Source organism: Pseudomonas sp. NPDC096925, assembly GCF_044762545.1.
Lineage (GTDB): Bacteria > Pseudomonadota > Gammaproteobacteria > Pseudomonadales > Pseudomonadaceae > Aquipseudomonas.
Window position 1 is genome coordinate 57509 of the sequence record NZ_JBIWEM010000010.1, and the last position, 55973, is coordinate 113481.

Annotated in this window: 51 protein-coding genes and 1 other RNA gene (2 of these 52 running past the window's edge); 23 read left to right on the forward strand and 29 right to left on the reverse strand. The window is 63.8% G+C overall.

Annotated features, from left to right (window positions below):
* The 6 genes from carB to grpE all read right to left on the reverse strand — a co-directional run.
* Positions 1-2196, reverse strand: the 5' portion of a protein-coding gene (gene carB / locus ACIQYU_RS23395) for a carbamoyl-phosphate synthase large subunit (RefSeq protein WP_207834346.1). It extends 1026 nt beyond the left edge of the window; only the first 2196 of its 3222 coding nucleotides appear in the window; it begins with the start codon at positions 2194-2196; its stop codon lies beyond the left edge, outside the window.
* Positions 2197-2301: 105 nt separating this feature from the next.
* Complete coding sequence (gene carA, locus ACIQYU_RS23400) at positions 2302-3438, reverse strand: glutamine-hydrolyzing carbamoyl-phosphate synthase small subunit (RefSeq protein ID WP_063911795.1); 1137 nt, start codon at positions 3436-3438, stop codon at positions 2302-2304.
* A gap of 327 nt (positions 3439-3765) precedes the next feature.
* A complete protein-coding gene (gene dapB / locus ACIQYU_RS23405; RefSeq protein WP_207834336.1) occupies positions 3766-4572 on the reverse strand; it encodes a 4-hydroxy-tetrahydrodipicolinate reductase in 807 nt (268 codons plus the stop codon).
* 13 nt (positions 4573-4585) lie between these two features.
* The gene (dnaJ, locus tag ACIQYU_RS23410; RefSeq protein WP_063911797.1) at positions 4586-5710 is read right to left on the reverse strand and encodes a molecular chaperone DnaJ; all 1125 of its coding nucleotides are present in this window, start codon (positions 5708-5710) and stop codon (positions 4586-4588) included.
* A gap of 197 nt (positions 5711-5907) precedes the next feature.
* Positions 5908-7833 carry a molecular chaperone DnaK gene (gene dnaK / locus ACIQYU_RS23415; RefSeq protein WP_207834334.1) on the reverse strand — a complete coding sequence of 642 codons (1926 nt, stop codon included), beginning with the start codon at positions 7831-7833 and terminating at the stop codon, positions 5908-5910.
* 101 nt (positions 7834-7934) lie between these two features.
* Positions 7935-8492, reverse strand: a complete 558-nt coding sequence (grpE, locus tag ACIQYU_RS23420; RefSeq protein WP_207834322.1) for a nucleotide exchange factor GrpE — start codon at positions 8490-8492, stop codon at positions 7935-7937.
* A 191-nt stretch (positions 8493-8683) separates the two neighbouring features.
* Between grpE and recN the strand changes: the two genes are divergently transcribed.
* Positions 8684-10357: a DNA repair protein RecN gene (gene recN, locus ACIQYU_RS23425; RefSeq protein ID WP_207834321.1), complete on the forward strand. Its 1674-nt coding sequence runs from the start codon at positions 8684-8686 to the stop codon at positions 10355-10357.
* A gap of 191 nt (positions 10358-10548) precedes the next feature.
* On the opposite strand, the gene fur is transcribed toward recN, so the two are convergent.
* Positions 10549-10953, reverse strand: a complete 405-nt coding sequence (gene fur, locus ACIQYU_RS23430; RefSeq protein WP_015271870.1) for a ferric iron uptake transcriptional regulator — start codon at positions 10951-10953, stop codon at positions 10549-10551.
* Between the two features lie 97 nt (positions 10954-11050).
* Here fur and ACIQYU_RS23435 point away from each other — a divergent pair, with 97 nt between their 5' ends.
* The gene (locus tag ACIQYU_RS23435) at positions 11051-11584 is read left to right on the forward strand and encodes an outer membrane protein assembly factor BamE (protein ID WP_085599585.1); all 534 of its coding nucleotides are present in this window, start codon (positions 11051-11053) and stop codon (positions 11582-11584) included.
* 61 nt (positions 11585-11645) lie between these two features.
* Here the strand turns inward: ACIQYU_RS23435 and ACIQYU_RS23440 are convergent, their stop codons facing one another.
* Positions 11646-12080, reverse strand: a complete 435-nt coding sequence (locus tag ACIQYU_RS23440; RefSeq protein ID WP_046613141.1) for a type II toxin-antitoxin system RatA family toxin — start codon at positions 12078-12080, stop codon at positions 11646-11648.
* Positions 12081-12242: 162 nt separating this feature from the next.
* Here ACIQYU_RS23440 and smpB point away from each other — a divergent pair, with 162 nt between their 5' ends.
* Positions 12243-12725, forward strand: coding sequence for an SsrA-binding protein SmpB (gene smpB, locus ACIQYU_RS23445; RefSeq protein WP_013974300.1), 483 nt, complete (start codon positions 12243-12245; stop codon positions 12723-12725).
* A 135-nt stretch (positions 12726-12860) separates the two neighbouring features.
* Here smpB and ACIQYU_RS23450 read toward each other — a convergent pair whose 3' ends face one another.
* Positions 12861-13628: an FCD domain-containing protein gene (locus tag ACIQYU_RS23450; protein WP_063911802.1), complete on the reverse strand. Its 768-nt coding sequence runs from the start codon at positions 13626-13628 to the stop codon at positions 12861-12863.
* A 256-nt stretch (positions 13629-13884) separates the two neighbouring features.
* On the opposite strand from ACIQYU_RS23450, the gene ACIQYU_RS23455 reads away from it, so the two are divergent.
* From ACIQYU_RS23455 to ssrA, 5 genes are all read left to right on the forward strand, one after another.
* The gene (locus tag ACIQYU_RS23455) at positions 13885-15555 is read left to right on the forward strand and encodes a lactate permease LctP family transporter (protein ID WP_063911803.1); all 1671 of its coding nucleotides are present in this window, start codon (positions 13885-13887) and stop codon (positions 15553-15555) included.
* A 63-nt stretch (positions 15556-15618) separates the two neighbouring features.
* Complete coding sequence (gene lldD / locus ACIQYU_RS23460) at positions 15619-16764, forward strand: FMN-dependent L-lactate dehydrogenase LldD (RefSeq protein ID WP_013974303.1); 1146 nt, start codon at positions 15619-15621, stop codon at positions 16762-16764.
* Between the two features lie 75 nt (positions 16765-16839).
* Entirely contained in the window at positions 16840-19650 is a 2811-nt protein-coding gene (locus ACIQYU_RS23465; RefSeq protein WP_207834314.1) for an FAD-binding and (Fe-S)-binding domain-containing protein, read from the forward strand.
* Positions 19651-19920: 270 nt separating this feature from the next.
* Complete coding sequence (locus ACIQYU_RS23470) at positions 19921-20205, forward strand: hypothetical protein (protein WP_207834306.1); 285 nt, start codon at positions 19921-19923, stop codon at positions 20203-20205.
* A gap of 99 nt (positions 20206-20304) precedes the next feature.
* Positions 20305-20696, forward strand: a transfer-messenger RNA (tmRNA) gene (gene ssrA, locus ACIQYU_RS23475).
* Here ssrA and ACIQYU_RS23480 read toward each other — a convergent pair.
* Both ACIQYU_RS23480 and ACIQYU_RS23485 read right to left on the reverse strand, forming a co-directional pair.
* Positions 20675-20839 carry a hypothetical protein gene (locus tag ACIQYU_RS23480; RefSeq protein ID WP_402802418.1) on the reverse strand — a complete coding sequence of 55 codons (165 nt, stop codon included), beginning with the start codon at positions 20837-20839 and terminating at the stop codon, positions 20675-20677. The two genes, ssrA and ACIQYU_RS23480, sit on opposite strands and share 22 nt — an antisense overlap.
* 75 nt (positions 20840-20914) lie before the next feature.
* The gene (locus ACIQYU_RS23485) at positions 20915-21793 is read right to left on the reverse strand and encodes a YafY family protein (protein ID WP_085625710.1); all 879 of its coding nucleotides are present in this window, start codon (positions 21791-21793) and stop codon (positions 20915-20917) included.
* Between the two features lie 349 nt (positions 21794-22142).
* Between ACIQYU_RS23485 and ACIQYU_RS23490 the strand changes: the two genes are divergently transcribed.
* Positions 22143-22388, forward strand: a complete 246-nt coding sequence (locus ACIQYU_RS23490) for a hypothetical protein (RefSeq protein ID WP_085625711.1) — start codon at positions 22143-22145, stop codon at positions 22386-22388.
* A gap of 104 nt (positions 22389-22492) precedes the next feature.
* Here the strand turns inward: ACIQYU_RS23490 and ACIQYU_RS23495 are convergent, their stop codons facing one another.
* Together ACIQYU_RS23495 and ACIQYU_RS23500 are read right to left on the reverse strand one after the other, a co-directional pair.
* Complete coding sequence (locus ACIQYU_RS23495; RefSeq protein WP_207834299.1) at positions 22493-22972, reverse strand: hypothetical protein; 480 nt, start codon at positions 22970-22972, stop codon at positions 22493-22495.
* 163 nt (positions 22973-23135) lie between these two features.
* Positions 23136-24662 carry an MFS transporter gene (locus ACIQYU_RS23500; protein ID WP_207834297.1) on the reverse strand — a complete coding sequence of 509 codons (1527 nt, stop codon included), beginning with the start codon at positions 24660-24662 and terminating at the stop codon, positions 23136-23138.
* A gap of 176 nt (positions 24663-24838) precedes the next feature.
* Between ACIQYU_RS23500 and ACIQYU_RS23505 the strand changes: the two genes are divergently transcribed.
* Entirely contained in the window at positions 24839-25702 is an 864-nt protein-coding gene (locus ACIQYU_RS23505; RefSeq protein ID WP_207834295.1) for a LysR family transcriptional regulator, read from the forward strand.
* Between the two features lie 57 nt (positions 25703-25759).
* Here the strand turns inward: ACIQYU_RS23505 and gabP are convergent, their stop codons facing one another.
* From gabP to ACIQYU_RS23530, 5 genes are all read right to left on the reverse strand, one after another.
* The gene (gene gabP / locus ACIQYU_RS23510; protein ID WP_207834293.1) at positions 25760-27151 is read right to left on the reverse strand and encodes a GABA permease; all 1392 of its coding nucleotides are present in this window, start codon (positions 27149-27151) and stop codon (positions 25760-25762) included.
* 337 nt (positions 27152-27488) lie between these two features.
* Complete coding sequence (locus ACIQYU_RS23515; RefSeq protein WP_063911817.1) at positions 27489-28499, reverse strand: NAD(P)-dependent alcohol dehydrogenase; 1011 nt, start codon at positions 28497-28499, stop codon at positions 27489-27491.
* 165 nt (positions 28500-28664) lie between these two features.
* The gene (locus ACIQYU_RS23520) at positions 28665-29255 is read right to left on the reverse strand and encodes an HAD family hydrolase (RefSeq protein ID WP_063911818.1); all 591 of its coding nucleotides are present in this window, start codon (positions 29253-29255) and stop codon (positions 28665-28667) included.
* Positions 29252-30121 (reverse strand): acyl-CoA thioesterase II, encoded by an 870-nt coding sequence (tesB, locus tag ACIQYU_RS23525; RefSeq protein WP_063911819.1) that lies wholly within the window; start codon positions 30119-30121, stop codon positions 29252-29254. The genes ACIQYU_RS23520 and tesB overlap by 4 nt, the downstream gene beginning before the upstream one ends.
* 147 nt (positions 30122-30268) lie before the next feature.
* Complete coding sequence (locus ACIQYU_RS23530; protein ID WP_233687373.1) at positions 30269-30838, reverse strand: GNAT family N-acetyltransferase; 570 nt, start codon at positions 30836-30838, stop codon at positions 30269-30271.
* A 180-nt stretch (positions 30839-31018) separates the two neighbouring features.
* On the opposite strand from ACIQYU_RS23530, the gene ACIQYU_RS23535 reads away from it, so the two are divergent.
* From ACIQYU_RS23535 to ACIQYU_RS23545, 3 genes are all read left to right on the forward strand, one after another.
* Positions 31019-31711 (forward strand): histidine phosphatase family protein, encoded by a 693-nt coding sequence (locus ACIQYU_RS23535; protein ID WP_333956851.1) that lies wholly within the window; start codon positions 31019-31021, stop codon positions 31709-31711.
* Between the two features lie 121 nt (positions 31712-31832).
* Entirely contained in the window at positions 31833-32747 is a 915-nt protein-coding gene (locus ACIQYU_RS23540) for a histone deacetylase (protein ID WP_015271914.1), read from the forward strand.
* Between the two features lie 148 nt (positions 32748-32895).
* On the forward strand, positions 32896-34137 hold the full coding sequence (locus tag ACIQYU_RS23545) for a TIGR03862 family flavoprotein (RefSeq protein ID WP_402802425.1): 1242 nt from the start codon (positions 32896-32898) through the stop codon (positions 34135-34137).
* A gap of 117 nt (positions 34138-34254) precedes the next feature.
* Here ACIQYU_RS23545 and ACIQYU_RS23550 read toward each other — a convergent pair whose 3' ends face one another.
* Positions 34255-35586: a DEAD/DEAH box helicase gene (locus ACIQYU_RS23550; protein WP_402802427.1), complete on the reverse strand. Its 1332-nt coding sequence runs from the start codon at positions 35584-35586 to the stop codon at positions 34255-34257.
* Positions 35587-35641: 55 nt separating this feature from the next.
* Positions 35642-36562, reverse strand: coding sequence for a drug/metabolite exporter YedA (gene yedA / locus ACIQYU_RS23555; protein ID WP_207834284.1), 921 nt, complete (start codon positions 36560-36562; stop codon positions 35642-35644).
* A gap of 154 nt (positions 36563-36716) precedes the next feature.
* Here yedA and ACIQYU_RS23560 point away from each other — a divergent pair, with 154 nt between their 5' ends.
* On the forward strand, positions 36717-37166 hold the full coding sequence (locus ACIQYU_RS23560) for an Lrp/AsnC family transcriptional regulator (RefSeq protein ID WP_015271918.1): 450 nt from the start codon (positions 36717-36719) through the stop codon (positions 37164-37166).
* Here ACIQYU_RS23560 and ACIQYU_RS23565 read toward each other — a convergent pair.
* The 3 genes from ACIQYU_RS23565 to ACIQYU_RS23575 all read right to left on the reverse strand — a co-directional run bounded on the left by ACIQYU_RS23565 (position 37163) and on the right by ACIQYU_RS23575 (position 39174).
* A complete protein-coding gene (locus tag ACIQYU_RS23565) occupies positions 37163-37768 on the reverse strand; it encodes a PolC-type DNA polymerase III (RefSeq protein WP_207834283.1) in 606 nt (201 codons plus the stop codon). The genes ACIQYU_RS23560 and ACIQYU_RS23565 overlap by 4 nt on opposite strands.
* Positions 37769-37776: 8 nt before the next feature.
* Positions 37777-38256, reverse strand: a complete 480-nt coding sequence (locus ACIQYU_RS23570) for an NYN domain-containing protein (RefSeq protein ID WP_004576858.1) — start codon at positions 38254-38256, stop codon at positions 37777-37779.
* A gap of 162 nt (positions 38257-38418) precedes the next feature.
* Complete coding sequence (locus tag ACIQYU_RS23575; protein WP_207834282.1) at positions 38419-39174, reverse strand: DUF2076 domain-containing protein; 756 nt, start codon at positions 39172-39174, stop codon at positions 38419-38421.
* A gap of 166 nt (positions 39175-39340) precedes the next feature.
* Here ACIQYU_RS23575 and ACIQYU_RS23580 point away from each other — a divergent pair, with 166 nt between their 5' ends.
* Complete coding sequence (locus ACIQYU_RS23580; protein WP_207834281.1) at positions 39341-39997, forward strand: YciC family protein; 657 nt, start codon at positions 39341-39343, stop codon at positions 39995-39997.
* A gap of 87 nt (positions 39998-40084) precedes the next feature.
* Positions 40085-40576 (forward strand): hypothetical protein, encoded by a 492-nt coding sequence (locus ACIQYU_RS23585; protein WP_207834280.1) that lies wholly within the window; start codon positions 40085-40087, stop codon positions 40574-40576.
* An 18-nt stretch (positions 40577-40594) separates the two neighbouring features.
* Here ACIQYU_RS23585 and hrpB read toward each other — a convergent pair whose 3' ends face one another.
* The gene (hrpB, locus tag ACIQYU_RS23590; protein WP_207834279.1) at positions 40595-43123 is read right to left on the reverse strand and encodes an ATP-dependent helicase HrpB; all 2529 of its coding nucleotides are present in this window, start codon (positions 43121-43123) and stop codon (positions 40595-40597) included.
* A 116-nt stretch (positions 43124-43239) separates the two neighbouring features.
* Here hrpB and ACIQYU_RS23595 point away from each other — a divergent pair, with 116 nt between their 5' ends.
* Positions 43240-43659: a hypothetical protein gene (locus tag ACIQYU_RS23595; protein ID WP_013974328.1), complete on the forward strand. Its 420-nt coding sequence runs from the start codon at positions 43240-43242 to the stop codon at positions 43657-43659.
* Positions 43660-43681: 22 nt separating this feature from the next.
* Positions 43682-44554, forward strand: coding sequence for a cation diffusion facilitator family transporter (locus tag ACIQYU_RS23600; RefSeq protein ID WP_272493152.1), 873 nt, complete (start codon positions 43682-43684; stop codon positions 44552-44554).
* Between the two features lie 130 nt (positions 44555-44684).
* On the opposite strand, the gene ACIQYU_RS23605 is transcribed toward ACIQYU_RS23600, so the two are convergent.
* The gene (locus ACIQYU_RS23605) at positions 44685-45470 is read right to left on the reverse strand and encodes a DUF6515 family protein (RefSeq protein WP_063911832.1); all 786 of its coding nucleotides are present in this window, start codon (positions 45468-45470) and stop codon (positions 44685-44687) included.
* Between the two features lie 395 nt (positions 45471-45865).
* Between ACIQYU_RS23605 and ACIQYU_RS23610 the strand changes: the two genes are divergently transcribed.
* Both ACIQYU_RS23610 and ACIQYU_RS23615 read left to right on the forward strand, forming a co-directional pair.
* Positions 45866-46342: an Lrp/AsnC family transcriptional regulator gene (locus ACIQYU_RS23610; RefSeq protein ID WP_003249795.1), complete on the forward strand. Its 477-nt coding sequence runs from the start codon at positions 45866-45868 to the stop codon at positions 46340-46342.
* 54 nt (positions 46343-46396) lie between these two features.
* Positions 46397-46600, forward strand: coding sequence for a DUF2788 domain-containing protein (locus ACIQYU_RS23615; protein WP_013974331.1), 204 nt, complete (start codon positions 46397-46399; stop codon positions 46598-46600).
* A gap of 113 nt (positions 46601-46713) precedes the next feature.
* Here the strand turns inward: ACIQYU_RS23615 and ACIQYU_RS23620 are convergent, their stop codons facing one another.
* From ACIQYU_RS23620 to ACIQYU_RS23635, 4 genes are all read right to left on the reverse strand, one after another.
* Positions 46714-47346, reverse strand: coding sequence for a pseudouridine synthase (locus ACIQYU_RS23620; RefSeq protein ID WP_233687365.1), 633 nt, complete (start codon positions 47344-47346; stop codon positions 46714-46716).
* Between the two features lie 6 nt (positions 47347-47352).
* The gene (amn, locus tag ACIQYU_RS23625) at positions 47353-48816 is read right to left on the reverse strand and encodes an AMP nucleosidase (RefSeq protein WP_063911834.1); all 1464 of its coding nucleotides are present in this window, start codon (positions 48814-48816) and stop codon (positions 47353-47355) included.
* A gap of 177 nt (positions 48817-48993) precedes the next feature.
* The gene (locus ACIQYU_RS23630) at positions 48994-50646 is read right to left on the reverse strand and encodes an acyl-CoA dehydrogenase family protein (RefSeq protein ID WP_241106020.1); all 1653 of its coding nucleotides are present in this window, start codon (positions 50644-50646) and stop codon (positions 48994-48996) included.
* Between the two features lie 412 nt (positions 50647-51058).
* Positions 51059-53107: a 7TM diverse intracellular signaling domain-containing protein gene (locus tag ACIQYU_RS23635; protein WP_402802432.1), complete on the reverse strand. Its 2049-nt coding sequence runs from the start codon at positions 53105-53107 to the stop codon at positions 51059-51061.
* A gap of 265 nt (positions 53108-53372) precedes the next feature.
* On the opposite strand from ACIQYU_RS23635, the gene ACIQYU_RS23640 reads away from it, so the two are divergent.
* The 3 genes in view from ACIQYU_RS23640 to hemL are tightly spaced (at most 16 nt apart) and all read left to right on the forward strand, a layout consistent with a single transcriptional unit that may run on beyond the window.
* The gene (locus ACIQYU_RS23640) at positions 53373-54170 is read left to right on the forward strand and encodes a hydroxymethylpyrimidine/phosphomethylpyrimidine kinase (protein WP_207834276.1); all 798 of its coding nucleotides are present in this window, start codon (positions 53373-53375) and stop codon (positions 54168-54170) included.
* A 13-nt stretch (positions 54171-54183) separates the two neighbouring features.
* Complete coding sequence (thiE, locus tag ACIQYU_RS23645; protein ID WP_207834275.1) at positions 54184-54807, forward strand: thiamine phosphate synthase; 624 nt, start codon at positions 54184-54186, stop codon at positions 54805-54807.
* Between the two features lie 16 nt (positions 54808-54823).
* On the forward strand, positions 54824-55973 hold the 5' portion of the coding sequence (gene hemL / locus ACIQYU_RS23650; protein ID WP_402802434.1) for a glutamate-1-semialdehyde 2,1-aminomutase. It continues 134 nt past the right edge of the window; 1150 of the gene's 1284 nt are visible here — the first part of the coding sequence; it begins with the start codon at positions 54824-54826; the stop codon falls past the right edge of the window.

The window sequence follows — 55973 nt, forward strand, 5'->3', positions numbered from 1 at the left end:
CTCGTCCAGTTCGTAGACGATTTCCATGGCACGGCCGCCCAGTACGTAGGACGGGCGCACGACCAGCGGGTAGCCGATGCCGCCAGCAGCGCTGATGGCTTCTTCTTCGCTGCGCACGGTAGCGTTTGGCGGCTGCAGCAGGCTCAGGCGCTGAACCATCTGCTGGAAGCGCTCACGGTCTTCGGCGCGGTCGATGGCATCCGGGCTGGTACCGATGATCGGTACGCCGGCTTCTTCCAGGGCGCGGGCCAGTTTCAGCGGGGTCTGGCCGCCGTAGTGGACGATCACGCCTTTCGGCTTCTCGACGCGGCACACTTCCAGCACGTCTTCCAGGGTCAGCGGCTCGAAGTACAGGCGGTCGGAGGTGTCGTAGTCGGTGGAGACGGTTTCCGGGTTGCAGTTGACCATGATGGTCTCGTAACCGTCTTCACGCAGCGCCAGTGCGGCGTGTACGCAGCAGTAGTCGAACTCGATACCCTGGCCGATACGGTTAGGGCCGCCACCCAGGATCATGATCTTGTCGCGGGTCGACGGGTTGGCCTCGCACTCTTCCTCGTAGGTGGAGTACAGGTAGGCGGTATCGGTGGCGAACTCGGCAGCGCAGGTGTCGACGCGCTTGTACACCGGGAACACTTCCAGCTTGTGGCGGTGACGGCGCAGGTTCTTGTCGGTGATACCCAGCAGCTTGGCCAGGCGCTGGTCAGAGAAGCCCTTGCGCTTGAGGCGCAGCATGTAGTCCTTGTCGATCGACGACAGGGCCAGGGTCTTGACCTTCTCTTCTTCCTTGATCAGGTCTTCCATCTGCACCAGGAACCACATGTCGATGCCGGTCAGGTCGAAGATCTGCTCGCAGGTCATGCCGGCGCGCATGGCGTCAGCCACGTACCAGATACGCTCGGCGCCCGGTACGGTCAGCTCGCGCTTGAGGATGCTGTTGGCTTCCGGGCTGGCCAGGTCGACTTTCGGGTCGAGGCCGCAGGCGCCGACTTCCAGGCCGCGCAGGGCTTTCTGCAGGGACTCCTGGAAGGTACGGCCGATGGCCATGACTTCACCCACGGATTTCATCTGGGTGGTCAGGCGGGCGTCGGCTTTCGGGAATTTCTCGAAGGCGAAACGCGGCAACTTGGTGACGACGTAGTCGATCGACGGCTCGAAGGACGCCGGGGTGCGGCCGCCGGTGATGTCGTTCTGCAGCTCGTCGAGGGTGTAGCCGACAGCCAGCTTGGCAGCGATCTTGGCGATCGGGAAGCCGGTGGCCTTGGAGGCCAGCGCCGAGGAACGCGAAACGCGCGGGTTCATCTCGATCACGACCATGCGGCCAGTGTTCGGGCAGATACCGAACTGCACGTTGGAACCGCCGGTTTCAACACCGATTTCACGCAGCACCGCCAGCGAGGCGTTGCGCATGATCTGGTATTCCTTGTCGGTCAGGGTCTGTGCCGGGGCAACGGTGATCGAGTCACCGGTGTGCACGCCCATCGGGTCGAAGTTCTCGATCGAGCAGACGATGATGCAGTTGTCCTTCTTGTCGCGGACCACCTCCATCTCGTATTCCTTCCAACCGATCAGCGATTCGTCGATCAGCAGTTCCTTGGTCGGCGACAGGTCCAGGCCGCGGGCGCAGATTTCTTCGAATTCTTCACGGTTGTAGGCGATACCACCACCAGTGCCGCCCATGGTGAACGACGGACGGATGATGCACGGGAAGCCCAGGCGCTCGAGGACGGCGTTGGCTTCTTCCATGCTGTGGGCGATACCGGAGCGCGGGCACTCCAGGCCGATGTCCTTCATCGCCTTGTCAAAGCGCGAGCGGTCTTCGGCCTTGTCGATGGTATCGGCGTTGGCGCCGATCATTTCCACGCCGAACTTTTCCAGAACGCCGTGGCGCTCCAGGTCCAGGGCGCAGTTCAGTGCGGTCTGGCCACCCATGGTCGGCAGCAGTGCGTCCGGGCGCTCTTTCTCGATGATCTTGGCCACCGACTGCCACTTGATCGGCTCGATGTAGGTGGCGTCGGCCATGGCCGGGTCGGTCATGATGGTGGCCGGGTTGGAGTTCACCAGGATGACGCGGAAACCTTCCTCGCGCAGGGCCTTGCAGGCCTGGGCGCCGGAGTAGTCGAATTCGCAGGCCTGGCCGATCACGATCGGGCCAGCGCCGAGAATCAGGATGCTTTTGATGTCTGTACGTTTTGGCATGGTTGTCACTCAAATCCGGGGTCAGTCGGCAAGCCGCTTTGAACAATCTGGGTCAGGCGCTTCCGGGCGCGGCGCAAGCCGGCCCGGGGCCTTGAAGCAGGATGCTCAGCGGCGCTTGGCCATGGCATCGATGAAACGATCGAACAGTGGCGCGACGTCGGTCGGGCCTGGGCTCGCTTCAGGGTGGCCCTGGAAGCTGAACGCGCTCTTGTCGGTACGCTCGATACCCTGCAGGGTGCCGTCGAACAGCGACTTGTGGATGGCGCGAACGTTGCCCGGCAGGGTGGCCTCGTCAACGGCAAAGCCGTGGTTCTGGCTGGTGATCATGACCACACCGGTGTCCAGGTCCTGGACCGGGTGGTTGGCACCGTGGTGGCCGTGGCCCATTTTCACGGTCTTGGCGCCAGAAGCCAGGGCCAGCAGCTGGTGGCCGAGGCAGATGCCGAATACCGGGATCTCGGTGTCGAGGATTTCCTTGATCGCCTGGATGGCGTAGTCGCACGGCTCGGGGTCACCAGGGCCGTTGGACAGGAACACGCCGTCCGGGTTGAGTGCCAGCACTTCGCTGGCCGGGGTCTGGGCCGGCACCACGGTCACACGGCAGCCACGGGCAACCAGCATGCGCAGGATGTTCAGCTTGACGCCGTAGTCGAAGGCGACCACGTGGTACGGCAGGTCAGCGGCTTCGATGGTCGGGTGGCTGTCGGTCTTCAGCTCCCACACGCTGGAGCGCCACTCGTAGCGTTCCTTGGTGGAAACGACCTTGGCCAGGTCCATGCCCTTCAGGCCCGGGAAGGCGCGGGCAGCGGCGATGGCGGCTTCTTCGCTGATGTTGTCACCGGCGAGGATGCAACCGTTCTGAGCGCCCTTTTCACGCAGGATTCGGGTCAGGCGACGGGTGTCGATGCCAGCGATGGCGACGACGTTGTTGGCCTTGAGGTACTCAGGCAGCGACTGGGTATTACGCCAGTTGCTGGCCAGCAGCGGCAGGTCACGGATGACCAGGCCAGCGGACCAGACGCGGTTCGACTCGGCGTCTTCCGGGGTAGTACCGGTATTGCCGATGTGCGGATAGGTCAGGGTAACGATTTGCTGCGCGTAGGAAGGGTCTGTAAGGATTTCCTGGTAGCCGGTCATAGCGGTGTTGAATACCACCTCACCAACGGTCTGACCGTCGGCACCGATAGCTTCACCGCGGAAAATACTGCCGTCGGCAAGGGCGAGTATGGCTGGCTTTGTCAAGAAGACCTCCCGTAAATCAAGCATGAAAGGGCGATCGCAGGTTGCAAAAAAGCGGAGTGACGTATGGACACGTCACCCCGCTTTCATGTGCTGAATTCAATTCGCTGCGCGCTTTTAGTGGACACACTAAAGCTGTAGCTTACAGAAAAGTGCGTTTTCGGTCTACCGCAGATGTGTCTCTAAAACATATCAATGCGACAGGCTGACATCCGCGGCGCCTGCTTCGCGGGTAAACCCGCTCCCACAGGGACCGCGCAAAGCCTGAGCCCTGCATAATTCCTGTGGGAGCGGGTTCACCCGCGAAGAAGCCAGCACCGCTACAACGGCTCAGCGCAGCTCGAGCACATCCTGCATGTCGTAGAGGCCAGGCTCGCGCCCGTCCAGCCACAGCGCCGCTCGCACGGCCCCCTTGGCAAAGGTCATGCGGCTGGAGGCCTTGTGGGTGATCTCCACGCGCTCGCCTTCGGCGGCGAACAGCACGGTATGGTCACCCACCACATCACCGGCACGCACGGTGGCAAAGCCGATGGTCTGACGCTCACGCGCACCGGTCTGCCCTTCACGACCGTACACGGCCACTTCCTGCAGATTACGGCCCAGCGCCTGGGCAACCACTTCACCCATGCGCAGCGCAGTGCCCGACGGCGCATCGACTTTGTGCCGGTGGTGCGCCTCGAGGATCTCGATATCCACATCGTCACCCAGCACGCGCGCTGCGGTATCCAGCAGCTTCAGGCACAGGTTGACGCCGACACTGAAGTTGGCGGCGAAGACGATCGGGATTTCCTTGCCGGCTTCGGCCAGTTGCTGCTTCTCTTCCGGAGTGAAGCCAGTGGTGCCGATAACCATGGCCTTGCCGGCCTTGCGGCAGAACGCCAGGTTCTTCAGGGTCACCGAAGGGTGGGTGAAGTCGATCAGCACGTCGAACTCGTCGACCACCTTGGCCAGGTCGTCGGAAATCAGCACACCGATACGGCCCAGGGCCGCCAGCTCACCGGCATCAGCCCCCACCAGCGAGCTGTCCGGGCGGTCGATCGCCGCCGTCAGGCCCGCCTGAGGTGCCTGTTGCTGCACGGCTTCGACGAGGGTCTTGCCCATCCGCCCTGCCGCACCCATCACTGCAATACGTCGCATAGCCATTTCCTTGTCAGAGATCGCCGAAGAAGCGCTTCACGCCATCGAACCAGCCACTGGCCTTGGGCGAGTGGGAGCTGTCGCCTTCCAGCGAATCACGCAGCTCTTCGAGCAGCTCGCGCTGGCGGCGGCTGAGGTTGACCGGGGTTTCCACCGCCACACGGCACAGCAGGTCACCCGCACCACCACCGCGCACCGGGGCAACACCCTTGCCGCGCAGGCGGAACTGCTTGCCAGTCTGGGTGCCTTCCGGGATCTTCAGCTTCACCCGACCATCGAGGGTCGGCACTTCCAGCTCGCCACCCAGGGCGGCATCGGTGTAGCTGATCGGCACTTCGCAGTACAGGTGCTTGCCATCACGCTGGAAGATCTCGTGCTCACGCACGCTGATCACCACATACAGGTCGCCAGTCGGGCCACCATGGGTACCGGCCTCGCCCTCGCCCGACAAGCGAATGCGGTCGCCAGTATCGACACCCGCCGGCACCTTGACCGACAGCGTCTTGTATTCCTCGACACGGCCTTCGCCGTGGCACGAGGTGCAGGGGTCGGTAATGATCTTGCCCTGGCCGTGGCAGCGCGGGCAGGTTTGCTGCACCGAGAAGAAGCCCTGCTGCATGCGCACCTGGCCAATACCACCGCACGTCGGGCAGGTGGACGGGGTCGAGCCCTTCTTGGCACCGGAGCCGTCGCATGGCTGGCAGTTGACCAGCGTGGGTACGCGGATGCTGACCGTGGTGCCACGCACCGCTTCTTCCAGATTCAGCTCCAGGGTATAGCGCAGGTCGCTGCCACGCTGGGCGCCGCCACGCGAACCACCACGGCCACCACCGAAGAAGTCGCTGAACACATCGCCGAAGATGTCGGAGAAGTTGGCACCGCCGAAACCGGCACCACCGCCCCCCATGCTCGGGTCTACACCCGCATGACCGTACTGGTCGAACGCCGCACGCTTGCTGGCGTCAGACAGCACTTCGTAGGCCTCGTTGGCCTCCTTGAACTTGTCTTCCGACTCTTTGTCGCCCGGGTTGCGGTCCGGGTGGTACTTCATCGCCAGGCGACGGTAAGCCTTCTTGAGGTCTGATTCGCTGGCGCCGCGCTCGACACCCAGTACCTCATAATAATCACGCTTGGACATAGGTCATTTGCACCTTGTTGGGCGTCTGGCATCTACGCCGCGCCATCAGCACCCGCCGCTTGCCCACCCGGGCCACTGACAGATGCTGTAAAAATTCTCGAATTCCAGATACGCCAACGCGGGAGCAAGCCCCCGCGCGGCGACATCCTACCAGCTCACCGCCAAACGACGGTGAACCGGCCGACAACATGCAGGGATTACTGCTTGTTGTTGTCTTTTACTTCTTCGAACTCAGCGTCAACCACGTCATCGTGCTTGGCTTCCGGTTCGGCCTGCTGTGCGCCGCCCTGAGGCTGTTCAGCCGACTGCTCGGCGTACATCTTCTGGGCAACCGGCGCCGACACCTTGGACAGCTCTTCGACCTTGGCGTCGATGGCAGCCTTGTCGTCGCCCTTGACAGCGGCTTCCAGGGCGACAACGGCAGCCTCGATGGCGGTTTTCTCTTCAGCGGTAACCTTGTCACCAGCGTCAGCGACCATCTTGCGGGTCGAGTGAACCAGCGCGTCACCCTGGTTACGGGCAGCGGCCAGCTCTTCGAACTTGCGGTCTTCCTCGGCGTTGGCCTCGGCGTCACGCACCATGCGCTCGATTTCTTCGTCCGACAGGCCGGAGTTGGCCTTGATCACGATCGACTGCGACTTGCCGGTGGCCTTGTCTTTGGCGCTGACGTGCAGGATGCCGTTGGCGTCGATGTCGAAGGTTACTTCGATCTGCGGCACACCACGCGGAGCCGGCGGAATGTCAGCCAGGTCGAACTTGCCCAGCGACTTGTTCTGTGCAGCCTGCTTACGCTCACCCTGCAGCACGTGAATGGTCACGGCGCCCTGGTTGTCGTCGGCAGTCGAGAATACCTGCGACTTCTTGGTCGGGATGGTGGTGTTCTTCTCGATCAGCGAAGTCATCACGCCACCCATGGTTTCGATACCCAGGGTCAGCGGGCTGACGTCCAGCAGCAGTACGTCCTTCACGTCACCAGCCAGCACGGCACCCTGGATGGCAGCACCCATGGCCACGGCTTCGTCCGGGTTGACGTCCTTGCGCGCTTCTTTACCGAAGAAGTCGGCAACGGCTTTCTGCACCAGCGGCATACGGGTCTGACCGCCGACCAGGATCACGTCGTCGATCTTGCTGGCATCGATGCCAGCGTCTTTCAGGGCGATGCGGCAAGGCTCGATGGTACGGTTGACCAGGTCTTCGACCAGCGACTCCAGCTTGGCGCGGGAGATCTTCACGTTCAGGTGCTTCGGACCGGTAGCGTCTGCAGTGATGTACGGCAGGTTGACGTCGGTCGACTGGGCAGAGGACAGCTCGATCTTGGCCTTTTCAGCGGCTTCTTTCAGACGCTGCAGTGCCAGCGGATCGTTCTTCAGGTCCATGCCGGACTCTTTCTTGAACTCGTCGACGAGGTAGTCGATCAGGCGCATGTCGAAGTCTTCGCCACCCAGGAAGGTGTCGCCGTTGGTTGCCAGTACTTCGAACTGGTGCTCACCGTCGACTTCGGCGATTTCGATGACCGAAACGTCGAAGGTACCGCCACCCAGGTCATAAACGATGACAGTGTGGTCGCCCTTGGCCTTGTCCATGCCGTAAGCCAGTGCAGCGGCAGTCGGCTCGTTGATGATACGTTTTACGTCCAGGCCAGCGATGCGACCGGCATCTTTGGTGGCCTGACGCTGGCTGTCGTTGAAGTAGGCCGGAACGGTGATGACCGCTTCGGTAACTGGCTCGCCGAGGTAGTCTTCGGCAGTCTTCTTCATTTTCTTCAGGACTTCAGCGCTGATCTGCGGTGGCGCCATGTCCTTGCCGCTGGCCTGCACCCAGGCGTCGCCGTTGCTGGCCTTGACGATCTTGTAAGGCACCAGCTTGATGTCTTTCTGCACCACGTCTTCTTCGAAGCGGCGGCCGATCAGGCGCTTCACTGCGAACAGAGTGTTGTGCGGGTTGGTGACCGCCTGACGCTTGGCCGACTGACCAACCAGGATTTCGCCATCGTTGGCGTAGGCCACGATCGACGGGGTGGTACGCGCACCCTCGGCGTTTTCGATGACTTTGACGTTACCGTTTTCCAGCACAGAGACGCACGAGTTGGTGGTCCCCAGGTCGATACCGATGATTTTACCCATGTTAACTCTCCCGAAACTTGAATTTGGTAGCAGCGACTACTTTGGCCAACTGCGGTAATACTTGAAGGCTTGACACCTAGATGGGGATGCCCCGAAAGATTTCAAGCCTTCTCATTGATCGAGGGTTGTGGCGCGCTCGGCGCCTTGCTGACCACCACCATGGCGGGGCGCAGCAGACGGCCGTTGAGCAGGTAGCCCTTCTGGAACACGTTCAGCACGCTGTTAGGCTCTACTTCGGCGTTTTCCTGCATGGCCATGGCCTGGTGGTGCTCCGGGTTGAACGGCTGGCCGTGCGGGTCGACTGCTTCGAGGTTGTAGCGCTTGAGGGTGTCCTGGAACATCTTCAGGGTCAGCTCGACGCCTTCGCGGATCTGCTTGACGTGTTCATCGTCGGCACTGGAGTGCGCCAGGGCCAGTTCCAGGCTGTCGATCACCGGCAGCAGGTCGCCCGAGAACTTCTCGAGGGCGAACTTGTGGGCTTTCTCGACATCCTGTTCGGCGCGACGGCGCGCGTTCTGCACGTCGGCAACGGCGCGCAGCGCCTGGTCCTTGGCGGCGGCCAGCTGCTCCTCGAGTTCCAGGACACGGGCGTCGGCAGCGTTACCTGCACCGGTCTCTTCGACGTTAAGGTCTTTCTCGTTCAGCTGTTCGTCAGCCATGGGGTCTCTCCTGCGCAATTTTGTGGACTGCGAGCCAGGCTCGCCTTGGATGTCGGCTATATGGGGCCGGAAAAACCAGCTTCAAGGGGCAAGGTGGATTTCCCGGCCGCAACAGAATCTGCCGAGGGGCATTGGCAGGCCTGAAAAAAGTACTGTATAAATAACCAGACCTGACTTTCGGGAGCCGCCCCATGCTGGTGCACCTGTCCATTCACAACTACGCCATCGTCGAGCATCTCGACCTCGAGATCGCCCGCGGCATGTCCGTCATCACCGGCGAGACCGGCGCCGGTAAATCGATCATGCTCGACGCCCTCGGCCTGGCCCTGGGTGACCGGGCCGACAGCGGCGTGGTGCGCCCCGGCACGGACAAGGCAGACATCCTCGCCACCTTCGACCTGGTGGATATCCCCGAGGCGCATGCCTGGCTGGCCGAGCGCGACCTGGACAACGACGGCCTGTGCATCCTGCGCCGGGTGATTACTGCCGAAGGCCGCAGCCGCGGCTACATCAATGGCACGCCCTGCCCGCTCGGCGACCTCAAGGCGCTGGGCGAACTGCTGATCGACATCCACAGCCAGCACGAGCACCAGTCACTGCTCAAGACTGATACTCACCGCCGCCTGCTCGACGAGTACGCCGGTGCCGTCGACCTGGCCCGCCAGGTGCAGCTGGCGGCCAAGCGCTGGAACCAGACCCGCCTGGAGCTGGAGCGCCTGTCCAACTCCGGCGATGAGCAGCGCGCCCGCCATCAGTTGCTGAGCTACCAACTGGAAGAACTGGACAACCTCGGCCTGGGCGAACACGAGCTGGAGCAACTGGAGCAGGAACACAAGAACCTGACCAGCGCCGAAGCCCTGTTCAGCATTTGCCGCCAGGTCATCGACCAGTGCAGCGAAAGCGATTCGGGCAATGTGCTCAGTGCCCTCACTGCCAGCCTCAACCGCCTGGGTGCCGCCACCAACTCACCAAAGGCACTGGGCGAAGCGGCCAACCTGATCGCCAGTGCGCAGATCCAAGTCGAGGAAGCCGTGGGCGAACTCAATCGCTTCCTCGACAACTTCGACGCCGACCCCATGCGCCTGCAGGCACTGGAAGAACGCCTCGACACTATCTACACGCTGGCGCGCAAACACCGCGTGCACCCCACCGAACTGCCCCATCTGCAGCAGCAACTGATGGAAGAGCTGGAAGGCCTGAACGCCAGTGACGAGTCAATCGAGCGCCTGGGTGAAGAACTGTCGGCCTTTGCCCAGCACTATAAAGAGAAGGCTCGCGAGCTGAGCGCACTGCGCCAGCAGGCTGCCCAGCAGTTGGCGGTGGCCGTCGAGCAGGAGATCCAGCGCCTGGGCATGCCCGGCGGGCGCTTCTGTATCGCGCTCACGCCCAACGAGGGTGCCGACCTGTCGCCTCATGGCCTGGAGCAGATCGAGCTACTGGTCAGCGCCAACCCCGGCCAACCACTCAAGGGCCTGGCCAAGGTGGCGTCAGGCGGCGAACTGTCGCGCATCAGCCTGGCGATCCAGGTGATTACCGCTCAGACCTCGCGCATCCCCACCCTGGTGTTCGACGAGGTCGACGTCGGTATCGGCGGGCCTACTGCCGAAATCGTCGGCCAACTGCTGCGCCGCCTGGGCGAACGCGGCCAGGTGCTGACCGTAACTCACCTGCCGCAGGTCGCGGCACAGGGGCATCACCATCTGTTCGTGCACAAGGTGCGCAACAGCGACACCACTCACACCGCCGTGGCCAGTCTGGGCAAACGCGAACGGGTCGAAGAGGTGGCGCGGATGCTGGGTGGCATCGACCTGACCAAGGAATCCCTGGCGCATGCGCGCAAGATGGTTGTAAGCGGCAAGGCCTGAGCCCTCCATTTTCAGGCCTCTTCGCGGGTAAACCCGCTCCCACAGGATATTCACCGGCCCCGAAACCTGTGCAGCACCTGTGGGAGCGGGTTTACCCGCGAAGAGGCCTGCACAAACGACACACCTCTCAGCCCCAGAAAGCACAAAGGCGACCCGAAGGTCGCCTTTGCTATCCATAACGATAAGAATCGTTACTTCTTTTTACGCACGTACAGGACCAGGTTGTGGTCCACCAGCTCGTAGCCATGCTCGGCCACGATTTCGCGCTGGCGTTTCTCGATTTCGGCATCCATGAACTCGATGACTTCACTGGTCTCCACGTTGACCATATGGTCGTGGTGACCGCCATCGGCCAGTTCAAACACCGCATGACCGCCGTCGAAGTTGTGGCGAACCACCAGACCCGCTGCTTCGAACTGGGTCAGTACGCGATAGACGGTGGCCAGGCCCACGTCCTCGCCAGCTTCCATCAGCGCCTTGTAGACATCCTCGGCGCTCATGTGACGCTGCTCGGTGGAGTCGAGCATCTGAAGGATCTTGACTCGAGGCAGGGTCACCTTGAGGCCGGCTTTGCGCAATTCGCTATTTTCAACCATGGTCAGCTTTCTCGCCGATGCTGCTTCGCAGCTTCTCTTAATACGGGTATGATCGGGGTTTACGTTGTCCAGCCAAGATAGTGGAAGTCGCCCACCGATGCAAAACACCAAGCTCTTGCTAACCAGCCTCACCCTAGTGGGACTGCTCGCACTCGCCGGTTGCTCGTTTCCCGGGGTTTACAAAATCGACATCCAGCAGGGCAATGTCGTTACGCAAGACATGATAGACCAATTGCGCCCCGGAATGACCCGCCGGCAAGTAAGGTTTATCATGGGCAACCCGCTGATCCAGGACACCTTCAACACCAACCGTTGGGATTACCTGTACAGCCTGCAGCCAGGCGGCGGCAAACGCCAGCAAGAACGCATGAGCGTGTTCTTCAACGAAAGCGACCAACTGGTCAGCCTGTCTGGCGACTTCATGCCAGGCGTCAGCCGCGACCAGGAAATCCTCGGTGGCAGCAGCGACACCACGGTCAGCCCGGCCAACCAGGCAGAGCAGCCAACCGTGCAGCCTGAAGAAAAACCGGCCAAGCCAGGCTCGGTCGAAGAATCCATCCAGCGCGAGATCGACACCATCGAGACCACCCCGGTCCCGACGCCGGCTCCGCTGGAAACCTCGCCTCAGTAAGCGGCGAGCAGATACAAAAAAGCCCGGACCTGGTCCGGGCTTTTTGTTGCCGCTTTTTCAGTCAGGCATTCAGCTGCTTGGCACGCTGGCAGAACGCATCCACCAGCGTATTGGCCGCCTGGTTGAACAGTGGCCCAAGGGTTGCGCGCACCAGCGGACCGGCGTAGTCGAACGACAGGTCCAGGCTGATCTTGCAGGCCTTGTCACCCAGCGGTTTGAACACCCACAGGCCATGCAACTGGGTGAACGGCCCCTCCTCCAGGTTCATCTCAATGGACTGCCCCGGCACCAGTACGTTGCGCGTGACAAAGTGCTGGCTCATGCCGCCCTTGGCCACTTCAAGCTTGGCGCGCATGTGCGTGTCACTGGCTTCGATCACCGTCGAGGCCGAGCACCAAGGCAGGAACTGCGGGTAGCTGGCCACATCGTTGACCAGATCGTAGAGCGCCTGGGCAGGGTATGGCAGCAGGGCGGAGCGTTGAATATGGGTAGTCATCCAGGCGTCACTTCCAAGGCTGGGTGGCGGCGCTTCACAGCGTGCCGAAAACAGGTACTGTCCCCAAGACAGGGGCTGTATTGTCCGGTATTCATTGCAGTGGCTCAAGCACACCGAAATCCCGTAGCCGACAACGCGGCGACTGCCTATAATGCCGCCCCTATGGCTAAGCAAAAGAAACATCCGACCGGGACCATCGCGCAGAACAAGAAGGCGCGACACGATTACTTCATCGAACACAAGTTCGAGGCCGGGCTGGTCCTGTCCGGCTGGGAAGTAAAAAGCCTGCGAGCCGGCAAGGCGCACCTGACTGACAGCTACGTGCTGCTGAAGGACGGTGAAGCCTGGCTGTTCGGCAGCCACATCACCCCGCTGACCACGGCCAGCACCCACGTCATCGCCGACCCCATCCGCACCCGCAAGCTGCTGCTGAACAAGCGCGAGCTCGAGCGCCTGGAAGCGGCCGTGGCGCAAAAGGGCTACACCTGCGTGGCCCTGGCGCTGTACTGGAGCAAGCACCTGATCAAGTGCGAAATCGCACTGGGCAAGGGCAAGAAGGAATTCGACAAGCGCGACACCATGCGCGAGCGCGATTCCAACCGCGAGCTGCAGCGGGCGGTGCGGAACAAGGGCAAGGAAGAGTAATACCTCTTCTTCAGCCTGCTCCGGCCTCTTCGCGGGTAAACCCGCTCCCACAGGGTTAACACTGAATTCAGATTCGGTGCCATCCCTGTGGGAGCGGGTTTACCCGCGAAGAGGCCAGCATTGCCAATACAAATCTCAACGCCCGCTACGCCGCTCCGCCCGCGCCACTCGCTGCGCTTCTTCGTGCGCCTCCTCCAGCACCTCCTGCACATACAGAATGTGCCGGCTGGACACCTCCCGCGCATCCTCCGCCCTGCCCTCGACAATCGCCAGGTACAGTTCCCGGTGCTGACTGATCAGCATGTCCCGGGTCTCGGTCCGTTGCTGGTACATGCCACCAATGTTGGTCACCACGTTGCGCTTGAGCAGGTCGAACAAGCCCCGAATGGTGTGCAGCAGCACGGCGTTATGGCTGGCCTCGGCAATCGCCAGGTGGAAACACGCATCGGCGGCGCCCTCCTCCGCCCGGGTCACTTCGTCAGCCCTGGCATAGCAGTCCTGCAGCGCATCGAAGGCCGCCTTGAGCCGCGCCCGGTCCGGCTCGGTGGCGCGCCGAGCCGCGTAGTAGGCGCAGGACGCCTCAAGGGTATGGCGGAATTCGAGCAGGTCACGCTGCGCCTCGGCACTGTGCTCGAGCAACTGCAACAACGGGTCGCTGAAGGTGGACCCCAGGGACTCGGCGACAAAATTGCCCCCACCCTGGCGGCTGACCAGCAGCCCCTTGGCCACCAGTTTCTGGATCGCCTCACGCAGTGACGGGCGGGACACGCCGAACTGCTCGGCGAGGACGCGCTCGGCCGGCAGCCGCTGCCCCGAGGTCAGCGTGCCTTCCAGAATCATCCCTTCCAACCGATCGACGATGTCGTCGGACAGGCGCCGTTGGCGGACCTGATCAAAAACCATCACATGCTCTCCACAAACCCCCGGCAGATTTCAGGGGGCGTCTATTCTCGCCGATCCAGGCCGCGCAAACACCCATCAGGCAACGATTTTCCCAGCCCATCAGGGGCCCGCTCATCGGCACGCGACCAAAGTTTTGCACAGGACAAATTGACACACCCACGGAGACGCTTTTAACCTAGCGACCAGCCATTGTAAATTGGTCTTACCAATTATCCAATGCCAGTGCCTGACCAACAACAATTAGGGGCCACCCCATATGCAAACCTGGCAACAACTCTATAGCCCGCTTGGTAGTCTTGGCCTGTCCGCACTGGCGGCGGTCATTCCCATCGTCTTCTTCTTCCTTGCCCTCGCCGTGTTCCGCCTCAAAGGCCACGTGGCCGGCAGCATCACCCTCGCGTTGTCGATACTGGTGGCAATCTTTGCCTTCCAGATGCCTGTCGACATGGCATTCGCCGCCGCGGGTTATGGCTTCCTCTACGGCCTCTGGCCGATTGCCTGGATCATCGTTGCTGCGGTGTTCCTGTACAAACTCACGGTCAAGAGCGGCCAGTTCGAAGTGATCCGCAGCTCGGTGCTGTCGATTACCGACGACCAGCGCCTGCAAGTGCTGCTGATCGGCTTCTGCTTCGGCGCCTTCCTGGAAGGTGCGGCGGGCTTTGGTGCACCGGTGGCAATCACTGCCGCGCTGCTGGTGGGCCTGGGCTTCAACCCGCTGTACGCCGCCGGCCTGTGCCTGATCGCCAATACCGCGCCAGTGGCCTTCGGCGCCCTGGGCATCCCGATCATCGTGGCCGGCCAGGTCACCGGTATCGACGCCTTCCACATTGGCGCCATGACCGGTCGCCAGCTGCCGCTGCTGTCGCTGTTCGTGCCGTTCTGGCTGGTGTTCATGATGGACGGCCTGCGTGGCGTGAAGGAAACCTGGCCTGCCGCCCTGGTCGCCGGCCTGAGCTTCGCCGTCACCCAGTACTTCACCTCGAACTTCATCGGCCCGGAGCTGCCGGACATCACCTCGGCCCTGGCCAGCCTGATCGCCCTGACCCTGTTCCTGAAAGTCTGGCAGCCCAAGCGTTCGTTCGCCGAAGCCAAAGGCAGCGTCGGCGCCGCCGTGGTGCAGCCAAGCGGCAGCCAGCCAAGCCCCTACAGCTTTGGCGAGATCTTCAAGGCCTGGTCGCCGTTCCTGATCCTCACCGTGCTGGTGACCATCTGGACCCTGAAGCCATTCAAGGCGGCCTTCGCCCCGGGCGGCGCGATGTACAACTTCGTGTTCAACTTCGCCATCCCGCACCTCGACCAGCTGGTGATCAAGAGCGCACCGATCGTCGCCGCGCCAACCGCCATGCCAGCGGTGTTCAAGCTCGACCCGATCTCTGCCACCGGCACCGCGATCTTCCTCTCGGCGCTGATCTCCATGGCGGTGCTGAAGATCAACTTCAAAACTGGTCTGACCACTTTCAAGGAAACCTTCTGGGAACTGCGCTGGCCCATCCTGTCGATCGGCATGGTGCTGGCCTTCGCCTTCGTCACCAACTACTCGGGCATGTCCTCGACCATGGCCCTGGTGCTGGCCGGTACCGGTGCCGCGTTCCCGTTCTTCTCGCCGTTCCTCGGCTGGCTTGGCGTGTTCCTGACCGGTTCCGACACCTCGTCCAACGCCCTGTTCAGCTCGCTGCAGGCCACCACCGCACACCAGATCGGGGTCAACGACACCCTGCTGGTAGCGGCCAACACCAGCGGCGGCGTGACCGGCAAGATGATCTCGCCGCAATCGATCGCCGTGGCCTGCGCCGCCACCGGCCTGGTCGGCAAGGAATCCGACCTGTTCCGCTTCACCGTCAAGCACAGCCTGTTCTTCGCCACCATCGTCGGCCTGATCACCCTGATCCAGGCCTACTGGCTGACCGGCATGCTGGTTCATCACTAAAGTGAAAGGGGCCGGGCGCCATCGCGCGCCCGGCAATCCCCACACGCAACGCTGCGAGAATCCATGATCATTTCTGCCTCTACCGACTATCGCGCCGCGGCCCAACGCAAGCTGCCTCCCTTCCTGTTCCACTATGCCGACGGCGGCGCCTACGCCGAGCACACCCTGCGCCACAACGTCTCGGACCTGGCCAGCATTGCCCTGCGTCAGCGCGTGCTGAAGAACATGTCCGAGCTCAGCCTGCAGACCAAGCTGTTCGACGAAACCCTGAGCATGCCGGTGGCCCTGGCCCCGGTCGGCCTCACCGGCATGTACGCCCGCCGTGGCGAAGTGCAGGCGGCGCGCGCAGCGGCGGCCCACGGCATCCCGTTCACCATGTCCACTGTGTCGGTGTGCCCGATCGAAGAAGTGGCCCCGGCCATCGACCGGCCGATGTGGTTCCAGCTGTACGTGCTCAAGGACCGCGGTTTCATGCGCAACGCCCTGGAGCGGGCCAAGGCCGCCGGGGTCAAGACCCTGGTGTTCACCGTCGACATGCCAACCCCAGGCGCCCGCTACCGCGACGCCCACTCTGGCATGAGCGGCAAGAACGGCCCGCTGCGCCGCGTGCTGCAAGCCATGACCCACCCCGAGTGGGCATGGGATGTCGGCGTGATGGGCCGCCCACACGACCTGGGCAACATTTCCACCTACCGTGGCAACCCCACGGGCCTTGCCGACTACATCGGCTGGCTGGCCAACAACTTCGACCCGTCGATCTCCTGGAAAGACCTGGAGTGGATCCGCGAGTTCTGGGATGGCCCGATGATCATCAAGGGCATTCTCGATGCCGATGACGCCCGCGATGCAGTCAGGTTCGGTGCCGACGGCATCGTCGTGTCCAACCACGGCGGCCGCCAGCTCGACGGCGTGCTGTCCAGCGCCCGCGCCCTGCCGGCGATTGCCGATGCGGTCAAAGGTGACCTGAAGATCCTCGCCGACTCCGGCATCCGCAGCGGCCTCGACGTGGTACGCATGATCGCCCTGGGTGCCGATACCGTACTGATCGGCCGCGCCTTCCTCTACGCCCTTGCCGTGCACGGCCAGGCCGGGGTGAAGAACCTGCTGGAGCTGTTCGAGAAGGAAATGCGCGTGGCCATGGTGCTGACCGGCGCCAAGTCGATCAGCGAAATCACCCGCGACTCGCTGGTACGCGAACTGGGCGCCTGACCGCCTGCAAGAACGACCGCCTGATTGACCCGGGGCATGTGGCGCACAGACGCCACGGCCCCGCGAGGAGACTGCATGAGCCTGCCCGCCGCGTTCCTGCGTGATGCCGAGCGCCTGATCCCCGCCGAACGCCGTTTCGACGACCCCACCTCCACCCTGGCCTTCGGCACCGACGCCAGCTTCTACCGGCTGATACCCAAGCTGGTGGTGCGCGTCGAGTCCGAGGACGAAGTGGTCGGCCTGATCAAACTGGCCCAGCGCGAGCGCGTGCCGGTCACCTTCCGCGCCGCCGGCACCAGCCTGTCCGGCCAGGCCATCAGCGACTCGGTGCTGATCGTGCTCGGCGATAACTGGAACGGCCGCGAAATCCGCGGCCAAGGCGAGCAGATCCGCCTGCAACCCGGGGTCATCGGCGCCCAGGCCAACGCCTGGCTGGCGCCTTTCGGGCGCAAGATCGGCCCCGATCCGGCCTCGATCAACGCCTGCAAGATTGGCGGCATCGTCGCCAACAACGCCAGTGGCATGTGCTGCGGCACCGCGCAGAACACCTACCATACCCTGGCCGGCCTGCGCCTGGTGCTGGCCGACGGCACGCGCCTGGACAGCGAAGACCCGGCCAGCGTCGCCGCGTTCGAGGCCAGCCACGCCGACCTGCTGGAAGCACTGGCCCGCCTGGGCCGCGAGACCCGCGCCAACACCGCACTTGCCGAGCGTATCCGGCACAAGTACCGGCTGAAGAACACCACCGGCCTGTCGCTGAACGCGCTGGTGGACTACGACCAGCCGCTGGATATCCTGCAGCACCTGCTGGTCGGTTCCGAAGGTACCCTGGGCTTCATCAGTGCCGTCACCTACGACACCGTGCCCGACCACCCGCACAAGGCCAGCGCGCTGTTGGTGTTCCCCAGCGTGGAAAGCTGCTGCCGTGCGGTGACCGTGCTCAAGCGCCAGCCGGTTTCGGCCGTGGAACTGCTCGACCGCCGTAGCCTGCGCTCGGTGCAGGACATGCCTGGCATGCCGCTGTGGGTAAAAGGCCTGTCGGACAACGCCTGCGCCCTGCTGATCGAGTCCCGCGCCGCCAGCCAGAGCCTGCTGCATGAACAACTGCAACAGGTGATGGCCTCGATTGCCGACTTCCCACTGGAACAGCAGGTGGACTTCAGCGAAGACCCGACTGTTTACAACCAGCTGTGGAAAATCCGCAAGGACACCTTCCCCGCCGTCGGCGCCGTGCGCCAGACCGGCACCACCGTCATCATCGAAGACGTGACTTTCCCCATCGAGCAACTGGCCGAAGGCGTCAACCGCCTGATCCAGCTGTTCGACAAGCACCGCTACGACGAAGCGATCATTTTCGGCCATGCCCTGGAAGGCAACCTGCATTTCGTCTTTACCCAGGGTTTCAACAGCGCCGAGGAAGTCGCCCGCTACCAGGCCTTCATGGACGACGTGGCGCAACTGGTGGCGGTGGAGTTTGGCGGCTCGCTCAAGGCCGAGCACGGCACCGGGCGCAACATGGCGCCGTTCGTGGAGCTGGAGTGGGGGCAGGATGCCTACCAGCTGATGTGGAAGCTGAAGCGCCTGCTCGACCCAAACGGCATCCTCAACCCCGACGTGGTGTTGAGCGAAGACCCGGACATCCACCTGAAAAACCTCAAGCCGCTGCCCGCTGCCGACGAGATCGTCGACAAGTGCATCGAGTGCGGCTTCTGCGAACCGGTGTGCCCGTCCAAGGGCCTGACCCTCAGCCCGCGCCAGCGCATCGTCATGTGGCGTGACATCCAGGCCAAACAGCGCGCCGGCATCGACACCCGCGAGCTGATGCAGACCTACCAGTACCAGGGTATCGACACCTGCGCCGCCACCGGCCTGTGCGCCCAGCGCTGCCCGGTCGGCATCAACACCGGCGAACTGGTGAAGAAACTGCGCAGCCAGGCCGCCGCACACGAAAAAGCCGCCGACTGGCTGGCCGAACACTTCCACACCGCCCTGGGCGGCGCGCGCCTGACCCTGACCGCCGCCAACACCGCGCGCAAGCTGCTCGGCGCCCCACGCCTGGGCCGCCTGAGCGCCGCGCTGAACAAAGCCAGCAAAGGCCGCCTGCCGCAGTGGACCCCGGCCATGCCACAACCCCTGCGCCCGCTGGACTTCGGCCCGGCCAGCAACGACGCCCGCCCCCGCGTGGTGTACCTGGCTGCCTGCGTCTCGCGGGTGATGGGCCCGGCCTATGCCGACCGCGAGCAGAGCTCGCTACTGGACAAGACCCGCGCCCTGCTGGAAAAGGCTGGTTACCAGGTGGTGTTCCCCGACAACGCCGACAGCCTGTGCTGCGGCCAGCCGTTCGCCTCCAAGGGCTACCCCGAGCAGGCCGAACACAAACGCCAGGAACTGATCGCCGCCCTGCTGCACGCCAGCCGCGGCGGCCTCGACCCGATCTACTGCGACACCAGCCCCTGCACCCTGCGCCTGGTGCAGGACCTAAGCGATACCCGGCTGGACCTGTACGACCCGGTGCGCTTCATCCGCACCCACCTGCTCGAGCGCCTGGAATTCACCCCCCAGGACGAACCAGTGGCCGTGCACGTGACCTGCAGCACCCAGCACCTGGGCGAAAGCCAGGCACTGATCGACCTGGCGCGGCGTTGCAGCAAGCAGGTGGTAATCCCGGAGGGCATACACTGCTGCGGCTTTGCCGGTGACAAAGGCTTCACCACCCCTGAGCTCAACGCCCACTCGCTGCGTAGCCTGAAGGATGCGGTGCAATATTGCAGCGAAGGCATCTCCACCAGCCGCACCTGCGAGATCGGCCTGTCCAGCCACAGCGGCATCGACTACCACGGCCTGGTCTACCTGGTAGACCGCGTCACCCGGCCACGCAGTATCTGACCCTGTGGGAGCGGGCATGCCCGCGAACACCGGCGCAGCCGGTGCCATACACCGCGCTGCCTGTTTCGCGGGCACGCCCGCTCCCACCGGTACTGCACATGCCCGAGCCAACCCAATTCCATGTGGGAGCGGGTTCACCCGCGAACACCGGCATAGCCGGTGCCATCCCCACCATCATCTCACGCCGCCACCATCTCGATTGAACCCGCGCCAATCCCCCGCAGTCCACCCTTACAGGCCCACCTTCCAGAGGCCCAGAAGGAGACTCCCATGAAAGGTACCGCGCTTTCGGCCCTGTTCGCGGCCGCCACCATGCTGGCTTCACCGGTGTTCGCCGCCGAAGACCTGTGCACTGCCAACCTGCAAAAGATCGACGACAGCATGGCCACCGCCGGCGCCACCTCCGAAGGCCTGGACAAGGCCATTACCGAGCACGTCGACAAAGCCAAGGCTGCCCAGGCCTCGGGCGATACCAAGGAATGCATCGCCATCACCAGCAAAGTCCTCGAGCGCCTGGAAAAAACCGAGAAAGGCAGCGGTGGTAGCGGCACGTGAGCCCAGCGGCGGGCGACCGGTCCGGCTGTCGACGTCGCCCGCACAATGGCGTATACTCGGCCTCACGTACCGTAAGGTGCGTTAGCCAAGAGCTAGTGTGGGGCCGATCAGGATTCGACGCCGGTAGCGAAACTCTAGGTGCATGCCGAGTTGGTAACAGAACTCGTAAATCCACTGTTGCAACTTTCTATAGTTGCCAATGACGAAAACTACGAGGGCTACGCTCTCGCTGCGTAAGCAGCTGAGCCCGCTCTCCTGGTAGCTTCGGCTCCAGCAATCATCAGGGGATGCCTGTAAACCCGAAATGATTGTCATACAGAACAGGATCGTCGCGTAGCACGTTGGGGGCAAAGCGACTAAAACTTACCCAACTCGTCCAAAGCACCCTGCCCGTCGGGCGGCTGCGGATTAACTCAGTAGACACGGCTAAGCATGTAGTACCGACAGCGGAGTACTGGCGGACGGGGGTTCAAATCCCCCCGGCTCCACCAAATAATCCATACAAATCAGGCACTTGGCGAATTTCGCAAGTGCCTTTTTTGTGCCTGAATGGGCCGTTTTGGCTGGGGAATGCCAGCTTAATGACAGCCTGCATGATCACGATGCCAAAGCGATAAAGCCAGCGGCGATTCAATATGCTCACTCCACCAGATCATCATCGGCCGTCTCCGCTCGATGTGCAAAACCGTGAGGTCGACAAGGGACGTCTTTAGTCCAGGCTCAGCCAGAGTTTCAACTCAGCCCGGTTCGCCAACACCAACTGCTGGGCTTCAGGGCGGGCGTCATGCAGGTTCGGATTTACGTGAAATCGTTTCACTACGTACTTCGCCAATGCTTGTGAGCTTTTGACCACAAGCTGCCCATCAGTCATCGCGTAGTCCACTTCAATGATCGACCGTTGCGCTGGCGTCAGGCGCTCGTCCGGCTTGAAGATCACATCGATCTTGGTGTTCCACTCCACGTCGTGCTCGACACCATTTTCCGTCTGATCGTCGAGCAGCTCCGGCTCCCCTCGAAAACGGCTCAACACAAAGTCCCGATACTCCCGGTTCTTCTCGCAGTAAGCCCGCACGTGCCAACGCATCCCGGTGTACACCAACGTGTGCGGCGCAATGGTGCGCCCTTCCACTTCCGGGGTTTTGAACGACACGTACTCGATGTCCAGACGCCGCTTTTCACGACACGCCTTGAGCAGTGGCCGCAGCACCTCGGGCCTCACAGATCGATCGGGTACCTTCAACACTTCAGTGTGCGCGTAAGCCAGGTTCAACCCTTCGATATGCGGCGCACGCTCATCGTTGTGGTTGAGCAGGTCCAGGTAGGCACTGGCGCTGTCGTCGATGAACAACGGTTTGAACTGCCGGGTTGGCACGTAGCCTTTGATCTGCTTGTCGTAGACCAGATTCTTCGAGGCATAGTCGGTGATGTAGGTGTTGATGTCCTTCGATGCCTGCTGCCGGCTGATGCCGAAGCACTGCATCAAGTGGTTGGTGGTCAGGCGCCCCTCCCACCAGACTACCGTTTCGATCAGGCGGTAGCGCAGGGCAAGGTCCCAGCGGATTTGATCCATGCTTTGCTTATGTTTCATCGTGGGCCCTGAATGATTGGCAGCGAGTAGCGACCAGACGAATGATGTGTCGTGAAATCCTACGTGTCTGCTCAATTACGTTCAACATGCGCTAGACATGTAAAGTATTTATACGTATCAAGCAGGCGGTCGAAAATCTCCATTGCGAGAGTGCTTTCCTCTTGAGGCCACGCCATACGCGGCCTGCACGATAGCACATTGCCTTCACCCTCCTATCCACGCGCCAGCCAAGCGCAGGCGGGATCTGCACTAATCCTTTACCTGTACAAGTAGCCAATATAGACGTGTAGCCTTACTAGACATATCGTTTCACTTAACGGCAAACAGCCACTACTCAAGGAAGCGATAAATGGAAACCCTGCAGCTCGCACTGCTGAGCCTAAGCGGCATCACTCTGCTCGTTCTCGTGCTGGTGCACTCTCGGATTGGAGAGGTCTGGGATGTGGTCAGAAACGATCGGGACGTGCAGCGCATCGCTCGGATTCACGAGCACGAGAACAATGAGCTGCGCTCCGAGTTGCGCGCTGAACGTGAGCTGGTGGGGCAGCTCCGGCGTCAGGTTCAGATGCTGCTGGGAGTGGCGCCCGAGAGCTGAAGTATCCCGGGATGTGAACGTGAGCCAGCGCAAGCCTGGCTCACGGGTGGGGTACTGCCTACATGAATCGCTGCGCAAGTGGCGTGTTGCCTAATGCCTGGCTATCACCTGTCTTCGCGGTTTGCAAACGGATCGAAGGCAGGGTCATTCAACTTCAGAATGTGATCCCTGATGGCATTCCCTGTCAGCTCGATGAACTGCATATAAAAATCCTTGCCCAGCTGTAGCAAAGGTGACCCCTCCAAGGAGTCAGCGACGGCATCCAAGGTAATGCTCCCGAACTGTTCAGAGATGATCTCGACGCTGCGCTCACGCATTTCGGGCTTGTCATAAGGCTTCTGGTACCAGGTCGCGATCTGGTACTGGGCATCTTCTCTCTCCAGCGCGTTGTACAGATGGCTGGCCATCGCAATACTGGTTTCGCGAACCAGGCCGGGGTCGATATCACGCTGCTCAAGCAGCACTTCAACGGGCTGCCAGGCAACATTAAGCAAGTCGCCGATGGTAAAGCCGGGCATCGGCGGAAACACGCCTGGCGGCAGTTCGGACTGTGGGATTGAAGTTTCGTTGGAGTAATCGTGCACGAGAAGGTACTTGTCTCAGCATAATCTGGCGATTGCCAGATCCCTTGGCGCCGTTGTCTACGCGTCCTCAATGAGAGTAATCATTTGAATTGGTTGCGCGCAAGGAGCATGTAATGCAACGCGACCTGCCTCCAAAGCCGAACGTCGTTTCAGGCCACCCGGTTCACGATTGCTGTGCTCCCTGGAGGGTTGGCAGTGGCCGCCTCAGCAACGTGCCAACCGACACGGCAAACAGCAGTGCCGCTACGCCCGCAACTTGCAATACAGCTTCGAAACCACCCATGAACGCCTGCCGGGCCAAGGGAGCTACTGCTTGACGCAGGCTTGGGTCGAGCATGGCCAATGCCGCTTGCAGGTCACCTGCGGCAACCCGGGTAGCCATTGCGGCAACCTGGCCCGATTGAGCGGGCGCCACGGTGGCCATGGCCTCATGCAACAATTGCCCGCTGCGGGCAGCTAGCACACCCCCGAGAACACCGATGGCAAGCACGATCGCGCCGAACCGCGTGGTGGTGCTCAGGCCCGAAGCCATGCCGGTACGTTCACGCGGTACGCAAGCCATGATGTTCTTCTGCGTATCGCCATTGAGCAGCCCGGCGCCAGCGCCCAGCACCACGCTGGCGAGGGCGAATGCGCTATAGCCGCCGTATCCTGCAGCCCAGGCGCACAGCAGGTTGCCCGCCCCTACCAGCACCAGGCCCAGCGCAAACACCTGCGCCGGGCTCAAGCGTGCAGCCAGACGCATGCCCAGGCGTGGGGTCAGCAGCATGGCCACGGCAAACGGCAGCATGCCTGCGCCAGCAGCCAAGGCCGACAATTGCAGGCCGTTCTGCAGGTACAGCGGCAGCAGGGTCATCATCACCTGGGCGCAGGCAGCATAGGCAAACATCCCCAGCAAGGCGCCAACGAAACGCCCGCTGCGCATCAGCCGCAGGTCGATCATCGGCCGTTCCTGGCTGCGCTCGACCATGACGAACAGGCCGAACAGGAAGGCGCTGATCACCAGCCGCCCCAGGGTTTGCGCACTGCCCCAGCCTACCTGGTTGGCATCGATCATCGCCCAGATCAGGTAACCCAGGCTGCCGGCGAAAGTCAGGCTGCCCCATGGGTCGAGCCGTGCCGCAGCGCTGTCACGGGACTCTTCGACACTGCGCAACACCATCACTGCCAGCACTGCCACCAACGGCAAGTTGATGTAGAAGATCCAGCGCCAGCCAAGAGTGCTGGCGATCACCCCGCCCAGTAGCGGCGCAAAAGTGATGGTGGCGCCCATGCAGGCGCCCCAGAAGGCCCAGGCGCGCATGCGTTCCTGGGGTTGATGGAAGCGGTTGCCGATCGCGGCCAGGGCCGAGGTCAGCAAAAGCGCCGCGCCAACGCCCTTGGCTGCCCTGGCCAGGTCGAGGAACAGCAGATTGGGCGCCGCGCCGCAGGCTAGCGAGGCGATGCCGAACAGAGCCAGGCCGAGCAGCAGCATGCGCCGGCGGCCAAAACGGTCGGCAAGGCTGCCAGCGGGCAGCAGGCAGGCGGCGAAGGCCAGCAGGTAGGCGCTGACCACCCATTCAATATCGGCGAACGAGCCGGACAGTTCGCGCGCGATGCTGGGCAGGCTGACCGCGACGATGTTGGTGTCGAGAATGATCAGGGCGCAGACCAGGGAGGCGGTGAGCAAGGTGAAACGCGCAGAGGGCATGGTGAGGCTCCGGATGCATAGCGGGTCGGTTTTGGCGGTGTTATTGGCCTGCAAGATCGCCGGGCAGGCTTTGCCGCCAAGCCACCAGCCTTGTAGTGTTGGCCTCAACATAACGCCGCCAGCCCCCAGGCTTGTTAGCCCCGGCGGCCCGCGTCATTACCCTGTAGGTAACACCCATGGAAATCCGCCATTTCCGCTACTTCCTCTGCGTCGCCCGCCACGGTCACTTCACCCGCGCCGCCGAGCAACTGGGCATCGCTCCGCCCACCCTCAGCCGGCAGATCCAGGACATGGAGCGCGAACTGGGCGTGCGCCTGTTCGAGCGCAACCAGCGCGAGGTCAACCTCACCGCCGCCGGCCAGGCGCTGTTGATCGAGGCCGAACATGCCGTACGCCAGTTCGACGCCGCGCAACTGGGCGCGCAACGGGCCGCCCGAGGCGAAAGCGGGCGCATCGAACTGGGCTATGTGGCCTCGGCCGCTTACTCGGGCATGCTCCAGCAGCAAGTCAGCCGCTACAGCGAAACCTGCCCCGGTGTGCGCCTGAACATTCGCGAACTGCCCATGACCGAACTGCCCGGCATGGTCCGCGATGGCCTGCTCGACCTTGCCTATGTGCGCTCGCCGATGGAGCTGCCCGGAGAGCTCGAAGCCATCGCCTTGCACCAGGAAGGTTTCGTCCTGGCCCTGCCCGCCAGCTCGCGGATCAATGAAGTTCCGCAGATCCCGGCTTCGCGCCTGGCCAATGAAACCTTCATCCTGCCCGAGCAGATCTCCGGGACGCTGGAGGTAGCGGCACAAGGTGGCTTCGTCCCGAGGCTCGGCCCACAGCCGGGTAGCCTGGTGGCGGTGATCACCCTGGTGTCACTCGGCCAAGGCATCGCAGTGGTGCCGGAATCGGTGGTACAGCGCATCAGCCTGCCGCAGGTGAACTACCGGCGTATTGTCGACTGCCAGGCCAGCTCGTGGCTTAGCCTGATTCACCGGCGCTTCGAGAAAGCGCCAGCGACAATCAGCTACATCAAGATGATGAAAGGCTGAAAAAACAAAGGGCACCCATCCACTGGTGCCCTTTGCCCTACCGCCAGGTGAACTCAATCACCCCATCGAACGCACCGCCACGGGTTGCGCATGGCCCCGCGTGGTCACGATCCCCAGGAAGGAAATCACGATCGCCAGGCCCAATGTCGAGCTCACTTCTGCCCGGTGTTCAGGCGTGAACATCATGACCGCCAGTGCCCCGCCAATGAACAGGATCACCGCCCAGGTCAGGTACGGGAACAGCCACATGCGGAACTTCAGCTCGGTGTTCTCCCGCTCCAGGCGGCGGCGCATGCGCAGCTGCGAAATGGCGATGACCATGTACACCAGCAAGGCAATGGCCCCGGAGCTGGCCAGCAGGAACTCGAACACGCCCTTCGGCGCGAAGTAGTTGAGGATGGCAATGGCCGCGCCGATCAGCGTGCTGCCGAATACCGCAGCGCGCGGTACACCGACCTTGGAGGTCTTGTTGAGCATGGCCGGTGCGTCACCGCGCTTGGCCAGCGAGTACATCATCCGCGAGGCAATGTAGATCGACGAGTTCATGCAGCTGGTCACTGCCACCAGCACCACAAGGTCGACCATGAAGGCCGCGTTGGGAATGTTCATGATCTCCAGCGCACGCTGGTAGGAACCCACCACCGCCAGCTGAGGGTCGTTCCACGGCACCACCGAAATGATCACGAAGATCGACAGGATGTAGAAGGTGCTGATGCGCCAGATCACCGAGCGAGTGGCCTTGGCGATGTTGCGCGACGGGTCGCTGGATTCGGACGCGGCGATGGTCACCGCTTCGGTGCCGATGAAGCTGAACATCACGGTGATGAACGCCCCGACCACGGCCGACCAGCCCTTCGGCGCGAAGCCGCCGTGCTCGGCCATCAAGCCGCTCAGGCCACTGACCTCACGGTTGGGCAGCCAGCCCATCAGCGCGGCGAAACCCAGGCCGATGAAACCGAGAATGGCCGTGACCTTGAGAATGGCGAACCAGAATTCGAACTCACCGTACTTGGCCACGCTGAACAGATTGGTACCGGCCAGCAGCAGCACTGAAGCCAGGGCGAATATCCAGCTGTCCACCTGCGGGAACCAGGCGTTCAGCACATGCCCGGCGGCCAGCGCTTCGATCGGGATCACCAGTACCCAGAACCACCAGTACAGCCAGCCGATGGTGTAGCCAGCCCAGCGGCCGATGGCCTGCTCGGCGTAGGTGGAAAACGATCCGGTGTCCGGGTGTGCCACGGCCATTTCGCCGAGCATGCGCATGACCAGTACCACCAGGGCCCCGGCCACGAAATAGGAAATTATTGTAGCTGGCCCGGCTGCCGCGATGGCGTGGCCAGAGCCGACGAAAAGTCCGGCGCCGATGATGCCGGCGATAGACAGCATCGTTACATGACGTGGCTTGAAACCTTGGGCAAGGTTGCCATCAGATCCCACGGTGTTCATTGATGTTGTTCTCTTTTTGCTGACACAAGGATGGGCGGGCAGGCGTAGGCGAAAATATCTCCTTTGAAATCAAAAAGTCGACACGTTACTCGCGCTCTGTTGTTGATATTTGGCACGCGTCACAGAGCAACGTGTCAGTGCAGGTCGGGCTTCATTTAAGCCTTGCAGGGCTGTGGGTAATTACACGAGAACGCCCCGAAACTGTTTGATCACGACAGGGCATTTCCATTGCCGCCAGCTGTCACCGACGGCATGCCCGATCGCGTCACCGGGCCGTCTGGAGCTTTTGTTTTTCATTCGAGTGTATTGTGCCTGGGCTGCAAAGCAGCCCAGGCCGTTACCAGGTCAGGCAGATCTTGCCGAAGTGCCGGTTGCTCTCCTGATAACGGAACGCCTCGACGATCTGCTCCAGCTCGAAATGCTTGTCCACCACCGGCCGCAGGCCGTTGGCATCGATAGCCCGCACCATCGCCTGCTGCTGGGCGCGGCTGCCCACCAGCACACCTTGCAGGCGAATCTGCCGCACCAGCGCCTGCACCAGCGGCAACTGCCCGGCCACGCCGGTGAGGATGCCGATCAACGACACATGTCCACCAATGCGCGTGGCAATCATCGATTGCTCCAACGTCGCCGGGCCGCCCACTTCGATCACATGGTCGACGCCGCGGTTGCCGGTCAGCTCGCGCACTTTCTCACCCCAGGCCGGGGTGCTCTTGTAGTTGATCAGATGGTCGGCACCCAGGGCCTTCAGACGCTCCAGCTTGGCGTCGCTGGACGAGGTGGCGATCACCGTCGCACCGGCCAGCTTGGCAAACTGCAGGGCGAAGATCGACACACCGCCGGTGCCCTGCACCAGCACCGTATCGCCGGGCTTGAGGTGGTCGTCGCTCATCAGCGCACGCCAGGCCGTGAGACCGGCCGTGGTCAGCGTGGCAGCTTCAGCGTGGCTGAAGCCCTTGGGCGCCAGGGTGAACGCGGTGGCGCGAGCGGTGACCTGTTCACGGGCGTAACCATCGATACCGTCCCCGGGCACCCTGGCAAAGCCTTCGACATTGGCCTGGCCGTCGAGCCAGTCGGGGAAGAAGGTACTGACCACATTGTCGCCAACCTGGAACTCGGTGACGCCACTCCCCACCGCGACCACTTCGCCAGCGCCATCGGCCATGGGGATGCGCCGCTCGCTCGGGCCCCACATGCCGCTGACCACGGCGAAATCGTGATAATTGAGGGAGCTGGCGTGCAGGCGCACGGTGATCTCGCCGGCCTGGGGTGCAGGAGCCTCGCTGCTACCGACCTCGACCTTGTCGTAGCCGCCGCCGGGTTTTACGTAAATGGCCTTGCTGGTCATGGGTAGGGTCTCCGTTCAGGGAATAGATTGGGGTTCAGCATAGACAGGTCCGGCCTCTTCGCGGGAGAACCCGCTCCCACAGGTTGAGTGCTGGACTTGAGCTCGGCGCGGTCCCTGTAGGAGCGGGTTTACCCGCGAAGAGGCCCGCACAGGCGACACAAAAACTCAGCCCAGCATCACCTTCAGTGCCCGGCAATCGGCCGCATGCCAATCCACCAGTTCCGGCCACGGATTGTCCGGCAGGTTCACCAGCACCGTGCGCGCCCCAGCAGCCCGCCCACAGTCCAGGTCAAACCGGTAATCCCCCACCATCACCAGCTCACCCGGTGCCACACCCCAGGCATTGGCAATCTTCAGCAGCCCATCCGGGCTAGGCTTGGGCGCCGCTTCGTCACGCCCGAGAATGTGCTCCACCGGGAAACAGTCCGCCAGGCCGATGGCCTCCAGCGTCACATGCGCCAACTCGCGGGCATTACGGGTCAGAATGCCCAGCCGACAACCACGCTCGGCCAGTTCGCGCACCAGTTCCACCGCCCCGGTGGCCGCCGTGGAGGCAATTGCCAGGTCGCGCTCGTGCTCCAGCAGCCAGGCATGCTTGGCTGCCGCTTCGTCCGCCGGCAAGGCCGCCAGGTGGGTGAGGATGTCGTGCTCGGCCGGGATATCCAGCGCCACGCGGATGGCGGCAAAATCGTGCACGGCCACGGTCAGGGTGCCGTCCATGTCGAACACCCAGTTGCGCACCTCGCCCAGGCTCATGCCCAGTCCTTGCGGTGGCGAATCAGGCCTTCCTGGCACGACGACGCCACCAGTTGCCCGGCCTGGTTGAAGATGTTGCCGCGGCAGAAGCCACGGGCATTACCCGCCCAGGGGCTGTCGGTGGCGTACAGCAGCCACTCGTCGGCACGCAGGTTGCCGTGGAACCACAGTGAGTGGTCGAGGCTGGCGATCTGCATGTCGCGCTGCCACACCGATTTGCCATGGGGCAGCAACGAGGTGGTCAGCAGGCCGAAGTCCGAGGCGTAGGCCAGCAGGTATTTGTGCAGGGCGGGGATATCGGGCAGGTTGCCGTCGGCGCGAAACCAGGCGTACTTCACCGGGTCGCCAGGCTTGGGGTTGAACGGGTCGCGCTCGGTGACCGGGCGGATCTCGATCGGCTTGGCGCACAGCACCTTGTCGCGAATGCGCTCGGGCAGCTGGTCGGCCATGGCCCGGGCCAGCTCGACTTCACTGGGCAGGTTCTCCGGGCCGACCACCTCGGGCATCGGCGCCTGGTGCTGGAAACCTTCCTCGTCGTACTGGAACGAGGCGCTGCAGGTAAAGATCGTCTGGCCTTTCTGGATCGCCGTCACCCGTCGGGTGCTGAAGCTGCCGCCATCGCGCACGCGGTCCACCGAATACACCACCGGCAGGCTGGCATCGCCAGGGCGCAGGAAGTAGCCGTGCAACGAATGCACATGGCGTGCATCCTCGACCGTCTGGCTGGCCGCCGACAATGATTGGCCCAATACCTGCCCGCCGTACAACTGGCGGAAGCCCAGGTCCTGGCTGCGTCCACGGAACAGGTTCTCCTCGATGGACTCGAGGCTCAACAGGTCGACCAGGTCGTCCAACACATGACTCATCGGGGGTTCTCCGTAGGAGCGAGTCTTGCTCGCGATGCGCCGCCCAAGCGGCGCTCGATCTCATAGGCGCTGAACATCTTGCGGCAAGCGCCCTCCATTAGGGAAATGATACAGGGTTTGTCATTCGCGCCGGGCATGGCCATGCATTCAGGCGCGCAGGGTACGCTCCCAGTGTGCGCGGTCGATGCGGTACAGCACATGCGGGCGCAGCGGGTGGCCCACGGGCAGGCGGGGGTGTTCGAAACTACCGTTCAGGTCCTGCTGCATACCGATGGCCTGCATGACCTTCTGCGAGGGCAGGTTGCTCTCGCTAGTGAACGACACCACCTCTTCCAGGCGCAATTGGGCAAAAGCACAACGCAGGCAAGTCCACGCCGCCTCACTGGCAAAACCCAGGCCCCAGTGACGGCGTGCCAGGCGCCAGCCGATCTCCACCGCCGGCGTGAAATCGGCATCGAAGCCCACGTTCAGCAACCCGGTCATGCCGATGAAGGCACCGCTGTCCTTGCGCTCCAGGGCCCACAGGCCAAAGCCGTATTCATTGAAATGCCCGCGCACGCGGCCGATCAGGGCAGCCGCCTCCAGGCGTGTCAGCGGCGCCGGGAAGTAGCGCATCACCTGCGGGTCGGCGCACATCGCAGCAAACTCGCGCAGGTCTTCGTCGTGCCATTGGCGCAACACCAGGCGTGCGCTTTCCAGTTGCAAGATAGGGGTCATGGGACATGCTCCGGTTTTACTGTCTTGCAGTTTACAGCGTAGGCGCGGGCGCTGGTTTCACCCAGCCGGCACGCCCGAATGCAATTTTCACATGTCCTTCACCGCCCCCCGACAGGCCGCTTGGCAGGATGCCTGCCATCCACCGCCGCGCCAGCTGCGGCCACGCCAACGGAGCAACGCATGCAAATCAGCAACACCCAGGGGCACCCTGCCATCCAAGCCCGGCGCAAGCGACGCCTGACCCGCAAAGCCCTCGGTGCCGCCCTTGGCCTGTGCATGGTCGTGGCGGCGTTGAGCACCTGGCTGGCGACGAGGACGCACATCGTGGACCTTGGCAACGAACAGCAATTGAGTGACAGCGGCCTGCTGCAGGACTGGGCCGGCGGTGCAGTGATCGTGATGATCCGCCACGCCGAACGCTGCGACAGCGCCCCCGGCCCGTGCCTGGACGACCCCACCGGCATCACCGTGGCCGGCAGCCAGGCCGCGACCCGCGTTGGCCAAGGGCTGCACGAGTTGGGCCTGAACAACGCCGATATGCTCAGCAGCCCGAAACTGCGCACACGGCAAACCGCGCATTTCATCCTTGGCCAGGCGGTGGCCAGTGAGGAATGGCTGGAAAGCTGTGACGGCCAGTTCGCCAGCGAAGCGCTGGCGCACAAGCGGCCGGGGCATAACCTGGTGCTGGTGACCCACAACGGTTGCATCGATCATTTTGCCCGCCAGCAGAACGTTGCGGGTGGCGAACGTGAGAGTGGCTATGCCAGTGCGCTGTTCGTTTCGGTGGATAGTAATGGCAAGGCGCGCATCCTCGGCCGCCTGAACGAGCCGGACTGGCAACGGGTGCTGGCCAGTACCACGAAACAGCGCTGACCCCGCTCCTGCCTGCCAGGGCAACTGCCTTGCACTACCTGTTCTGGCTTGCCGGTGATTGGGCAGCAAAGCTGCCCCGGCCATGGCAAGATCAGCACTGGCCCTGATTGCGACCCCACCCATGCCGTTGCCGCTGATCTACCACGAAGACTACAGCCCGGAGTTCCCCGCCGAACACCGCTTTCCCATGGACAAGTTCCGCCTGCTGCACGACCACTTGATCGACAGCGGGCTGACCACCGACCAGGCCCTGCTGCGCCCGGACATCTGCCCCAACGACATCCTCGCCCTGGCCCACGACCGCAGCTACATCGAGCGCTACATGAACGGCGACCTGTCGCGCGAGGACCAGCGTCGCCTCGGCCTGCCCTGGAGCGAGGCCCTGGCCCGGCGTACCGTGCGCGCCGTAGGCGGCTCGCTGCTGAGCGCCGAGATGGCGCTGCAGCACGGCATCGCCTGCCACCTTGCCGGTGGCACTCACCACGCCCATTACGATCATCCTGCCGGCTTCTGCATCTTCAACGACCTGGCCGTGATCAGCCGCTACCTGCTGGAGGCTGGCCGGGTCCACCGGGTGCTGATCTTCGACTGCGATGTGCATCAGGGTGACGGCACCGCGCGCATCCTGCACGACACACCAGACGCCATCACTGTGTCGCTGCACTGTGAACAGAACTTCCCGGCGCGCAAGGCGCAAAGCGATTGGGACATCCCCCTGCCCCGCGGCATGGGCGACATGGCCTATCTGAAGGTGGTGGACGACGCCCTTAACTACCTGCTGCCGCTCTATCGACCCGACCTGGTGCTGTATGACGCCGGGGTCGATGTGCACAAGGACGACGCCCTGGGCTATCTGCAATTGACCGATGCAGGCGTTGCCGCCCGTGACGAGGCGGTGCTGCGCCACTGCCTGGGCCGCGACATCCCGGTGGTGGGCGTGATCGGCGGTGGCTACAGCAAGGACCGCGCAGCCCTGGCCAGGCGCCACGGCATCCTTCATCACAGCGCGGCACGCGTCATCGGTTGTTCACAATGACTGTGGAACCGCTTGTGGATAACCTGCGGGAAAGGCGTTGCAGCCCTTTACAGGCAAGGCCTGCAGAACACTGATCATTTTTTGAGCAGTGCTTCCACAGGCCGCGCTGCGCTAGAATGCGCCTCTTTTCCACAGCCTGCTGCCCACCATGTCTGATCTGAGCCCCGCCTCCCCTCCCCTCGCTGTCGTCATCGGCGGCGGCCCAGCCGGCCTGATGGCCGCCGAAGCACTGGCCCAGGCGGGCCTGACGGTCGAGGTGTTCGATGCCATGCCTTCGGTGGGCCGCAAGTTCCTGCTGGCAGGTGTCGGAGGCATGAACATCACCCATTCCGAGCCCTACCCGGCGTTCGTCAGCCGCTATGCCGAGCGCCAGGGCGAAATTGCTGCGCTGCTGCGCGACTTCGATGCCGACGCCTTGCGCCAGTGGATTCACGGCCTGGGCATCGAAACCTTCGTCGGCACTTCGGGCCGGGTGTTCCCCACCGACATGAAAGCCGCGCCACTGCTGCGCGCCTGGCTCAAGCGCCTGCGCGACGGCGGGGTAGTTATCCACACCCGTCACCGCTGGTTGGGCTGGAACAGCGAGGGGGCATTGCGGATTGCTTATCCACAGGGCGAGCGGCTGGTGAAGGCCGCCGCAGTGGTGTTGGCGCTGGGTGGCGGCAGTTGGGCGCGACTGGGTTCGGACGGGAGCTGGCAGACGTTGCTGGCCGAACGGGCTGTGGATATTTCGCCCTTGCAGCCCAGCAACTGCGGTTTTGAAGTGGCAGGCTGGAGCGCGCTGCTCAAGGACAAGTTCGCCGGTGCGCCGTTGAAGAACATTGCCCTCAGCGTTCCCGGCAGCGCGCCGCGCAAGGGCGAGTTCATCCTCACCGCGCAGGGTGTGGAAGGCAGCCTGGTGTATGCCTGGTCAGCACCGGTGCGCGAGGCCATCAACCGTGAGGGCCACGGGGTGTTGCTGCTCGACCTGTTGCCGGACAAGCCTGTGGACAAGATTGCCCAGGCGCTGGCCAAGCCACGGGGTTCGCGCTCCATGGCCAAGCACCTGCACAGCCAGTTGGGTATCGATGGGGTCAAGGCGGCGCTGTTGCGTGAGCTGACCGATCAGGCGACCTTTGCCGACCCTGATGCCTTGGCGAGGGCGATCAAGGCATTGCCGATCACGCTGGTGCGCACACGGCCGCTGGATGAAGCGATCAGCAGCGCGGGTGGGGTGCGTTTCGAGGCGTTGGATGAGGGCTTGATGGTCAAGGGCATGCCGGGGGTGTTCTGTGCCGGCGAGATGCTGGACTGGGAGGCGCCGACCGGGGGGTATCTGCTGACGGCGTGCTTTGCCAGCGGCTTGCGGGCCGGGCGGGCGGCGGCGGATTGGCTCAAATCCCAAGGCTGACACCGTCCGCCTGTGGGAGCGGGTTTACCCGCGAACACGGGCGAAGCCCGTGCCAGACACCGCGTCGCATTCTTCGCGGGTAAACCCGCTCCCACAGAGACCGCGTAGACCGCAAATCTACGGCTTACGCTTGCGCGCCCCACCATTGAAACTAGGCACCTTGCGCACCGCCTTCACCGCCGGCTGCGCACTGCCTGATTCAGCACTGTCCATCCAGCGCCCCAACCCGCGCTTGGCGCTGTTTTCTTTCGGCTTCTTGGGCTTCTTCGGCTTCTTGACCACCTGGCCACTGGCGTCGGTCATCGGCACGCGGTGGTCAGGGATGAAATCCGGCTCTTCATGACGCGGCAAGGTTTGCCGGGTAAGCACTTCGATCGCCGCCAGCAACTGCACTTCATCCGCACACACCAGCGAAATGGCCTCGCCCTTGTTGCCCGCCCGCCCGGTACGCCCGATGCGGTGCACGTAATCCTCGGCAACGATCGGCAGGTCAAGGTTGACCACCAGCGGCAAGTCATCGATATCCAGGCCGCGGGCCGCCACATCGGTTGCCACCAGCACCTGGATTTCGCGGGCCTTGAAGCTGTCCAGCGCACGCTGACGGGTGGCTTGCGGGCGGTCACCGTGGATGCCGTCGGCATTCACACCCTCGGCCAGCAAGCGCTCCACCAGTTGGTCCACACCATTGCGGGTCTTGGCGAACACCAGCACCTGCTTCCAGCGTTGCTTGCGCAGCAGGTGGCAGAACAGGTCGACCTTGCGCTTTTTATCCACAGGCACCAGCCACTGTTTGACGCTGGTGGCCGTGGCATTGCGCGGGCTGACTTCGATGCTCAGCGGGTCATTCAGGGCCAGCCCCGCCAGCATCCGGATCTGGTCGGAGAACGTGGCGGAGAACAGCAACGTCTGGCGCTTGCGTGGCAGCGCGGCGTACACCGACTGCAGCTCTTCGGCAAAGCCCAGGTCAAGCATGCGGTCGGCTTCGTCCAGCACCAGGGTCTGTACCTGGTTGAACTTCACGGCGTTCTGCCGGAACAGGTCGAGCAAGCGCCCCGGGGTGGCCACCAGCACGTCGACACCACGGCGCAGGCGCATCATCTGCGGGTTGATGCTGACCCCGCCATACACCGCGTAGGTGCTCAGCGGCAGGTTCTCGGCATACTCGCGCACGTTGTTGTGCACCTGCTCGGCCAGCTCACGGGTGGGCACCAGCACCAGCGCGCGGATCGAGTTGCTGGCCACCTTCTCGCCTTCCAGCGCCAGGCGCTGCAGCACGGGCAGGGCAAAGCCCGCGGTCTTGCCGGTGCCGGTCTGGGCCGCGGCCATCAGGTCGCGGCCGGCCAGCACGGCGGGGATGGCCTTGGCCTGCACCGGGGTCGGGGTGGTGTAGTCCAGTTGCTGCAGGGTGCGCAGCAGCGGTTCGATCAGGCCGAGTTTGGCGAAATTCATGGCAATACCGTCAGGGGGTTCAGCGAAGGCGGCAAGTTTACCGCATCGCCCCTGCCTACTTGCAGATTTCGCCTTTCAACGGCTGCGCCGGCTCAGGTGCCTTGCGCCACTGCGGCAGGCCGATCAGCACCACCGCGCCGATGATCACCGCCATGGCCACACACTCTTCGGCACCAATCTGCTCACCGGCAAAGACGATGCCCAGCAGCACGGCAACCGCCGGGTTGACGTAGGCATAGCTGGTGGCGGCTGCCGGGCGCACGTGCTTGAGCAAGTACATGTAGGCACTGAACGCCAGGATCGAACCGAACAACACCAGATAGGCCAGCGCGCCCCAGCCGGCAGCGGTCGGCATCTGTGTCATGCGCTCGCCAGACAGCACACTGCCAAGCAACAGCACGGCGCCGCCGACCAGCATTTCCGCGGCGCTGGCCATGGGCCCCTGGGGCAGCGGCAAGGTCTTGCTCCACACCGAGCCGAATGCCCATGACGCCGCCGCAAAAATGATCAGCGCCGCGCCAATCGGGCTTGCCTGCAGGTTGGAGCCCAGGTTCAGCAGGCCGATGCCCACCAGCCCGAGAGCGATCCCCGCCCACTCCAGCTTCGAATTGCGATGCCCGAACAACAGGCCGAACAGCAAGGTGAAGAGCGGCACCGTCGCCACCGCCAGCGCCGCCACGCCCGAAGCTACGCCAGCATGCTCGGCCACGGTCACGCCACCGTTGCCACAGCTGAGCAGCAGAAAACCGATCGCCCCCGCCGCCCGCCACTGCGTCCAGGTCGGCGCCGGCACACCGCGCCAGCGCAAGAAGCCATACAGCAGGCCACCGGCAATCAGGAAGCGCACCCCGGCCATGAGCATCGGTGGCCAGCTCTCGACGCCAATGCGAATGAACAGGTAGGTGGAGCCCCAGACCAGGTACAAGGCCAGGAAAGCGCCAATGAGCAATAACGGGAAGCGACGGGAGGCAGGCATGGGAAACACTCGAAATCCGTTTACGGGTGGCTTAGTTTAGAAAGGCCACCGTTTAAACTTAAGTTACAAAACAGCTTTAAATCACCCCTACACTTTGCATTGCGTGGTTATTCGGGTGTTTTTCAAGCGAATCGAAACCAGGCAGGAATAATCCATGGACAAGTACGACCGCATGCTGCTCGCTGCCCTGCTCGACAATGGCCGCGCCACCTTCGCGCAACTGGCGCGCCAGGTGAACCTGTCGGCGCCGGCAGTGGCCGAGCGGGTGGCCAAACTCGAGGCCAGCGGGGTCATCACCGGCTACCAGGCCAAAGTCGACATGAGCAAGATCGGCCTGCCGATCCAGTGCGTGATCGAACTGCGCCTGGCCAGTCATGGCAATCAGCAGGCCTACGAAGCGTTGACCCAGATCCCCCAGTTGACCGAATGCCACCGGGTGACCGGTGACCCCTGCGTCATCATGCAGGCAGCGGTGGGTTCGATGCCCGAGCTGGAAGAGCTGATCAACCGGGTAGCGCAGTTCGGCTTCAGCAAGACCTCGATCATTCTCTCCAGCGCCGTGGAGCGGCGGGTGCCGCTCGCGCAGCTGGAGAAGAAGCCCTAACAGTATCTGGCCAGGGTTTCACGAACCTTCGCGGCAGGGGTTTTCTGCAAACGGCAGAGCAGGTCGTGCGAGAGTTGCTGGACTCCGTGGCTCTGGCGCAGCACGCCAGCCAGGTGTTGCAGCAGGTTGGCGGCCATTTCGGCATCGGCCATGGCCCGGTGCGCGGTACCGGTATCCGGCAGCCCGGCCCAGCGGGTCAGGGTGCCCAGCTTGTGGTTCGGTGCCGCCGGCAGCAAGCGCCGAGACAGCAGCAGGGAACAGGCGAAGGCCTGGCTGCGGCTACGGCCGATGCGGCTCAGCTCGTAGTCCCAGAACTTCTGGTCGAAGGCGGCGTTGTGTGCCAGTAGCGGGGTGCCACCGACGAAATCGGCCACTTCGTTCATCACTTTGTCCACCGGCGGCGCACTGCGCAGCATGGCGGTGGTGATGCCAGTCAGCCCGGCGACGAAGGCCGGTACCGGCACCCCGGCGTTCATAAGGCTCTGGTAGCGCTCGACGATGCGCCCGCCCTCCAGCACCACCACCGCCACCTCGGTGGCGCGGCAGCCGGCGCCGGGGCTGATGCCTGTGGTTTCAAAGTCGATGACAGCGATACGTTCCATGAAAAATCTCAGTGTTTGAGCAACAGCGCACCCTCGATGGGCACATAGCGGGTGGCAGCACGGATCAGCGACAGTGCGGTAAGCCCGGGCACACCATATACCACTGCCTCGGTGCCATGGCGCTGGATCACCCGCTCCAGCAGCAGGTCGAAATCACCATCGCCAGAGGCCAGTACCACCTGGTCGACGCGGCTGGCTGCGTCAATCACATCCAGGGTAATGCCCACGTCCCAGTCACCCTTGGCCGAGCCATCGCTGCGCTGGATGAAAGGCTTGAGCCGCACATCGAAACCGAGGTTGCGCAAGATCTGCTGGAACTGTTGCTGCTTGCTGTCGCCACGGTCGATGGCATAGGCCACGGCCTCGACGATCTGGCCTTCGCGGCTGACATCGGCCCACAGGGCGGTGTAGTTGAAATGGCAACCGTGGGCCTGGCGCACGGTGTAGTAGAGGTTCTGCACATCGGCGAACAGCGCGATCTTTTTCACCTGGGAACCCCTTGGTCGGCCTGGAATGCAGGGGTTGCTGCGCAGCCCTTCGCGGGCACGCCCGCTCCCACAGGTTCAGCGTCGCGCGGTACTTGTGGGAGCGGGCGTGCCCGCGAAGGGGCGCAAAGCGCCCCCAAAACTGCCAGCAGTATGCCAGACCTGTCAGACGTACGAATCGTCGTCCGAGAAGAACCCGCCATCATCGCTGCCATAATCGCTGTCAGCATAACCACCCTGGTCACTGCCCCAACCACCATTGTCAGCCACCTGCTGCTGCGCCCCCGAGTCGTTCCAGCCACCGCTGTCACTGGCCGGCGCCGGCTCTTCCTTGATCACCTCGACCACCTCCTCCGGCTGCGAGTTGTGGTTGAACAGGCTGCTGATGCCCTGCGCCAGCAACACGCCACCCGCCACACCGGCCGCAGTCTGCATCGCGCCACCGAGGAAGCTGCTGGCACCACTGCGTGCCGGCGCAGCGCCGAAGCCAGGCTGCTGCGCTTGCGGCTGGGAAAAGCCCGGCGCCGACGGCTCACGCCAGCCACCAGCAGATGCCACAGGGGCTGCAGCGGGACGCTGCGACTGCACGGCCGGTGCCGTATTGCGCCCAGCCGAACCAAAGATGCTGGACAGGAAACCACCACCGCCATTGCTCGGCGCGCTGCCGGCACGGGCGGCCTCGGCCTGGGCACGGGCCTGCTTAAGTTCGGCTTCCAGTTGCTTGTTCTGCTCGTCGAGGCGCTTGATCGCCGCCTCCTGCACCAGGATCGCCTGGGCCATGTAGTACGGCGCCGCCGGCTGCTGACGCACATGTTCCTCGATGCATGCCTGAGCCTGCGCATCACGTGGCTGGCTCGGGTCCTCGGCTTGCTTGAGGCGGCCGAACAGGCCGTCGATCAGGGTTTGTTCTTCAGTATTCATGGGCGACCTCGTGGGGTAGCGGGACAACGGACAGCGTCAAAGATGGGGCGTACAGGCGTGGGATTCAATCACCGGCGGCGTGAAACTTTTTTCAGCAAATGACAGCCCCAAGCCTGCTTTGGGCTAAAGTTAGGCCCCTGTTTTTACTGCCATGCGATGTTGACTGATGAATCCGCTGAGCGTTCTGCGCGACTCCCTGTACTTCTTCCGCCGCCACCTGCCGAACATCCTCCAGCTGTGCCTGCCGCTGGTGGTGCTGGAAGCCCTGGTCACCCAACTGCTGTACCGCCAGCTGGGCGACCAGGCATCGCCAGCCTACGGCATGCTGGTCAGCCTGCTGTTCTACCCGCTGTACAGCGCCGCACTGATCCTGTACCTGGACACCCGCAGCAACGGCCAGGACATCGCCAAGCGCAACCTGTTCGCCCGTGCCGTGCAACTGTGGCCGCAACTGGCCCTGCTGATCCTGATCAGCTCGCTGCTGATCATGGCCGGCCTTGCGCTGTTCATCTTCCCGGGCGTGTGGATCATGATCAACCTGGTGTTCGCCGAGTACCTGCTGGTACTGCGCGGCCGGCCGGTAGTGCAGTCGATGCGCGACAGTGCCAGCATGACCACGGGGCATTTCATGCGCATCATGGTTTGCGTGGTCGGCGTACTGGCACCGATCTGGCTGATCGACGGGCTGCTGCTGATGGCCTTCCCCGAACCGTCGCCCGGCATGGAGTTGGCCATGGACAGCCTCAGCGGTTTCCTGCAACTGTTCAGCACCGTGGTGCTGTACCGCCTGTTCATGCTGCTGGAAGGTGAGGCCAGCGCCTGAGGTTACCGGGGAAAGTCTTCGATCTGCCTGGCTGCCGAGCCCTGGCATTAGGGTGCACAACCTTCAATGCCATTCAAGGAGAGCACCATGGACGAAGACATTCTGGCGGTATTCGCCAGGTCTTTTCGCGGCAGGCTGTACATGCGCGCAATCGACTACGACATTCCCCTGCGTCTGAGCCGCAGCACGGACAAATTCAATTGGGGCTTCACCCCTGAGGATGACTGGTTGCAGGCGGGTGGGCGGCAAGACTCGCCGGTGATGGACTTTCATTACCACTCGCGCACCGACGATCGCCTGCACTACCACATCAGCATTCCCGGGCACCCTAAGGCCAAGAAACTGGGCGTCAGCCGCAATGGCTACCTCGGTTTCTACTGGCATGCCGAAGTCACCGATTACTGGAAGATCGAACCGCTGCATCTGAGCGATGAAGGGCTGGTCTGCCATCTGCGCGACCACCGCGGTTATCGGGTTGGTGCCATCACGGATACCCCCCACAAGAGCGGCGACTGGGTGGCCTTGCTCAATGTCGAGGAAGGTGACGTGCTGACCTTCCTGCTCAAACCGCTCGGTTGAGCGGGTACTCCGACACGGTCAGGTCCCCCTGGGCTTGGCCCGCGCCGTAGCCTCGGCCACCAACGGGTCATCCGGCCAGTAATGCTTCGGATAGCGCCCTTTCAGGTCCTTCTTCACCTCGGCATAGGTCGTGCGCCAGAAGTTGGCCAGGTCCTGAGTCACCTGCACCGGGCGGCGTGCAGGTGACAGCAGGTGCAGCTTGACCTGCTGGCGGCCATTGGCGATGCGTGGGGTTTCGGCCAGGCCGAACAGCTCTTGCAGGCGCACGGCGAGGATCGGTGGGTTTTCGCTGTAGTCCAGGCGGATGTTCGAGCCGGACGGCACAGTCAGGTGCGCGGGGGCCTGTTCTTCCAGGCGCTGCGGCAGCGGCCAGGGCAACAGGTTGCGCAGCAGCGATGGCAGGTCCAGCGCCGCAAAATGGCTGAGGCGCGACACCTTGCCCAGGTAGGGCTGCAACCAGTCTTCCAGGCTGGCGAGCAAGGCCTCGTCGGCCAGGTCGGGCCATTCACTGTGGCCATCCTTGGCCAGGTCCAGCTGACGAAGCAGGGCCACGCGCGCCTGCCATTGCCGTAGCTCCGGGGTCCAGGCCAGCAGGTTCAGGCCCTTGCGCCGGACAAGGCCAAGCAACGCGCGAGCCCGCGCTTCGTCATCCAGGCCCGGCAGCGGTTCGCGACTGAGCACCAGCTCGCCAACCTTGACCTGGCGTTCGGCGCGCAGCACCTGCTCGCGCTCGTCCCAATCGAGAATATCGACCCGGTCGACCTGCTCGGCCAGCACGCCCTCGAACAGCGCCGAATCGAACTCGGCGGCCAGGTAGATGCGTTCTTCGCGCTGGCCCTGGCGGCTGCCCAGGTCGGCAATCACCAGCCACGGGCACTTCATCAGTGCATCGGCTTCGGCAAACAGCGCCGCACGGCCATTGGCCAGCCGATACTCCGCGCCACCCTCGCGGCGCTGCTGGGCGACGCGGTCGGGGTAGGCCAGCGCCAGCAGTGCGCCCAGCCAGCGCGGGTGATCCGGGTCGGCGACCGGCGCACCGGCCTTGCCACGCAGCAGGCCGCGGTACTGGCGAGACAGTTGCCGGGCACGTTGCACGCCACCCTGGCCGCCTCGCGAAGCCTTGCTCTCGCCGCTGACCAGCGCCAGCCGGCTGTGCAAGTCGGCGCCACCGCCGCGCTGGATATCCCGCTCGCCCAGCAGCGCGGCCACATCACAGGCCATCTGTGCCAGGCCCAGGTCCTGGCCGCGCAACAGCAAATGCGCGATACGGGGATGCGCCGGCAGCTCGGCCATGGCCTGGCCGTGTTCGCTGAGGTGGTCACGGCTGCCGGGCTTGAACGCATTGAGCCGTGCCAGCAGGTCCTGGGCCTGGGCGAAGGCGGCAGTGGGAGGCTGGTCGAGCCAGCGCAACTGCTCGGGCGTAACGCCCCAGCGTGCCAGTTGCAGGGCCAGGCCGGCCAGGTCGGCCTGCAGGATCTCGGCGCTGCCGTGGGCGGCCAGCTGGTCATGCTGGGCTTCGGACCACAGGCGGTAGCACACGCCGGGCTCCAGGCGGCCGGCACGGCCGGCACGCTGGGTAGCACTGGCGCGGGAGATGCGCTGGGTGTCCAGGCGGGTCATGCCGCTGCCGGGGTCGAAGCGCGGTACCCGGGCCAGGCCTGCGTCGATCACCACGCGCACGCCGTCGATGGTCAGGCTGGTCTCGGCAATGTTGGTGGCCAGCACCACCTTGCGCAGGCCCTTGGGCGCCGGGTCGATGGCCGCACGCTGTGCATTGAGGTCGAGCTCGCCATGCAGCGGACACAGCAGGATTTCGGGCCGTTCACCCAACGCTTCCTGCAGGCTCTGATGCACCCGGCGGATCTCGGCCTGGCCCGGCAGGAACACCAGCACACTGCCGGCCTGATCGGCCAGCGCCTGCAGCACGCTATCCACCACCCGTGGCTCGATGAACTCACCCGGCTGGTAAGGCCGCCCCCAACGGATGTCGACGGGGTGCATGCGGCCTTCGCTGCTGACCACAGGAGCATCGTCCAGCAGCCGCGACAGCCGCTCGCCCTCCAGGGTCGCGGACATCAGCAGAACCTTCAGTGGCGGGTCGTCACGCAACAATTCGCGCCCATTCAGGCTCAATGCCAGGGCCAGGTCGGCATCGAGGCTGCGCTCGTGGAATTCGTCGAAGATCACCAGCCCCACCCCCTCCAGCGCCGGGTCGGCCTGCAGGCGGCGGGTGAGGATACCTTCGGTCACCACCTCGATGCGGGTTTTAGGCCCGATCTTGCTGTCCAGGCGAATGCGGTAGCCCACCGTTTCACCAACCTGCTCGCCCAGTTCGCTGGCCAGCCGTTCGGCAGCCGCGCGCGCTGCCAGGCGCCGGGGCTCGAGCATGAGAATGCTCTGCCCTGCCAGCCATGGCTCATTGAGCAGCGCCAGCGGTACGCGGGTGGTCTTGCCAGCGCCGGGTGGCGCCTCGAGCACCGCTTCGTCACGGTTTTCCAGGGCCTGGCGCAGGGCGGGCAAGACAGCATCGATCGGTAATGAAATCATGGTGGTCCTCGAACAGTGCCGCGAGTATAACGGCGAACCCAGCCTGCTCTATCATGGTCTTAGCTTCAGGTGCAGGCGCTTCGCTTGCCCTGCTGAATACCTTCTCGGAGATTTACATGCGCATCCCAACCCGCGTCATCGGTGGCGCCCTCATCGTCACCTTGCTGACCCAACTGACAGCCTGCGGCACCATTCTCTACCCGGAACGTCGTGGCCAGATCGGCGGCAAGATCGACCCTGTGGTTGCCGCAATGGATGCCATCGGCATCCTGTTCTACGTGATCCCGGGGCTGATCGCCTTCGGTATCGACTTCGCCACGGGCGCCATCTATTACTCAGGCGGGCGATCCGCCCAGGTCGACCCGGTCAAACTGCGCGAGGCTGTCAGCCCCGATGGCAAGGTCGACAACCTGAAGTTGCAGGCCATTCTCGAAAGCGAGCTGGGCCAGCGCCTGCCGCTGAACGACCCACGGCTGATCCAGCATCGCGGCAGCATTGAACAACTGGCCAGCCTGGGCCTGGTGCCTGCAGCCTGAACCACAAGGACATTGACCACGGATGATGACCACCCCGGCTGAACACCAGCGCCTGCTGCGCCTGGCCACCCGCGCATCACTGGCGGTGGCCAGCATCCTGGTCCTGAGCAAGGCGCTGGCCTGGTGGCTGAGCGGCTCGATCAGCCTGCTGGCAGGGCTGACCGACTCGGCACTGGATGCCGTTGCCTCGTTCCTCAACCTGCTCGCCGTGCACTACGCCCTGCGCCCGGCCGACGACGACCACCGTTTCGGTCATGGCAAGGCCGAAGCCCTGGCCGGTATGGCGCAGGCGCTGTTCATCGGGGTCAGTGCGGTGCTGATCGGGGTGCAGGCGGTGGAACGCCTGCACACCCCGCAACCCTTGGGCGATACCGCCATAGGTATCGCGGTAATGCTGCTGTCGCTGGTGCTGACCCTTGCCCTGCTGGCACTGCAACACAAGGTCATCCGCCTGACCGGCTCCACGGCGGTGCGGGCCGACTCCCTGCACTACCGCTCGGACCTGCTGCTTAACGGCAGCATCCTGCTGGCCCTGCTGCTGGCACGCTTTGGCTGGCCGCAGCTGGATGCGCTGTTCGGCCTGGGCATTGCCGTCTACATCCTCTGGAGCGCGCTGCAGATCGCCCGGGAGAGTACGGCCATCCTGATGGATCAGGAACTGCCCGGCGATGTTGGCGAGGACATGGCTACGCTGGTGCTGGCCATTCCCGGGGTTGAAGGTGTGCATGACCTGCGTACACGGGTGTCGGGCAACCAGTGGTTCGTGCAGCTGCACCTGGAGATGCCGGGGCAGTTACCGCTGCATGAAGCGCACGCCTTGTGCGTGGAGGCCTCGCGGGTGATCCGCCAGCGTTATCCACAGGCGGATGTGATGGTGCATGCGGATCCGGTGTGAATCAGTGAGCGTAACTGTGGGAGCGGGTTTACCCGCGAACACCGGCACAGCCGGTGCCATGCACCGCGTCGCATTCTTCGCGGGTAAACCCGCTCCCACAGGGTTCTCCGTTACAGGGACGTGTCCCGCTTCAGTTGATGCTGTAGCCCCGGCCACTGAAGCACGCCCCCAGCGCCCGCCGGTAGTTGTCCGCCACGTTGGCCGGCGGCGCATAAGTCGCCGTTGCCGGGTCGAAGCCTGACTGGTTCACGGCCCAGCGGTGGCACTGATAACGGTCCTGGTCCTGCTGTTCCTGCCCTTGCCCATACATCGGGTAGGCCACCACGTCATACCCACCGCCTACAGGTGCCGGCGCGGCAACCGGCGGGTTGACCACCACGTAATCGCGGCTGTCGGCCTGGTACTGGTAATAGGTATCGGCCACCAGGAAGAACAGCGCCCCGCCCAGCCAGACTTCCCGCGCATAGGGCGGAAGGTAATTGACCCGCACGCCGTAGGGCGGGGCCACCACGACATAACGGTCACCATGGGGGCGGTACCAGTAACCACCGGAGTAGAAGTAATCATCGCCACGGTAGGGCACTTTCCAGTAGCGGTCCGGGAAATGATCGATGGTGTGCCCCGGGCGATACTGCGGCCCCGGCCCCCAGCCATTGCCATGACCGTCCGGGCGCCCCTGCCAGTCACCGCCAGGCCGTTGCCCCGGGCCACCGGCTTCCCAGTAGCGGCTATCACCATGGCGGCGAGGAATATCCTGATAGTAGCCCTGACGCGGCGGCTGGGTCTGCTGCACTTCGTCACGCGAATTGAGCGAGCGCCCTGGCGCCCCCTCGCCCGGCCCTTCGGCCATGGCCCCGAGGCTGATGCTCAACCCCAACACACCAACACCTGCCAACTGCCAGATGCGTGACTTCATGCTGTTCCTCTCGGTAGAAAATACGGCAACCACAGCCAGTCTACCGCGCCCGTAACGCCGGCCAATTAAATTTCCAGCCATGAAAAAAGGGAGGCCACAGGGCCTCCCTTCAGGAATTGTCGTCCGTGCTCGGCACTTGTGGCGCCGGCTCACCTCACACCGTCTTCTGGAAGGTGTGTAGCCCGGGGGCCTGCAGATCCTGTTGGATGGCTGGCCGCGACCGCCCGCCTAGGGCGCGTCGCCGTGGACTGATGTCCGGGCAGTGATTCTGTGGATAAAGATACCGAAGCAGTTGCGGCAGATGATTGCGAAGATTGCTCAGATAAATAGCACTTGCGCAATTTTTCACCCTGGATTGATAATTCACCGCAATCCGAACAGAAAAGGCATAAACCATGAGCAAACTTGACCGCTACGACCTGAGCATCCTCGCCGAATTGCAGCGCGATGCGCGCATTTCCAACCAGGAACTGGCCGAACGCATCGGCCTGTCGCCTTCGCCATGCTCGCGTCGGGTCAAGCAACTGGAGGACGATGGCTACATCTCGCGCCAGGTGGCCTTGCTCGACCGCAAGAAGCTGGGCCTGAGCCTGACGGCCTACGTGCTGATCGGCATGGACCGCCATACTCCGGAGCGTTTCGAAACCTTCGAGGCGGCCATCCGCAACTTGCCCCAGGTGCTCGAATGCAGCCTGGTCACCGGCATGGATGCCGACTATCAGCTGAAGGTGGTGGTGCCCGACATGGACCACTACCAGAAACTGCTGCTGGGCAGCCTGACCCGCATTGAAGGCGTCACCAGCGTGCGTTCGAGCTTCGTGCTGAACCAGGTGCTGGCCAGCACCGAGCTGCCATTGACCCACCTGCGTTAATTGCCTGCGCCAGCAGGCGTATAATCGGCCGCTCAACCCGCCTGGAGAACACTGATGGATCCCGCCGTATTCGAAGAGTGGATGATGATCATCCTGGTCACCGTGTTGATCGGTTTCATGGGCTTCATCGTCTGGGACCTGGCGAAAAAGTCCAAGGCGGGGCGGTTCGGGACGCTGATCCTGTTCTTCGTGCTGGGGCTGGGGGTGCTGGCCTTTATCATCAAGAGCGTGGTGGTGGGGTTTCTCGAAGGGGTGTAGAAAATTCAGGGCCATTCGCGGGCACGCCCGCTCCCACAGGTCTGGCGCTGCACTTGAGGGCTGCACCCTACCTGTGGGAGCGGGCGTGCCCGCGAATAGGCCCTTGAACTGGGCTAAAGCTTGGCAGCCACTTCGCGCCAGCAGCCCTGTTCCAACCCGTCCAGCGCCCAGTCGCCAATCCGCACCCGCACCAGGCGCAAGGTCGGCAACCCCACCGCCGCCGTCATTCGCCGCACCTGGCGGTTACGCCCTTCGCGAATCACCAGCTCCAGCCAGCTGGTCGGCACACTCTTGCGAAAACGCACCGGCGGGTTGCGCGGCCACAGTTCGGGCTCTTCCAGGCGCCGCGCCTCGGCCGGCAAGGTCGGCCCGTCGTTCAGCTCCACGCCATCGCGCAAACGCTGCAACTGCTCCTCGCTCGGCTCCCCCTCCACCTGAACCCAGTAAGTCTTGGCCAGCTTGTGCTTCGGGTCGGCAATGCGCGCCTGCAGGCCGCCATCGTTGGTCAGCAGCAACAGGCCTTCGCTGTCGCGGTCCAGCCGCCCGGCCGGGTACACGCCCGGGATGTCGATGTAGTCCTTGAGCGTCGCGCGCCCGTCGCCGTCGCTGAACTGGGTCAGCACGTCGAACGGCTTGTTGAACAGGATCAGGCGCGGCTCGGCCGGTGGCGCCTTGGGCTGGCGACGCGGGCCGGTGGCAGGCCGCGCCTGGGGACGGCGCGGCTTGTTACGGGGTGGCAGTGACATGGATCCTCAGCGGAACGGCGGCTCATCGAAGCTGCGCAGTTTACGCGAGTGCAGCGAGTTGAGCTCGGTGCGCAGCAGGTCGAGGGCGGCAATACCGATCTTCAAATGCTGGCTGACCGCCCGGTTATAGAAGGCGTTGGCCGAGCCCGGCAGCTTGATCTCGCTGTGCAGCGGCTTGTCGGACACACAAAGCAAGGTGCCGTAAGGCACGCGCAAGCGGTAACCCTGGGCGGCAATGGTGCCGCTTTCCATGTCCACCGCCACGGCACGCGACAGGTTGATCAGCGGCCGTTCCTGGGCCCAGCGCAGCTCCCAGTTGCGGTCGTCGTAGGTCAGCACGGTGCCGGTGCGCAGGCGCTTCTTCAGCTGTTCGCCACGCTCGCCGGTGACCTGCGCGGCGGCTTCCTGCAAGGCCAGCTGCACCTCGGCCAGGGCCGGGATCGGGATGTTCGGCGGCACCACCCGGTCGAGAATGCCGTCACGGCGCATGTAGGCGTGTGCCAGCACATAGTCGCCGATGGTCTGCGACTGCCGCAGGCCGCCGCAGTGGCCGATCATCAGCCAGCAGTGCGGGCGCAGCACGGCCAGGTGGTCGGTGATGTTCTTGGCATTGGACGGGCCGACGCCGATGTTGACCAGCGTGACGCCGTCGCCGTCGGCGGCGATCAGGTGATATGCCGGCATCTGGTAGCGGTGCCAGACCACGCTGGCTACCAGGGCCTGGGTTTCACCGTGGTCCATACCCTTTTCGATCACCACGTTGCCCGGCAGCACCATGCGCACGAAGCGCGGGTCGTCACGCAACTGGTCGAGGCCGTGGCTGATGAACTGGTCGACATAGCGGTGGTAGTTGGTCAGCAGGATCCATGGCTGCACATGGCGCCAGTCGCTGCCGGTGTAGTGCACCAGGCGGCGCAGCGAGAAGTCGACCCGCGCGGCATCGAACAGCGCCAGCGGCAGGGTTTCGGCACTGCCCCAGTCACACAGGCCGTCGGCGATGTTGTCGGTGGCAGCCGACAGATCGGTGCTGGGGAACACCCGCGCCAGTTGCGCGGCGGTGATGCCGCTGCCGGCCAGCTCGTCGCCCTGGTCGACCACGTAGGGGTATGGGATGTTCTGTTCGCTGACGCCAACCTCCACCGTGACGGTGTAGTCATGCATCAGCGGGCGCAGTTGCTCCAGCAGGTAGCCACGGAAAGCAGCCGGCTGGGTGATGGTGACACTGTAGGTACCGGCCACCTGGACCTTGGCGTAGGCCCGCGTGGTGGCGGCGACTTCACCGTGGCTGTAGTAGGTCAGGCGCAGCGCCGGATAGCGGAACAGGTCACGCTCTTCGGCGTCCGGCTCGGTACGGTCCTTCAGGTAACGCTTGAGGGCCTGGCTAAGGGCCCCGGTGGCCTGTTCATGCAGGGCCGCCAGACGGTCGACGGCCTGTTCGGGGGTATCAACGACTACAAAAGCTTGGCTCACACTGTGCTTCCTGTCTGGACATGCATGTGAACCATCTTGCCTGCCTTCTTGGCTAAATACACCCCCATTGATCGGTGTTGCATCCATTCGCGGGCACGCCCGCTCCCACAGGATCGCCACTGCCCTCAAGTACGGCGCAGTACCTGTGGGAGCGGGCGTGCCCGCGAAGAAGCCAGCTCAGTTCGGCCAGGCTGGCGTAGCCCTGGCCACCAATGCCGCCACATCCACACCCCGCGGCAAAGCCCCATAAACGCGCCCCCCACCCGCCAAGCGGCTGTCGATAAACGCATCACTGACCACCGTATTGCCCGCCTCCAGCAACAGCTTGGCCTGCAGCGCCAGGGCAATGTCCTCGGTCAGTTGCCGCGCGCGGTACTGCATGTCGCCGGTATCGGCAAACGCACCCTTGAGGTTGCCGATATGCGCCGCCAAACGCGGGTCCCCATGCCCATCACCCAGCTCGGCGAACAACGCATCGAGCACGCCCGGCTCCTTGGACAAGGCCCGCAGCACATCCAGGCACTGCACATTGCCCGAGCCTTCCCAGGTCGAGTTGACCGGCGCTTCGCGGTACAGCCGTGGCAGGATGCTGTCTTCCACATAACCCGCCCCGCCCAGGCACTCGGCGGCCTCGTTGATCATGGCCGGCGCGCGCTTGCAGATCCAGTACTTGCCCACCGCCGTGACCAGCCGGGCGAAATGCGCCTGCTGCGGGTCGTCCAGCTGTTCCAGCGCCTGCCCCATGCGCAGGCTCAGGGCCAGCGCGGCCTCGCTTTCCAGCGCCAGATCGGCCAGCACGTTTTGCATCAACGGCTGCTCGCTCAGCAGCCGCCCGCCGACCTTGCGGTGTGCGCAGTGGTGGGCCGCCTGGGTCAGTGCCTGGCGCATCAGGGCGCTGGAGCCGACCATGCAGTCGAAGCGGGTCATGGCCACCATTTCGATGATGGTCGGCACGCCCCGCCCTTCTTCCCCGACCATCCACGCCAGGGCGCCGCGGAATTCCACCTCGCTGGAGGCGTTGGAACTGTTGCCCAGCTTGTTCTTCAGGCGCTGGATATAGAACTGGTTGCGGCTGTCGTCGGGGCGGTGACGCGGCAGCAGGAAGCAGCTCAGGCCTTTTTCGGTCTGGGCCAGGGTCAGGAAGGCATCGCACATCGGCGCCGAGCAGAACCACTTGTGCCCGACCAGCTCGTAGGCCTGGCCCGGGCCTGCGGCGCCGACCGGATAAGCCCGGGTAGTGTTGGCACGTACATCGGTGCCACCCTGCTTCTCGGTCATGGCCATACCCAGGGTGACCCCGGCCTTGTGCCGGTCGCCGACGTTACGCGGGTCGTATTCGCAGGCGAGGATTTTCGGCAACCAGTATTCGGCCAGTTCGGGTTGCAGCCGCAGCGCAGGTACGGCAGCGAAGGTCATGGTCAGCGGGCAGCCGGTACCGGCCTCGGCCTGGCTGTGCAGGTAGGTCATCGAAGCCCGCGCTACATGGGCGCCGGGGCGGGGTTCGGCCCACGGTAGCGAAGGCAGGCCATGCTCGACAGCGGTGCGCATCAGTTCGTGGTAGGCCGGGTGGAACTCGACCAGGTCGATGCGGTGGCCGTAGCGGTCATGGCTGCTGAACTCCGGCTTGTGCGCATTGGCCAGGAAACCCGCCTGCATCAGCGGGCCACCGGCCAGGGCCCCGTAGGCATCGATCCGCGACTCGGCCCAACCCGCGCCGAAGCGCCGCGACCACTCCTGTAGCGGCAGGTCGAGGCGGTACAGGTTGGCACCGTCGAGAGGCGGTGGCTGGTTGGTGACTTCGTGGGTTTCAGCGTACTGGTGCAGGTTCATCGGGGGCTCCTGGATCCGGGTAGGCTTGAGAGACCCAGTGAAGCACTCTGTACGAGTCAGTCAAAGTGACATTAATGACTAAACATGTGGTGGGGGGCGCATGTGTTGGGTGTGTATCAGGGCTGACAGGTGTTCGCCACAACAGGTTCAGCGCCTGTGAGATCGAGCGCCGCCCGCGCGGCGCTTCGCGGGGCAAGCCCGCTCCCACATTTGTTGCAACGTGGCCATGCCTGTAAGGCCATGGTTGGCAGCCTTGTTGGCATGGCTGGATTTCAAGGTGGGCATTGATGCCGCCCCGCCTGCCTCAAGCCATGCACCAAGGCAGGCAACCATGGCCTGGCAGGTTCGGCACGTTGCAACAAATGTGGGAGCGGGCTTGCCCCGCGAAGCGCCGCGCGGGCGGCGCTCGATCTCACAGGCGCTGAACCTGTTGTGGCAAACACCTGTCAGCCCCAACCAAATGCCATGCCTTCACAGCGACTGCCGCGTCTGCAGTATGTCCGGGGCTCATCTGCACCTGCGCAATAGCCATGTTCAAACTCAACTCGAACCGGCTGCCCAACCCCCGCGTCGACTCATGTGACAACTTCGCCCCCAGCAATTCCCCCATCTGCCGGCAAATCGACAACCCAATCCCCAGCCCGCCATAACGCCGGGTCATCGAGCCATCGACCTGGAAAAAGCGCTGATACAGGGTCGACTGGTCCAGGTCATCGAAGCCAATACCGCTGTCGCTGACAATGAAAGTCAGCACCAGGTCATCCAGCCCCGCCCGGCGGCCGCGCACCTGGATCATCACCCCGCCCTGGTGGGTGAACTTCAGCCCGTTGTCCACCAGGCACCCCAGGCAGCGGGCCAGTTTCTGGCCGTCGCCCAGCAGCTCGTCCGGCAAATCGGCGGGGATGTCCAGGCTCAGGTACAAGCCTTTGCCCAAAGCCTGCCCGGCATAACCGGCGCGCAAGCCCTGCAGCAGGGCACGCAGACTGAACGGCGCAGGCTGCGCGCGCAGGCGGCCGGCCTGCAGTTCGGACAGGGTAAGAATGGCATCGACCATGTCCATCATGCCCTGGGCCGACCCCACCGCCGTGCGGTGGTACTGGGCCATTTCGGCCTCCATCGGCAGGGTGTGCATCAGCTCCAGCGAGCCGATCACGCCATTCATCGGCGTGCGCAGCTCATGGGTCACGCAGGCCAGGAATTCGTCTTTCAGCCGGTTGCTCCTGGCCAGTTGCAGGTTCAATTGCTCCAGCGTGCGCCCGGTGTCACGCAAGGTCTGCGCCTGCTGCTCGCGCAAGCTGTTGATACGGTCGGCCAGCGCCAGCGACAGCAAGGCCACCTCCAGCGCCGACCCCAACTGGCTGGCATACATGGTGATGAACACGTTTGGCAGGTAGCCCAGCACCATCAGGGTGTTGACCAGGCCACCGAGCAGGAACGCCGTCCAGGCGATGATGAACCAGCGTGCCACGCGCAAGCCACGCCACCAGGCGTACAGCCCGGCAGCGAAGATGCTCACGGTAAACAGCAACGCCAGCACCGTGGCCATGCGCAGGGCGACGCCGTAGGGCATGCTCACCGCCAGCACCATGACCAGCGCGCCACCCAGCATCAGCAGCTGCAGCAGCCGGTCCAAGCCACGGCTGATGCTGCCCAGTTGCAGGAAATGCCGGGCGAACTGGCAACCGAACAGGCCCGCGGCACCAATGAACAGCGGCGTCGAGGCATTCGCCCACCAGGGGCTGTCCGGCCAGAAGTAGGCCACACCGGCGCCATTCACCGACACCTGGTAAAAGCCGAACGAAGCGATATAGAGGATGTAGTAGAGGTAGCTGACGTCGCGCACGCTGAGGTAGATGAACAGGTTGTACACCAGCATCACCAGCAGCACGCCGTAGATCATCCCCAGCACATACAGGCGCGTGGGCTGCTGCTCCATGTAGGCCTCGGCGGACCACAGCGCCAGCGGCGCCTGCACCGAGCCCTGGCTGTGCAGGCGCAGGTAGGCGGTGGTTACCTGGCCAGGAGGCAGCTGCAACTCGAACAGGTAGTTGTTCTGCCGGATCTGCCGGCTGTCGTAGGGCAAGGCGTCACCGGTGCGCTGGGCCAGACGGTAACTGCCACTGCGGTCGGGCAGGTACAGCTCCAGGTGGTCCAGCGGTGGATAGGCCAGCTCCAGCAACCATTGCCGTGGGGCAGCGCCGGGCGCGGCGACAGGACGCAGCTCGACCTTGAGCCAGAACACCGAGGTGGAATAACCGGCGTTCAGCACGTCTTCGAGATGGGGGCGAAAGTGCTCGGCGAACCCAGGGGCACTGACCTGGGTGATGCTGGCACTGCCATCGAGGTCTTCATAAACCTGCATGGCCTTGCCAAGCGGAAGATGCCGGGTAGCGTCGTCGAAATCGACGGCTCCGGCCACCATGGGCAGCAAGCCCAGAAGCACAATCAGCAAATAGCGCATACAGCCCCAGCATGGCCTGTCCAGTCGAGTCGCGGTTGCCTCCCATCCGTTTGAGACGACACGATCCGGCAGAACCCGTTAGTAGAGTTATCCGAGCACTCTAGCATAGCTTCGCAACCTGGCAATCGGCCATATCAAAAACCAAAGAAAAGGCTCTAAATCAATACTTTCACGAGCAATAAACAAAAAATTCTGACCGTTCGATCAGTAAAACGCGTTTGTCGGACGATCCGCCCAAACAGGATTGGTGGTAAGCTCGCCGACCATGAATACCTACAGCTCCCGCCCCGTTGTCCTCTGTCTCTCCGGCCACGACCCCAGTGGCGGCGCCGGCCTGCAGGCAGATATCGAAGCCCTGATCGCCCAAGGCTGTCACGCCGCACCCGCAGTGACCGCCCTGACCGTGCAGGATACCGTCAACGTTTCCGACTTCCGCGTGCTTGACCGCGAGTGGGTGCTGGCCCAGGCCAACGCCGTGCTGGCCGACGCCACGGTGGCCGCCGTCAAGCTCGGCATGCTCGGTTCGATCGAGATGGTCGACACCGTCGCCGAACTGCTGGCCGACCACCCGCACCTGCCGCTGGTCTGCGACCCGGTACTGCGTGCAGGTGGTGGTGGCCGCCTGGGCAAGGACGAAGTGGGCTACGCCCTGCGCGAACGCCTGCTGCCGCTGGCGACCATCGCTACGCCGAACCTGCCCGAAGCCCGCATCCTGGCCGAACTGCCCGAAGGCACCGCCGACGAGTGTGCCGAAAAACTGTTGCCGTTCTGTAGACACCTGCTGATTACCGGCGGTCACGGCGACGAAGACGAAATTCACAACCGCCTGTACAGCCGCGATGGCCAGCGCCACACCTGGACCTGCCAGCGCCTGCCGGGCAGCTACCACGGCTCGGGCTGCACCCTGGCCAGTGCCCTGGCCGGCCGCCTGGCCCTCGGCGAGCAGCTGGAGAGCGCCGTGCGCAGCGCTCTGGACTACACCTGGCGCACCCTGCGTGACGCCGAGCAACTGGGCAAGGGCCAGTACGTGCCGCGCCGCCTGCCACTGGATTTCTGCTCCTGACACGAGGCCTCCAATGAAGCTACGCGGTCTGTACGCCATCACCGACAGCCAGCTGCTCGCTGGCCGTTTCCTGTCCCATGTCGAGGCGGCACTGGAAGGCGGCGTGTGCCTGCTGCAGTACCGCGATAAAAGTGACGACGCGGCACGGCGCCTGCGTGAGGCCGAAGGGCTGATGAAGCTCTGCGAGCGCTACGGCACCCAGCTGATCATCAACGACGATGCCGAACTGGCCGCGCGCCTGGGCGTCGGCGTGCACCTGGGCCAGACCGACGGCCCACTGACCCCGGCCCGCGCCCTGCTTGGCCGCCAGGCGATCATCGGCTCCACCTGCCACGCCAGCCTCGAACTGGCTGCCCAGGCTGCCAGCGAAGGTGCCAGCTACGTGGCCTTCGGCCGCTTCTTCAACTCCGTCACCAAGCCCGGCGCCCCCGCTGCCAACATCGAACTGCTGGAGCAGGCTCGCGCCCGGATGAAGCTGCCGATTGCAGTGATCGGCGGCATTACCCTCGACAACGCCGCCCCGCTGGTCGCCCATGGCGCCGACCTGCTGGCGGTGATCCACGGCCTGTTCGGTGCCGACAGCGCGCAGGAAGTCACCCGCCGCGCCCGCGCCTTCAATGCCTTGTTCGCATCCTGATTCGAGAGAACCTTCCATGTCCCGTTCCGAAGCCCTGTTCGCCCAAGCCCAGAAGCACATCCCCGGTGGCGTCAACTCGCCGGTCCGCGCTTTCAAGAGCGTTGGCGGCACGCCGCTGTTCTTCAAGCATGCCGAAGGCGCCTACGTCGTTGACGAGGATGACAAGCGCTACGTCGACTACGTAGGCTCCTGGGGCCCGATGATCCTCGGCCACGGCCACCCGCAGGTACTGGACTCGGTACGCAGGCAGCTGGAGCACGGCCTGTCCTATGGCGCACCGACCGCCATGGAAACCGAAATGGCCGACCTGGTCTGCTCGCTGGTGCCGTCCATGGAGATGGTGCGCATGGTCAGCTCGGGCACCGAGGCCACCATGAGCGCCATCCGCCTGGCCCGTGGCTACACCGGCCGTGACGCCATCATCAAGTTCGAAGGCTGCTACCACGGCCACTCCGACAGCCTGCTGGTAAAAGCCGGCTCCGGCCTGCTGACCCAGGGCGTGCCGAGCTCGGCCGGTGTGCCGGCGGACTTCGCCAAGCACACCCTGACCTTGCCGTTCAACGACATCGCCGCCGTCGAGAAAACCCTCGCCGAAGTCGGCCAGACCGTAGCCTGCATCATCGTCGAGCCGGTGGCCGGCAACATGAACTGCGTACCGCCGGCGCCAGGCTTCCTCGAAGGCCTGCGCGAGCAGTGCGACAAGCACGGCGTGGTGTTGATCTTCGACGAAGTGATGACCGGTTTCCGCGTCTCGCTCGGCGGCGCCCAGGGCCACTATGGCATCAAGCCGGACCTGTCGACCTTCGGCAAGATCGTCGGTGGCGGCATGCCGGTCGGCTGCTTCGGCGGCAAGCGTGAAATCATGGGCTGCATCGCCCCGCTCGGCCCGGTCTACCAGGCTGGCACCCTGTCGGGCAACCCGCTGGCCATGGCCGCCGGCCTGACCACCCTGAAGCTGATCAGCCGCCCGGGCTTCCACGCCGAGCTGACCGACTACACCAGCCGCATGCTCGACGGCCTGCAACAGCGCGCCGATGTCGCTGGCGTGCCGTTCGTCACCACCCAGGCTGGTGCCATGTTCGGCCTGTACTTCAGCGGCGCCGACGACATCGTCACCTTCGACGACGTGATGGCCAGCGATGCCGAGCGCTTCAAGCGCTTCTTCC

Excerpts from the sequence above, each read along its gene's own strand:
- dapB (WP_207834336.1), bottom strand. The coding sequence starts at position 4,572 with ATGCGACGTATTGCAGTGATGGGTGCGGCAGGGCGGATGGGCAAGACC.
- recN (WP_207834321.1), top strand. The coding sequence starts at position 8,684 with ATGCTGGTGCACCTGTCCATTCACAACTACGCCATCGTCGAGCATCTC.
- ACIQYU_RS23565 (WP_207834283.1), bottom strand. The coding sequence starts at position 37,768 with ATGGAACGTATCGCTGTCATCGACTTTGAAACCACAGGCATCAGCCCC.
- fur (WP_015271870.1), bottom strand. The coding sequence starts at position 10,953 with ATGGTTGAAAATAGCGAATTGCGCAAAGCCGGCCTCAAGGTGACCCTG.
- lldD (WP_013974303.1), top strand. The coding sequence starts at position 15,619 with ATGATCATTTCTGCCTCTACCGACTATCGCGCCGCGGCCCAACGCAAG.
- ACIQYU_RS23450 (WP_063911802.1), bottom strand. The coding sequence starts at position 13,628 with ATGGTTTTTGATCAGGTCCGCCAACGGCGCCTGTCCGACGACATCGTC.
- ACIQYU_RS23435 (WP_085599585.1), top strand. The coding sequence starts at position 11,051 with ATGCAAAACACCAAGCTCTTGCTAACCAGCCTCACCCTAGTGGGACTG.
- ACIQYU_RS23615 (WP_013974331.1), top strand. The coding sequence starts at position 46,397 with ATGGATCCCGCCGTATTCGAAGAGTGGATGATGATCATCCTGGTCACC.
- ACIQYU_RS23490 (WP_085625711.1), top strand. The coding sequence starts at position 22,143 with ATGGAAACCCTGCAGCTCGCACTGCTGAGCCTAAGCGGCATCACTCTG.
- ACIQYU_RS23595 (WP_013974328.1), top strand. The coding sequence starts at position 43,240 with ATGCGCATCCCAACCCGCGTCATCGGTGGCGCCCTCATCGTCACCTTG.
- ACIQYU_RS23440 (WP_046613141.1), bottom strand. The coding sequence starts at position 12,080 with ATGACTACCCATATTCAACGCTCCGCCCTGCTGCCATACCCTGCCCAG.
- ACIQYU_RS23630 (WP_241106020.1), bottom strand. The coding sequence starts at position 50,646 with ATGAACCTGCACCAGTACGCTGAAACCCACGAAGTCACCAACCAGCCA.
- ACIQYU_RS23585 (WP_207834280.1), top strand. The coding sequence starts at position 40,085 with ATGGACGAAGACATTCTGGCGGTATTCGCCAGGTCTTTTCGCGGCAGG.
- ACIQYU_RS23610 (WP_003249795.1), top strand. The coding sequence starts at position 45,866 with ATGAGCAAACTTGACCGCTACGACCTGAGCATCCTCGCCGAATTGCAG.
- thiE (WP_207834275.1), top strand. The coding sequence starts at position 54,184 with ATGAAGCTACGCGGTCTGTACGCCATCACCGACAGCCAGCTGCTCGCT.
- ACIQYU_RS23640 (WP_207834276.1), top strand. The coding sequence starts at position 53,373 with ATGAATACCTACAGCTCCCGCCCCGTTGTCCTCTGTCTCTCCGGCCAC.
- ACIQYU_RS23605 (WP_063911832.1), bottom strand. The coding sequence starts at position 45,470 with ATGAAGTCACGCATCTGGCAGTTGGCAGGTGTTGGTGTGTTGGGGTTG.
- dnaJ (WP_063911797.1), bottom strand. The coding sequence starts at position 5,710 with ATGTCCAAGCGTGATTATTATGAGGTACTGGGTGTCGAGCGCGGCGCC.
- grpE (WP_207834322.1), bottom strand. The coding sequence starts at position 8,492 with ATGGCTGACGAACAGCTGAACGAGAAAGACCTTAACGTCGAAGAGACC.
- ACIQYU_RS23515 (WP_063911817.1), bottom strand. The coding sequence starts at position 28,499 with ATGACCAGCAAGGCCATTTACGTAAAACCCGGCGGCGGCTACGACAAG.
- ACIQYU_RS23620 (WP_233687365.1), bottom strand. The coding sequence starts at position 47,346 with ATGTCACTGCCACCCCGTAACAAGCCGCGCCGTCCCCAGGCGCGGCCT.
- ACIQYU_RS23530 (WP_233687373.1), bottom strand. The coding sequence starts at position 30,838 with ATGACCCCTATCTTGCAACTGGAAAGCGCACGCCTGGTGTTGCGCCAA.
- ACIQYU_RS23580 (WP_207834281.1), top strand. The coding sequence starts at position 39,341 with ATGAATCCGCTGAGCGTTCTGCGCGACTCCCTGTACTTCTTCCGCCGC.
- dnaK (WP_207834334.1), bottom strand. The coding sequence starts at position 7,833 with ATGGGTAAAATCATCGGTATCGACCTGGGGACCACCAACTCGTGCGTC.
- ACIQYU_RS23465 (WP_207834314.1), top strand. The coding sequence starts at position 16,840 with ATGAGCCTGCCCGCCGCGTTCCTGCGTGATGCCGAGCGCCTGATCCCC.
- ACIQYU_RS23635 (WP_402802432.1), bottom strand. The coding sequence starts at position 53,107 with ATGCGCTATTTGCTGATTGTGCTTCTGGGCTTGCTGCCCATGGTGGCC.
- ACIQYU_RS23600 (WP_272493152.1), top strand. The coding sequence starts at position 43,682 with ATGATGACCACCCCGGCTGAACACCAGCGCCTGCTGCGCCTGGCCACC.
- ACIQYU_RS23455 (WP_063911803.1), top strand. The coding sequence starts at position 13,885 with ATGCAAACCTGGCAACAACTCTATAGCCCGCTTGGTAGTCTTGGCCTG.
- ACIQYU_RS23545 (WP_402802425.1), top strand. The coding sequence starts at position 32,896 with ATGTCTGATCTGAGCCCCGCCTCCCCTCCCCTCGCTGTCGTCATCGGC.
- ACIQYU_RS23500 (WP_207834297.1), bottom strand. The coding sequence starts at position 24,662 with ATGCCCTCTGCGCGTTTCACCTTGCTCACCGCCTCCCTGGTCTGCGCC.
- gabP (WP_207834293.1), bottom strand. The coding sequence starts at position 27,151 with ATGAACACCGTGGGATCTGATGGCAACCTTGCCCAAGGTTTCAAGCCA.
- ACIQYU_RS23540 (WP_015271914.1), top strand. The coding sequence starts at position 31,833 with ATGCCGTTGCCGCTGATCTACCACGAAGACTACAGCCCGGAGTTCCCC.
- ACIQYU_RS23470 (WP_207834306.1), top strand. The coding sequence starts at position 19,921 with ATGAAAGGTACCGCGCTTTCGGCCCTGTTCGCGGCCGCCACCATGCTG.
- yedA (WP_207834284.1), bottom strand. The coding sequence starts at position 36,562 with ATGCCTGCCTCCCGTCGCTTCCCGTTATTGCTCATTGGCGCTTTCCTG.
- ACIQYU_RS23535 (WP_333956851.1), top strand. The coding sequence starts at position 31,019 with ATGCAAATCAGCAACACCCAGGGGCACCCTGCCATCCAAGCCCGGCGC.
- smpB (WP_013974300.1), top strand. The coding sequence starts at position 12,243 with ATGGCTAAGCAAAAGAAACATCCGACCGGGACCATCGCGCAGAACAAG.
- hrpB (WP_207834279.1), bottom strand. The coding sequence starts at position 43,123 with ATGATTTCATTACCGATCGATGCTGTCTTGCCCGCCCTGCGCCAGGCC.
- tesB (WP_063911819.1), bottom strand. The coding sequence starts at position 30,121 with ATGAGTCATGTGTTGGACGACCTGGTCGACCTGTTGAGCCTCGAGTCC.
- ACIQYU_RS23550 (WP_402802427.1), bottom strand. The coding sequence starts at position 35,586 with ATGAATTTCGCCAAACTCGGCCTGATCGAACCGCTGCTGCGCACCCTG.
- ACIQYU_RS23505 (WP_207834295.1), top strand. The coding sequence starts at position 24,839 with ATGGAAATCCGCCATTTCCGCTACTTCCTCTGCGTCGCCCGCCACGGT.
- ACIQYU_RS23520 (WP_063911818.1), bottom strand. The coding sequence starts at position 29,255 with ATGAGCCTGGGCGAGGTGCGCAACTGGGTGTTCGACATGGACGGCACC.
- ACIQYU_RS23575 (WP_207834282.1), bottom strand. The coding sequence starts at position 39,174 with ATGAATACTGAAGAACAAACCCTGATCGACGGCCTGTTCGGCCGCCTC.
- ACIQYU_RS23485 (WP_085625710.1), bottom strand. The coding sequence starts at position 21,793 with ATGAAACATAAGCAAAGCATGGATCAAATCCGCTGGGACCTTGCCCTG.
- ACIQYU_RS23560 (WP_015271918.1), top strand. The coding sequence starts at position 36,717 with ATGGACAAGTACGACCGCATGCTGCTCGCTGCCCTGCTCGACAATGGC.